We start from the raw sequence: 56,545 nt of genomic DNA, 5'->3' as shown, positions 1-56,545 counted from the left end.
CGCGCTGATCTTCATCACGCCGCTGGCCCTGATCATGACCGAGCTCGCTGCCCCCACGGATCCGCAGGAGCTGATGGTGGACCGGGCCTTGCAGACCGCGATCGGTGCGCTGGTCGGGCTGAGCCTGGTGTACCTGATGCACCAGCGCACCGTGCGCATGAAGAACCGGCGGCGCTTCCAGCGCAAGCACCGCGGCGAGGGATGACCGGTTCGCCCGGCCGCCGTCCGGCCGGGTGCGGGGTGGTTTACTCGCCGCCGGGCCCCGCGGTGCTGCCGGGCACCAGCGGGTCGGCGCCGGGCAGCGTGGCGCTGCGCCAGCTCTCCCAGGCATCCCGGATCTCCGCGAGCCGCCGGGCACCCAGGCCGTAACAACTGATCAGCACCTGGCAGCCGCCCTCGGGCCGGCCCTCCGGATGCGGCGGCGTCGTCGCAACAATCAGGAGGCCGCCGCCATGGTCGGCGTAGGAATCCACGGTCAGTCCGAGCTGGCGTTCCGACCGGAACCACACCTTGCCGGACAAAGTCTCGCCGGTGGCCAGCGTCGTGGAGTACGGCTCGTCCGGCTCCGGCAGGTTGTCGAGTCCCAGGCTGGCGAGCAGGCCGTCGGGCGGCAGCGAGTCCGCGCCGAGGTAGGTGGTCTGGCGGGAGTCGTTGGGGTGCCGCTCCAGCGCGAACCGCAGCTGCTGCAGGAAGGTCAGCCAGCCTTCGGTGACGTCCTCCCACCATTCGTCGGACTTCTCGCTGGACTCCCGGCCGCGCTCGAGGGTGAGCCGCACGCCGTCGCCCACCGGATCCAGGATGAAGGCATCGCCGTTGCTCAGGGTGAGCCGTTTGTGGTCTTCGGATTCGGTGGCACCGGTGAAGTAGATCTCGCGGATCTCCTCGTCGAGACCTTTCATGTCCCAGCCGTGCCATTGCGCGATGGACTTGGGCTCACGCAGCATGACCCAGACCTGGCGGGCGTCCGCATTGATGTGGACGCTCAGGGGACCGGTCGCCGGTCCAACGCCGCTATCCGTCATGCGGCCGACTTTACCCGCGGGCCGCAGGGGTGGCCAGAGTGTGGCCCTACGTACCTAGGAGTTACGCTGCTGGGCGTCCAGCGCGCGGATCGCCACCAGTTCGTTGCTGATCCGGCGGTCCAATTCGACCGGCTCCAGGGTCTCGGATCCGCCGTGCGCGCGCAGGTACAACAACGAGCTCAATCGAAGTTCGCGCCACTCCCGCTCCACGTCGCGGTCGGCGGCGGCCATGGCGCGGTGGATCTCCTTGTCGTAGAGGTTCGGCTCGTTCAGCTGGCGCTGGCGGACCTCCGCGTTGACCTTCGCGCGGAAGGGGTCCTCGTCCGAGTCGTCCGGGGTGCGCAACGCCTCGGCCAACCGCAGGGCTTCGTGCTGGTCATCCTCGTCGTCGGACTCCCGCAGCATGTGGGCGGCCATGGCCAGCGCCGACTCAATCCATTTCCACCGGCCGAAGTTCCCGTCGAAGGGCTGGTCGATGATCAGCCGGCAGACCGTGAGCGCGCGTTCCCGGTCGTCCAGCTCCACGAACAGGGTGTGGGCCAGGTCCCGCACATCCTGCAGGTGGCTGCCGGCCTTGGTGTTGAGGCCGCGGCTCAAGCGGGCGGCCAGCCCCTGAACCCGGGCGTTGCGTGCGTGTGCGCGCGCCACCTCCACCACCACCGCCTCGGGAGTACCTTCCTCGGCCGGAATCAGTTCCAATTCAGCCAGTGCCAGCGCGCCGGGCAACGGGGCGGGCCTGCGGGCGGAAGCGACGCGGATGCGCGAACCGTGGGCGATGCGCACCTTGCTGCCGTCTTCCAGCGTGGCCACCACCAGCGCCGGTGTGCCGAAATCGTCGGGTACGACGGCGGTGCTTGCCACCGGCGCCGAGTGCTCGCCGGAACGGGTCAGAAAACGGGAGCCGGCGGCTACTGCCTCGGCCTTGACATGGTGGATGTATGTCTCGGCCTGCTGTTCCGTCATGGGTAAATCCTTAGTCACGCTCGCGATCGTCTGAACAGTATATGAATCCGTTATCTTTCCGGGGGGAGGCGGGGCCCGGTGTCCAGTGTGCCGACGTGATGAAACGATGGATTGTGAGCGGAGTCTCACGCGCTTCGAATCGTGGGAATAGGGATGGCGCGCCACGGCGTTGGTTTCGGCATCGGATACCGCGGGCCCAAAAAAATCGGTGTCCGGCTCGGGATCGAGGACCGAAGATGACCGCGATCGCCGATAGCGTCCAAGATATCGAAAAGTTCCTTCCGGAACCGTGCCTCGTCAGTTCTTGCGACGAAGTACCTCACGCACAGCAGCCCTACATTCTTGTGAAAGCTGAATCCAGCCATGAGCATCATTCTTGCCCCGGAGGCCCGCCTTGGCGAAGTGCCGACGCACGCCCCCGTTCATCCCGAGCAGTTCCGCAGCAGGAGCCGCCTGACCGTGCTGCTGCGGGCCGCGGGCACGGTCCTGACGGATCTTGCCAACCGCCGCAGCCAGCGGCCGGTCCCGCTAAAGCGGCTGCGCTACCAGGACCAGCACCGGGAGCAGTCCCGGGACCTGGCCGCCCAGATGTACGCCTGGATGCTGCCGAAGTAGCGGCGGGCGGTACACCCGTCCTCGCCGAGGCCAACGGTCCACCCGTTCCCGCCGATGCCGGCGGTCAACCCGTTCCCGCCCAGGCAGGACCGGCGGTCAGCGGCACCAGCCCGCGTGCGCCAGCGCCTGGCGCAGCAGGTTGCCGCGGCCGCCGATGAATTCGGACTGGACCGCCTGGCTCAGCGCATCTTCCGGGGTCATCCAGCTCAGTTCCAGGGCATCCTGGCGCGGGTTGCATTCCCCGGTGACCGGGATGACGTAGGCCAGGGCCACGGCATGCTGCCGGTCATCGGTCAGCCCCGTTTCCGACGGCGACGGGAAGTACTCCGCCACCGTAAACGGCACCGGGCTGGCCGGCAGCTGCGGTAAGGCCAGTGGCCCCAGGTCCTTCTCCAAGTGACGCAAAAGCGCAGCACGGACCGTCTCGCGGTACATCACCCGTCCCGAGACGAACGTGCGCACCATCTCGCCTTCGGCCGAAGCCTGCAGCAGCAGGCCGATCTCCGTCACGTACCCCAGCGAGTCCAGCCGCACCGGCACTGCCTCTACATAGAGCATCGGCAGGCGTTGCCGCGCCTCGTGGAGATCCTCGTGGGACAGCCAGCCGGGATACGGGTCGGGAGTGCGTACGCTCATGTACTTGTTCTACCGCACCGCTGCGACGCCAGTCACGCCGGCCGCCTTCCACGGCGCGTCCATTCCACTAGAGGGCAACCACGGCCGGACCCGCCCGAACCGCGGAACCGCCGGTCCCATCAGGACCGATGCGTCGGCGGCAGCGGGCAATTTCAGGCCGAGTCGTTTCGCGGGGCGCTGAACCGCAGGCAGCCTCCGCCGGCAGGGTTCGCGCCGTCCGGATGCTCCACCAGCAGGATGTGCCGGCCGGCCTCGTCCGCCAAGGAGCAGCCGAAACCGGCCGTGGTGAGGCGTTCCCGCAAGGCGGATAAGTCGTCGTCGTACTCAAAAGCCAGCCCCAGTTGCTCCGCCCCGCCGTGCTGCACCGCGACCAGCCCGCCGTTTTTCGCCGCGAAGTCCGCCCGGTCGCCGGCATCGCCGCCGAAGCGGGGACGCGCGCCGATCCCGCGGAGTGTGGCCGCGGCACCCCGCACGTCCGGCGTCACCCAGACCGGCATGACGGACAGCGCCGGATCCGGCGGGTTTTGCCCGGCAATGGGCCCGGACGACGGCGCGGCTGCCTTTGCCAGGAAGCTGAGGCCCGAGGGTGCGGTGATCCGCCCGGCCCGGCCGTGGGCGCCCTCCTCGATCTCCGCCCGCGTGCCGTCGGCCACGGTGCGGCGGACAAACTCGTCCAGGTCACGGACTTCGAAGCCCAGTTCCACGCGGCCGTCGGCGGCGTCACCGGCATCGGCCGGGCACAGGTCCAGCCGCCCCGAGCCGGCGTCGAACTCCAGCCGGGCACCACCGTGGTCGGCCACGCAGGCCAGCCCTGCGGCGGTCAGCAGGTCCTGCCACGGACCGATGCGGGAGGTGGTCAACACGGGGCGGACGCGCAGCATCTGAGTTCTCCTTTGGGTCGGCACGCGACGATACCAAAAAACTACTGGACGACGCGGCGCTGCCGTGCTGCCATAAGGGCATGCCTGCTGAGCTTCCGGAGTTGCTGGTCCCAGACGCCGCCGCGTGGCGGGCCTGGCTGGAGGAAAACCACGCCTCGTCGGCCGGCGTGTGGCTGATCCTGCGCAAGAAGGGCGGCACGGTGACCGCCCTCGATTATGCTGCTGCGCTGGACGAGGCGTTGTGTTTTGGCTGGATTGACGGGCAGGCCAGGCGGCGCGACGCGGAAAGCTCTTTCCAACGCTTCACCCCACGGACGAAGCGCAGCATCTGGTCGCTGCGGAACGTCGGGTACATCGAGCGGCTGGAGCAGGCCGGCAAGATGCACGAGGCCGGCCGGGCGGCGGTGGCCGCGGCGCAGGCCGACGGCCGCTGGGAGAAGGCCTACGCCGGGCCGGCCACGGCCGAGGTGCCCGAGGACCTGGCCACGGCGATCGCCGCCGTCCCGGAAGCGCAGGCGATGTTCGAGGTGCTCACGTCGCAGAACCGCTTTGCGCTGATCCACCGGCTGGCCCAGCTGAAGACCGACGCCGGCCGGCAGCGCAAGATCGCCGGCTTCGTGGAGATGCTGGCCCGGCATGAAGCGCCGTATCCGCAGCAGAAGAAGCCGTCCTGACCCCGGCCTGACGGCCGGCCGAACGCGCGGCCCGGCCGCCCGTCATTCGGCCAGCGTGGCGGCGGCCTCCAGGGTCATCCAGGCCTGCAGCTGGGTGGACAGTTCGACGCCGGCGCCGGGCCCGCCCGGCGCGGCGGCCGGAACCGCGGGGTCGGGGGAGAAGACCAGTACCTCCCAGTTGCGGTGGTTTTCGATGGCCCGCCCGTCCCAAAAGCCTTGCGCGGTATCCAAGACCATCCGCGCGGCCAGTTCGCGCGCCGGGTCCGGCAGGCGGTCGGACCGGGCGGCCAGGGCCAGGTACCGGGCCAGGATCCCGGTGAACAGGCCGCCGTCGCCGGCGCCGTGCGTGCGCAGGACGAGTTGGCCGCCGGGGCCGCCCGGCCCTGAGGCCGCGGCGGCAGGGTCTGCGGTGGCCTGGCCTGCGTCCGCCTGTACCGCGGCGGCCGGGCCAGCGGTGGCAGGGCCGCCGTGCGGGGCTGCATCCGGTGGCGTCGAAGGCCCTTGGACCAGACCGGCCGCGATGCCGTGCACCAGTTCGGCGGCCCGTACCAGATCGGCGTCACGGGCCGTTTCCAGCAGTGCCCCGAGCACCGGCCCCTGGTTGTAGGTGTAGATGTCGTCCACCAAGACCGGCTGCCCGCCCGAGACCCGGGCGCCGTCGAGGTACAGCCGCTGCCCGGGCGCATACAAGGTGGCGTCCAGCCAGTCCAAGAGCCGGGCGGCCTGCTCCCGGTCGCCCGCGCGGGCCAGATACAGGGCCGCCGGTGCCGTGGCGGGTGTGTTTTTGAAGTCCCTGGCGGTGTTCCAGAACAGGCCGCCGCCCAGGTCCGGGGTGTGGGCCGATTCCAGCTCGGGCAGCAGGCGGCGTGCGGCGGCCCTGTTCCGGAAGCGGGGCTTGTGCGCCTCGGCGGCCAGCGTGTCCAGCCGCTGCGCGGCCAGGGCCAGCCAGGCCATGTCGTCGTAGTACGAGTTGGGGAAGCGGAAACCGTTGCGCCACCGGATCGTGCGCAGCAGCCGCGCCGCGAGACGGCCGGCGCTCGGCCCGTCACCGCCGTCGTAATGCTGGTCCCGGCGCAGCTCCCGCCACCCGGCATCCACCAGGCAGTCCAGGAAGTGGGCCTGCCACCAGTAGTGCCACGGCCCGGATCGGCCGGGGGAGGGTCGGCGGACCGCGCCCAGCACGGTGAACGGAAGGCCCAGCAAGCGCTGGCCGAAAAGGCGGACGACGGCGATGGCGGCCTCATCCGCGCGTCCTGCCGCCAGGGCGGAGTTGGGCGGGCGGAAGGCTCCGCCGCCGCCGGGCAGGGTGGGCATGTGGACCAGCCTAGCGGCGGAGCGGGGGAGGCGCAGGCCGGGAATCTGCCCGACCGGCCCGCCGGTGCGCTGGGTGTGCGCCGGGCCACACTAGGCTGAGGTGTGCAGTGCCGCCGGGAGGCCGACGGCCGTAGTGACAAACTTTCAGGACCCTGAGGAGGATTCAGTGGAGGTTGCCGGAACCGTAGCGTTGATCACGGGCGGAGCGTCGGGGCTGGGAGCCGCGACGGCCCGCCGGCTGCATGCTGCCGGAGCGTCGGTGGTGCTGATGGACCTGCCCGGCTCGAAGGGGGAAGAGTTCGCCGCCGGGCTCCGGGACCGGGCCGTGTTTGCCACCGCGGACGTGACCGACGAGGGCCAGGTGCAGGCGGCGGTGGAGCAGGCCGCGGCGCTGGGCCCGCTGAGGATCGTGGTGAACTGTGCCGGCGTCGCCACGCCGGGCAAGGTGCTGGGCCGCGACGGGGTGCTGCCGCTGGAAGCGTTCGCCAAGGTGGTACAGATCAACCTGGTGGGCACCTTCAACGTGATCCGCCTGGCCGCCGCCGCCATGGCCGCCACCGAACCGGTGGAAACCGAACTGGGCGGGCCGGAGCGCGGCGTCATCATCAACACCGCCTCCGTGGCGGCCTTCGACGGCCAGATCGGCCAGCCCGCCTACGCTGCGTCCAAGGGCGGGGTGGCGGCCATGACGCTTCCGCTGGCGCGGGAACTGGCGCGCTCGCTGATCCGGGTGGTCACCATCGCGCCGGGCATCTTCGAGACGCCGATGATGGCCGGGCTGCCGCAACAGGCGCAGGAATCGCTGGGCCAGCAGGTGCCGCACCCGTCCCGGCTGGGCCGGCCGGCCGAGTACGCGGAGCTGGCCGCGCACATCGTGGCCAACTCGATGCTCAACGGCGAAACCATCCGGCTGGACGGCGCGATCCGGATGGCGCCCAAGTAACCGAACGGTCCGGTAGTCGGGTGAAGACGGCGCCCAAGTAACCGTGCGGTCCCGTCAGGCGGGCGGCGCGGTAGGCGGGCGAAGCAACCGGCGGGTCCCGGGCGGCGGGCGAAGTAACCGACGGCGCCCAGGCAACCCGAGGCTCCCGGACGCCGTCGGCGAAAGGCGAGGCGCCGCCGTCGTACGCTTGAGGTGGACCGTGCCGACGCTTGGAGTCCCCGGGAACGGCACGCCCGCCGCAGCCGCCCGCAGGACGCGAAAGGACGCACCCATGCCGCACGCCGCCCGCGACCGGGACCTCGACGCGAGCCTGCGCGCCGACGTGCGCCGGGTGAGCACGCTGCTGGGGGCATCGCTGGCGCGCCAGCATGGGCGGGAGCTGCTCGACCTGGTAGAGCAGGTGCGGCTGCTGACCAAGGAGTCCAAGGAAGCGGCCCGCGGCGAGGGCGAGGCCACCGGGCCGTGGACCGCCCGCGAGGTGATCGACCAGGTCCGCGAACTGCTCGCCGGGTTGGACGTGGGCGAGGCCACCGACCTGGTGCGGGCCTTTGCGTTCTATTTCCATCTGGCCAACGCCGCCGAACAGGTGCACCGGGTGCGCCAATTGCGTGCCCGGCCGGAGGAAGACGGGCAGTTGCTGCGCACCGTGGCGCAGATAGCCGAGGAAGCGGGGCCCGAGGCGCTGCAGCGCGCCGTCGACCAGCTGGACGTCCGCCCCGTCTTCACCGCGCATCCCACCGAGGCATCGCGGCGGACCGTGCTGGACAAGCTGCGTGCCATCTCCGACCTGCTGTCCACTACGACGGCGGAGGGCAGCACCGCGCGGCGGCGGCAGGACCGGCGGTTGGCCGAGATCATCGACCAGATGTGGCAGACGGACGAGCTGCGGCACGTGCGGCCCAGCCCGGTGGATGAGGCGCGCAACGCCGTCTACTACCTGGGCAACATCCTCAACAACACCATGCCGGAGCTGATGGGGGACCTGGCCGAACTGTTGTCCGAACATGGCGTGACACTGCCCGCCGACGGGGCGCCGCTGCGTTTCGGGTCCTGGATCGGCGGCGACCGGGACGGCAATCCGCTGGTCACCGTGGACGTGACGCATGAGGTCTTCCAGCTGCAGAACCAGCACGCGGTGCGGATCAACATCGGTTTTGTGGACAGCCTGATTGCGGTGCTCTCGAACTCGACGACGATCGTGGCCGCCAGCGACGAGCTGCTGGACTCCGTGGCCAGGGACCTGGAGAACCTGCCGGGCCTGGACGCCCGGGTGCGCGAGCTGAACGCGAACGAGCCCTACCGCCTGAAGCTGACCTGCATCAAGGCCAAGCTGCTCAACACCAGTGCCCGGATCCAGCGCCGGCTCCCGCACGAGCCCGGGCGGGACTACAGCTCGACGGCGGAGGTGCTGGCCGACCTGGCGCCGATCGAGCAGTCCCTGCGCGCCCACACCGCGTCGCTGGTGGCGGACGGTTCGCTGGCCGCGGTGCGCCGGGCGGTCTCCACCATCGGACTGCACCTGGCCACCCTGGACTTCCGGGACAACGCTGGAAAGCACCACAAGGCGGTCGCAGCGCTGCTGGCTGCCCGCGATGCCGCGCGAACGCCGGCGGGGGCGACGCCGGCCTTGGGGGCTGCGCGTGGTGAGGCGGCGGCGCACTTGGGGCCGGCGGGGAGCGCTGAGGCCGGATTGGGGGCAGGCGGTGGCGCGGCGGCTGGTGTAGCGGCGGACGGCGCTGCACCGGCGGGTGTGGCGGCGGACGGCGCTGCACCGGCGGGTGTGGCGGCGGACGGCGCTGCACCGGCGGGTGTGGCGACAGCCGAGGGCGGCACGGACGCTGCGGCCGACGCTGCTGCGCCGGAAGACTACCTTGACCTGGCGCGCGGTCCGCGGCAGCAACTGCTTTCCTCGCTGCTGCTCTCGCCGGGACCGCTGGCACCGCCGTCGTCGTTGAAAAAGAAGCGCGCGCGCACGCTGGAGGTGTTCGGAGCGATCGCCGAGGCCCTGCGCCAGTACGGCCCGGATGCGGTGGAGACCTACATTGTGTCCCGGGCACGCGGCGCCGACGACGTGCTGGCCGCCGCCGTGTTGGCGCGCGAGGCGGGACTGCTGGCGTTGGATGGGCCCGAGCCGAAGGCGCTGATCGGGTTCGCACCGCTGCTGGAAAGCGTGGAGGCCCTGCGCAGCGGAGGGCAGATCCTGGACGACCTGCTCTCGGACCCGCAGTACCGCCGGATCGTGCGGCTGCGCGGCGACCTGCAGGAGGTCATGTTCGGATATTCGGACTCCAACATGGAAGCCGGCGTCGCCACCAGCCAGTGGGAAATCCACAAGGCCCAGCTGGTGCTGCGCGACGTGGCCGCCCGGCACGGGGTGCGGCTGCGCTTCTTCCATGGCCGCGGCGGGTCGGTCGGCCGCGGCGGCGGGCCCACCTACGACGCGATCCTCGCCCAACCCAACGGTGCGCTGGCCGGCGAGATCAAGTTCACCGAGCAGGGCGAAGTCATTTCCGACAAATACACCCTGCCGGAGCTGGCCCGGGAAAACCTGGAACTGGCGCTCGCGGCCGTGCTGCAGGCCTCCGCGCTGCACCAGGAGCCGCGGACCTCGGAGGCCGAACGCGGCCGGTACCATGCGGCGATGGAGGTCATCTCCGGCGCGGCCTATGAGCGCTACCGCCTGCTGGTGGAGCATCCGGACCTGCCGGAGTACTTCCGGACATCGACGCCGGTGGAGCAGCTGAGCACGGTGAAGTTCGGTTCGCGGCCGGCCGACCGGACCGACGCGGACACGACTGCGGGTCCGGGACTCGGCAAGTTGCGGGCCATCACCTGGGTGTTCGGCTGGACCCAGTCGCGGCAGATCGTTCCCGGCTGGTACGGCGTGGGCAGCGGCCTGCGCGCCGCCCGGGCCGCCGGACTGCAGCCGCAACTGCGGGAGATGATCAGCAACTGGCACTACTTCCAGTCCTTCATCTCGAACGTGGAGATGACGCTGGCCAAGACCGATCTGGAGATCGCGGCGCACTACGTCTCCACCTTGGTGCCTGCGCAGCTGCGGCACCTGTTCGACGACATCCGCGCCGAGTTCGAGCTGACCGTGGCCGAAATCCGGAAGCTGACCGGCGAAAACGAACTGCTCGACAACCAGCCGGTGCTGCAGCGCTCGCTGCACATCCGCGACCAGTACCTGGACCCGATCTCGTACATGCAGGTGGAATTGCTGCGGCGCATCCGGACGTCGGAGCCGGATGAAGCCTTGCAGCGGGCCATGCTGATCACCGTCAACGGCATCGCCGCGGGCCTGCGGAACACCGGCTAACGCGGGCCGGCGATGGGCCCCGGGCTGCGTGCGTGCGCGGCGTGCTGCGGGTGTGCGGCCGCCCGGGTAGTCGTCCGGGCGTCGGATGGCTGTCTGCGGGGCATCCGCGGGGTTGGAGGGCTGCGCGGAGCCCGGCGAGTGCATCCCCAGCGCCCAGCTGTCCATATTTAGCGATAACTGTCCATGTTTCACCCGACCCGCCCGCGTCTGACTAGGCATGATACTTAAGCATCCGGTTAAACATGGACAGTTTTGGTGCCGTTCCCTTACCAAACCGCACCACCCGGGGACTGTGCGACCTCCGGCAATGCCGCCGGGCGGTACTTCCGGCGACGGCCTCGGCCCGCCAGCAACCCGCCCAAGGCAACCCGCCCTAAGCACCCCCCACCTGCGCCGAGCTTCCGCCCAGCGGAACCCGGCGGTTGCCCGCCTGGCGATTGCTCGTCATGCTGTGGGCATGACCAAGCTGCTGCCCGCCGCCAACCTTTTCGGCCACGACGTCGCCGCCGCCATCGAGGCCCAGCCGGACGGCGTGGTGCACCTGGACGCGCACTTGGACCGGATCTGGCAACACGCGGCACCGTTGCTGGCCGTCCGCGACAACGACGCCCACACCCTCTACGCCTACGGCCTGGCCCAGGCCATGCTGGCGGCCCACCCGGAGGCCGACGCTGGCGTCGTCCTTCCGGCCATCATGCTTCATGACATCGGCTGGTCCCAGGTGCCGCCGGACCAGGTCCTCTCCGCGATCGCCCCGGGCGGCGGCCGGCCCGACCTCGTGCTGCTGCACGAGAAGGAAGGCGCCCGCCTGGCAGCCGGGATCCTCGAAGAGGCCGGCCATGAGCCGGAGCTCATTCCGCGCATCCTGGAGATCATCGACGGGCACGACTCGCGGAAGGAGGCCCTCTCGATCGAGGACGCGATCGTCAAGGACGCAGACAAAACGTGGCGGCTCAGTCCGCACGGCGTCGACACCGTGATGGAGTGGTTCGGGCTGGACCGCGGCCAGGCCCTCCGGCTCTGCAGCCAGCGCGTCCTGGGCCATCTCTTCACCGAGGAGGCCAAGGCCATGGCGCGCGCGCTGTCCGCGCTGGAATCGGTGACGTTGTGGCCGCAGCGCCGGGCGCTGCTTGCCGACGGCTAGACTCGGTCTCGGCCGTGTGCCGAATGGGCGCCGGCTGCGAAGTACCGCGGCACTGACGACGGCGGTGCCCGGCTTTGCCCGGAGGACGACGGCGGTGCCCCGGCTTTGTCCGGACGACGACGGCGGTGTCCGGCTTTGCCTGGACGACGGCGGTGCCCCGGCTTTGTCCGGACGACGACGGCGGTGCGCGGCTTTGCCCGGACGACGACGGTGCCCGGCTTTACGAGACCGCCGGGAATTTGGGAGGCAACTATGGCCGGCGGTAGCCGAGATCCGGGACGCACGGTCACGTCCCGTGTGCTGGCCATCCTTGAAGCCTTCGAACAATCCCGCAGCGCGCTGAGCCTGACCCAGATTTCCGAGGGTTCCGGCCTGCCCTTGAGTACCACGCACCGGCTGGTCTCGGAGTTGACGGAATGGGGCTTCCTCTCCCGCGGCGCCAACGGCCGCTACCAACTGGGTATCCGCCTCTGGGAGCTGGCGCAGAATGCCGGCCGGCAACTGCGCGATGCCGCGCGCCCGTTCGTGCAGGAGCTGTTCTCGCTCACCGGCGAGACGTCACAGCTGGCGGTCCGGGAAGGCCACGAGGTGCTTTACATCGAGCGCATCTACGGCACCAAGCGCGTGCCGCGTGCCTCGCGGGTCGGCGGCCGGCTGCCGATGCACGCCACGGCCGTTGGGAAAGTCATCCTGGCGTACGAGGAGGAGTGGGTGCGCACCGCCTACTTGAACCGGCAACTGGAGCGTCCCACCGCCCACACTCACATTGTTCCCGGGCGCCTGGCGGAGGAACTGGTCCAGATCCGCGAGCAGGGCTACGCCACCACGCTGGAGGAAGTCCGGCTCGGCTCCTGCTCCATCGCCGTGCCGGTCTTCCACACCGGTCGGATAGGCGCGGGGCTGGGATTGGTGCTGCTGACGACGCAGGCCGCGACGATGACGCGGCACCTGCCGGCGCTGCGCGGCGTCTCGACGCAGATCGAGCGCGCCACCGCGCACATCCCGCTGGAGTCGTTGCTGGGAAGCCACATCGCGCGCAAGGCCTGAGCGCCACGGCTCACATCCCCGTGCCTGTTGCTGGCCAGCCGCACCACGCGCTACGGCGTATGCCTGGCGAGTCGTTGCTGGGAAGCCACATTGCGCCCAAGGCCTGAGCGCCACGGCTCACATCCCCCGGGGTGATTGCTGGGCAGCCACACACAGGAGCAACGGCCTGAGCGCCCGGTGCATGCCAAGAGATGCTAAGCACTATTCGTTTCCACTCAGTGGAAGAATGATTTAGGCTCCGGAGAGTGACGTGGGCAACACTGGAGTCTAATCAGCCCGCCAACCGACAACGGCCACCGGCGGGAGCAGACCCCAAGGAGTTCCAGATGTCATCTTCGACCGAAACGGCAGCTTGTCCGTTCGGCCACGGTGCCGAGGCCCCCGCAGGACACCATGGCTATGAGCCGTTCCAGATGAAGGACCCGTTCCCGGCGTACACCGAGCTGCGGAACGAACAGCCCGTCATGTTTGACGAGCGCGTCGGCTACTACGTGGTTTCCCGCTACGACGACATCAAGGCTGTTTTCGAAGACTGGGAGACCTTCTCCAGCGAGAACGCCCAGGCGCCGGTGCGCAAGCGCGGCCCGCAGGCCACCAAGATCATGGAAGAGGGCGGCTTCACCGCCTACTCTGGGCTTTCGGCCCGCCGCCCGCCGGAACATACCCGGATCCGTGCAGTGGCCCAAAAGGCTTTCACCCCGCGACGCTACAAGGCGCTGGAGCCGTTCATCCGGCAGAATGTCGTCGACCAGCTGGAAGCCATGCTGGCCCACCCGGATCGCCGCGGCGAACTGGTGAAGGACCTGGCTTACACCGTCCCGACGGTCACGATCCTGACGCTGATCGGCGCCGATGTTTCCCAGGTGGACACCTTCAAGCGCTGGTCCGATTCCCGCGCGGCGATGACCTGGGGCGACCTCAGCGACGAGGAACAGATCCCGCACGCCCACAACCTGGTGGAGTACTGGCAGGAATGCCAGCGCCTGGTCCGCGTGGCCCACGAGGAAGGCGGCGACAACCTGACCGGCGACCTGGTCAAGGCCCAGCAGGACGGGGCGGAGATCAGCGACCACGAGATCGCATCGATCCTCTACTCCCTGCTGTTCGCCGGACACGAAACCACCACCACCCTGATCGCCAACTCCCTGCGCGTGCTGCTGGCGCGTCCGGACCAATGGCAGCAACTGGTGGAGGAACCCCGGAAAATCCCGGCGGCCATCGACGAGGTGCTGCGCTTCTCCGGCTCGATCGTCGGATGGCGCCGGAAGGCGCTCAAGGACACCGAAGTCGGCGGGGTGAAGATCCCGGAGGGCGGCGAACTGCTGCTGCTGATGGGCTCTGCCAACCGCGATGCCGCCCGCTTCGAAGATGGCGAGGAGTTCGACATCTCGCGCGGCAACGCCCGCGAACATCTGTCCTTCGGCTTCGGCATCCACTACTGCCTGGGCAACATGCTGGCCAAACTGCAGGCCAAGATCGCACTGGAAGAGGTGGCGCGGCTGGCACCGAACCTGAAGCTGGAGAACCCCGAGGGCATCGAGTTCCGCGAGAACATCTCCTTCCGTGTCCCCGAAACCGTCCCCGTCAGCTGGGAGGCCTGAGCCCATGCGCAGCAACGAATTCATCCAGTTTTTCGACGGCGGCATCGAGCCCAGGCTCGAGAACCTCGGCGGCAAGGGCGCCTCGCTGGTCACCATGACCTCTGCGGGCATGCCGGTGCCCCCGGGATTCGTCGTCACCACCGCCCAGTTTGACCGCTTCATGCAGGAAGCCGGGATCACCGACCACATCAACCAACTGCTGGCCGGCCTTGACCCGGAAGACATCGCCCAAGTGGACGCAGTGTCCGCCTCCATCCGGGACAACATCTGCTCCCGCCCGGTTCCCGCCGACATGCGGGCCCAGACCATCGAGGCCTACGACGCCTTGATGTCCCGCTTCGACGCGCCGGTTCCGGTGGCAGTGCGTTCATCCGCCACCGCCGAGGACCTGCCGGATGCCTCCTTCGCGGGCCAGCAGGACACCTACCTCTGGCTGGAAGGCTTCGCGGCCGTCGGCGAACACATCCGCAGCTGCTGGGGGTCGCTCTACACCTCGCGCGCCATCATCTACCGGCTGAAGAACAACATCCCGGACGAGGGCCTGTCGATGGCCGTCGTGGTGCAGAAGATGGTCAATGCCAGGGTCTCCGGCGTCGCCATGACCCTGGACCCGGCCAACGGCGACCGCTCCAAGATCACCATCGACGCGTCCTACGGCGTCGGCGAGATGGTGGTTTCGGGGCAGGTCACCCCGGACAACATCGTGCTGGACAAGGTCACCCTGGCCCCGGTCGCCGAACACCTGGGCGACAAGCACGCCGAGCTGGTGCCCGATGCCGCCGCGCGCACCCTGGTGGAGCGGGAGGTCGACGCCGAGCGGCGGGCCCGGCGCAGCCTGAACGACGACGAACTGCTCGCGGTGGCGCGGATGGCCAAGCGGGCCGAGAAACACTACAAGTGCCCGCAGGACATCGAGTGGGCGTTGGACAGGGACCTGCCCGACGGCGAGAACCTGCTGCTGCTGCAGTCCCGTCCGGAAACCGTGCACTCCTCGAAGAAGCCGTCGGCATCTTCGTCCGCGGTACCGGGAAGCGGCGGATACGCCGCGGCCCTCGGTGCTGCTCCCACGACGACGACGGCGGCGCCCGCCGGAGCCGGGAACACCGGAGCCGGCAACGCAGGCCGCGCCACCGGAGGCTTCAGCTTGGGCAGCATCACTGCCTCGCTGCTGAAACCCTCCGCCTGACCTTTCCTGCCCTGAACTGTTCCACCGTTCCACCGCAAGGTAGCAAGGTTCCAACAGCTCCACCGCAAGGATCCACCGTTCCACCGAACCGCCCACCGCAGGCTCAACGCAGAGCCGCCACCGAAAGGACCGCCATGTCTATGAAGTCCTTCCCGAAGCCCTCCGAACTGCCGGTGCCAGCCGGCGCCGAGGGCTGGGAGAAGATCTACCCGTACTATCTCGTGTTCCAGGACAAGCTCAAGGAACAGGAAGACGCCAAGTTCTGGTTCTGCGACAGCCAGCACTGGCCGACTGTCTACAAGCCGTTCGAGACGATCGGCGGTGAGTTCGCGGTCAAGTGCCTGGGCCAGTACAACGCCCGCCACCTGATGATTCCCAACGCCAACGGCATCGAGTTCCGCGTGCATCTGGGTTACCTGTACATGTCCCCGATCCCGGTTCCGGAGGACCAGATCGCCGCGCGCGTCCCGCATTTCGAGCAGCGGGTGGGCCACTACTTCCAGAACTGGGAGGAACTGCTCCAGCAGTGGCATGCGAAGGTCCGCGGCACCATCGACGAGATGGAGACCCTCTCCTTCAAGAAGCTGCCGGACATGGTGCCGATGGATGACATCACCACGGGCAAGGCGATGGACGGCTCCGAGGTGCTGCTGGAGAACTACGACCGGCTGATCCAGCTGGCCTACCAGAACTGGCAGTACCACTTCGAGTTCCTGAATCTGGGCTACATCGCCTACCTGGACTTCTTCAACTTCTGCAAGGAAGTCTTCCCGAACATCCCCGACCAGTCGATCGCCACCATGGTGCAGGGCGTGGACATGGAGCTCTTCCGCCCGGACGACGAGCTCAAACACCTCGCCGTGCTCGCCGTGGAACTGGGCCTGCAGTCCGCCTTCGGCAACACGGACGACGTCGATGCCACCTTGGCCGCGGTCCGCGCCTCCGAGGGCGGCGACCGCTGGATCGCCCGCTACGAGGAAGCCAAGGACCCGTGGTTCAACTTCACCGTGGGCAACGGCTTCTACGGGCACGACAAGTACTGGAACGAATACCAGGAAATCCCGTTGGGCTACATCGCCGACTACATCCGCCGGCTGGACGAAGGCCAGCAGATCATGCGGCCCGTCGAGGAGCTGGTGGCGGAGAAGGAACGGATCGTGGAGGAATACCGCGAACTGCTGGAAGGCGACGCGCAGGCGGTTTTAGATGCCAAGCGCCAGCTGGCCGCCACCGCCTACCCGTACGTGGAAAACCACAACTTCTACATCGAGCACTGGACCATGGGCGTCTTCTGGCGCAAGATCCGCGAGCTTTCACGGATGATGCACGCCGAGGGATTCTGGACCGAACCGGACGACCTGCTGTACCTGAACCGGAACGAAGTCCGCGACGCCCTCTTCGACCTGGTCACCGGCTGGGGCGTGGGTGCCGAGCCGATCGGCCCCACCTACTGGCCGGAGGAAATCGAGCGCCGCCGCAAGATCGTGGACGCGCTGAAGACCGCGCGTCCGGCACCGGCGCTGAACACCCCGCCGGCCTCGATCACCGAACCGTTCACCCGGATGCTCTGGGGCATCACCACCGAACAGGTCCAGCAGTGGCTGGGCGAAGGCGAAGAGGTGGAAGGCGGCGGGCTGCGCGGCATGGCCGCGTCCCCGGGCGTCGTCGAAGGGTACGCACGGGTGGTCCACGATTCGGACCAGCTTTCCGAGGTCCAGCAGGACGAGATCCTGGTGGCCACGGTGACCGCGCCAAGCTGGGGGCCGATCTTCGGCAAGATCAAGGCCACCGTCACGGACATCGGCGGCATGATGAGCCACGCCGCGATTGTCTGCCGCGAGTACGGGCTGCCGGCGGTGACCGGCACCGGTTCGGCCTCCACCACCATCAAGACCGGCCAGCGGCTGCGGGTGGACGGCACCAAGGGCACCGTACAGATCCTTGACGCCGAAGAATCCGCCGAACCGGCCGTCGCCGGGCCGGGAGCACACAGCCACACCTGAGCACTCCGGTATCTCCGCAGTCTCAGGCGAATTAGTGCCGGGCCGGGCGAACCCCGTTTCCCAGGCGGGTCCCGGCCCGGCACACCCCAACATGAAAGCGTGACGATGACACAGCCTCCCCCCGACGCCACGGCCGGCCCCGGCTTCCTGAACCCCGACCAGGGGGCCGGCACCAGGACCGTGCTGATCACCGGCGCCGCCGGCGGTCTGGGCCGCGCCTTCGCCCTGGGCTTCGCGTCCCGCGGGTACCGGGTGGCAGCGGCCGACACCAACCTGGCCGGTGCCGAAAAGACAGCCGCGCTGGTCCGCGAAACCGGCGCCGAGGCCGAGGCCTTCGAAGCCGACGTCACCGACGTGGCCTCCACCGAGGCCCTCGCCCGAAGGTGCGCCGACTTCGGGCAGGGGAGCATCGACGTCGTCCTCAACAACGCCGCCATCTACGCCACGGTGACCCGCACCCCGTTCGAGGAGATCGACCCGGCCGAATGGGACCTGGTGATGAACGTGAACCTCAAGGGCCCCTGGCTGGTGACCCGCGCCGCCAGCCCCTACCTGCCCGACGGCGCCCGCGTCATCAACCTCTCCTCCGCCACCATCTACTCCGGCTCGGAGCAGTGGCTGCACTACGTCGCCTCGAAGGGCGGCGTGGTGTCGATGACCCGGGTGCTGGCCAAGGAACTGGGCCGGCGCAACATCACCGTCAACGCGATCGCCCCGGGCTTCACGCTCACCGAGGCCAGCTACGGGCTGATGGAGAACGCCGAGAACTACGGGGTGGACCGCGGCGCGCTCAAGCGCGCCAGCCAGCCCGAGGACATCGTGGGCGCGGCGCTGTTCCTGGCCGGCCCGGACAGTTCCTACATCACCGGACAAACCATGGTGGTCGACGGCGGCCGCCAGTTCATCTGAACCACTGCAACCCCGAAGGAGAACCATGCCTACGGTACATTTCACCGACGCTGAAGGCGCCGTCCGCGACGTCGAAGGCAACCCCGGCGACTCGGTCATGGAAACCGCGGTGCGCAACGGCGTGCCGGGCATCGTCGCCGAATGCGGCGGCTCGCTGTCCTGCGCCACCTGCCACGTGTTCGTCCGCGAGGACACCCTGGACCAGCTTCCGGAGATGGAAGACATGGAAGACGAAATGCTCTACGGAACGGCCGTGGACCGCCAGGAGAATTCGCGCCTGTCCTGCCAGCTCAAGCTCTGCGAGGGCCAGGACGTTTACGTCACCACTCCGGAAACGCAGATCTGATCATGGAAACCACCACCACAACGACGACGACGGCGGTCCCTGCCGAGGCAGCGGACGGCGCCGTGCAAACCGGGCTGCTGATCATCGGTGCCAGCCAGTCGGGCGTCCAGTTGGCCGTTTCACTGCGGGCGCTCGGCTTCACCGAGCACATCACGCTGCTGGGCGAGGAAAACCACCGGCCCTACCAGCGCCCGGCCCTGTCCAAGGAATTCCTGCAGGGCACGGTGGAAAGCGAATCGCTGATCTTCCGGTCCAACCAGTACTGGGAGGACCACAATGTGGCCCTGGTCAAGGGCGAGCGGATCGAGCGGATCGAGAAGGAAGCGGACGGCTCCGGGGTCGCCCACGCGGTCTCCGGGGCACAGTTCCCGTTCCGCCGGCTGGCGCTGACCGTTGGCGCCCGCGCCCGCAAGCTCCAGGTCCCCGGTGCCGAGCTGGACGGGGTGGTCTACCTGCGCAACGCCGACGACGCGCTGGCTCTGAAGGCCCAGCTCGAGGACGTGCGGGACGCGGTGGTGATCGGCGGCGGCTTCATCGGGCTGGAGGCTGCCTCCAGCCTGCACAAGATGGGCAAGAACGTCACCGTGCTCGAGTACGGGCCGCGGCTGATCGGCCGGGCCGTGGGCGAAGAAACCAGCGACTACTTCCTGACCGCGCACCGCGAACGGGGCCTCGACATCCGGTTGAATTCCCGCATCCGGGAACTGGTGCCGGCGGACGGCGGGGGCAGGGTGGGCGGCGTCGGACTCGAAGACGGCACCATGGTCGCCGCCCAGCTGGTGCTGGTGGGCATTGGCGTCGTGCCGAACACCGAGCTGGCCGAGCAGCTGGGCCTGGAGGTGGACAACGGCATTGTGGTCGACCGGCACGCGCTGGCCTCCGACGGGACCACGGTGGCGGTGGGCGACGTGGCCAACATGCCCAACCCGCTGCCCGGCTCACCGGAGGGCGAGCGGATCCGGCTGGAAAGCGTGAACAACGCGATCGAACACGCCAAGGTCGCCGCCTATTCGTTGATGGGCCGGCGGGAGGAGTACGCCGGGATCCCGTGGTTCTGGTCCAACCAGGCGGACCTGAAACTGCAGATTGCCGGCCTGACGCTGGGCTACGACCGGACCGTCGTCCGCCGCGACGACGAGCGCGGCAAGTTCTCCGTCCTCTACTACCGCGACGGCCGGATCATCGCCGCCGACTGCGTGAACGCCCCGCTGGACTTCATGGCGGTCAAAAACGCGCTGGCCAAGAGCCAAAACATTCCCGCGGACGCCGCGGCTGACCCCGCCGTCGTCCTCAAGACCATCGCGACGGACGACTGACCGCCCGCCGTGCGCGGCCGCACGACAAGGAGACCCACCCCATGAGCACCCCCGAGACACAGACCCCGGAGGCCAAAGGCAATGCCCCAGCGTGGGCCCCCGGCGGCCAGCCCAACCCCGCCGACGATCCGCGCGCCGCTGCCTTCGCGGCCGCCTACCCGGTGAGGCCGCTGCCGGCCACGGGCGACATCGACACCGCGCCCATTTCCACCACCCCGGCGGCCGCCGCCGACCTGGACCCGATCTGGCAGGCCGTGGTGCAGGAGACCCGCACCCGCGCCAACGACATCCACCTGCCGATTTCGCTGGCCTTCGCCGAGCGGCTGTGCCGGGCCTACCCGCAAGCCGACGCGGAACTGGTCCGGGTAGCGGTCCTGCTGCACGACACCGGCTGGGCGCACGTGGACGAGGAACGGATCCTTTCCGAGGGGTTCACCGGCGACTGGCGCAAGGCGGCCATCCGGTTCGAGCACGAAGCCGAGGGCTGCAAGGTGGCGCGCAGGGTGCTGCCCGGCCTCGGGTATTCGGAGGAGTTCATCGACCGCGTCTGCGACATCATCGACGGCCACGACACCCGCCACGTGCCGTACTCACTGGAGGACGCACTGGTCCGCGACTCTGACCGGCTGTGGCGGTTCGACCACGCCGGCATCGCGGTGGCAGCGTCCTGGTTCGGTATGACGCCGGCCGTCTACTCCGACCGGCTCGGCGCCGAGATCATTCCGGAACTGATCACCGAGGCCGCCCGTGCCATGGGAACGGCCGACCTGGAGCGTTCCAAGGCCCTGCTGAAGACAGGAGTCATCCGATGACCACCACCCCAGGCACCACAACCCCCGCACCCGGGGGAGCACCGGCGTCGTCCGCACGGCCTGCCGTCGCCGCGCGCGCCGCGTTGCACCTGCCCTACACGCACGTCGACGATGTCTTCGTCGACGGCGCGTGGGTTCCCGCCCGCGGCACCGGCCGCAACCCGGTGACCGACCCGGCTACCGGCGAGGTCTGGGGATCGGTGCCGGACGGCACCCCCGAAGACGTGGACGCCGCCGTGGCCGCGGCGCGGCGGGCCTTCGACTCCGGTCCGTGGCCGACGCTGGCGCCGTCCGAACGCGCGGCGTATCTGCTGCGGATTGCCGACGAGGTGGAGAAGCGGGCCGACGAGCTCTCGCTGACCAACACCCGCGAAAACGGCTCGCCGGTGTCCGAGTCCTCCCGTGCCGCCGGCAACGCTGCGGGAATCTTTCGATACTTCGCCACGCTGGCCGACTATCTGGAACATGAAGATGTGCGCCCGTTCCCGCACGGCGGCGGCGAATCAGTGGTGCGCCGGGATCCGGTGGGGGTGTGCGGGCTGATCGCGCCGTGGAACTTCCCGATCAACCTCATGGTCATCAAGCTGGCGCCGGCGCTGCTGGCCGGCTGCACCGTGGTGATGAAACCGGCCTCGCCCACGCCGCTGTCCTTCCGCCTCATCGTCGACGCCGTGGCCGCCGCCGGAGTGCCGGCCGGCGTGGTCAACCTGGTCACCGGATCCGGCAGGCTCGGCGACACCCTGGTCAGGCATCCCGGCGTGGACAAGGTCGCCTTCACCGGTTCCACCCCGGTGGGACGCCGGATCGCCGCGGCCTGCGGCGAACTGCTGCGTCCCGTCACGCTGGAACTCGGCGGCAAGTCCAGCGCGGTGGTGCTCGAGGACGTCGACCTGGACGAGATGTCGAAGGTGCTGATCCGCTCCAGCATGCGCAACACGGGCCAGACCTGCTATATTTCCAGCCGCATCCTCGCCCCTGCCTCGCGCTATGACCAGGTCGTGGACATGGTGACGGCGACCATCGCCGCCGGCGTCCAGGGCGACCCGCTGGACCCGGCCACCGATTTCGGCCCGTCCGCCACCGAGTCGCAGTACCGGACAGTGCTCGACCATCTGGAGGCGGCCAGGGCCGAGGGAGCCCGGGCCACCACCGGCGGGCGGGCCGCCCGGCTCGGCGGCGGACTCGAGGGCGGTTACTTTGTGGAGCCCACCGTGTTTGCCGACGTGGCCCCGGACATGCGCATCGCCCGCGAGGAGGTCTTCGGACCGGCCCTGGCCGTGTTGAAGTACACGGACGTGGACGAAGCCGTGGCGCTCGCGAACAACACCGGGTTCGGCCTGGGCGGACTCGTGTTCGGCCAGGACCAGGACGCCGCGCTCGCGGTGGCCGACCGGATGGACACCGGCTCGGTGGGCATAAACTTCTTCGCCTCCAACCACTCCGCCCCGTTCGGCGGCAGGCACGACTCGGGTCTCGGCACCGAGTACGGAATTGAGGGACTCAACGCCTACGTCAGCTACAAGTCCATCCACCGCCGCTAGGACTGTCCGGCCAGCAGCCGGGAGTAGAGGTCCAGGTGGTCCGCCGTCATGCGCGCCGCGCTGAAGCGATCCTCCGCGGCGGCGCGGCAGGCGCGGCGGTCCAACGAGGCCGCCCGGGGCAGCAGCTTCGCCAGCTCCCGGTGGTCCTCGGCCAGGTGCCCGGTGGCGCCCGGCTCGACGATTTCCGGGGCGGCTCCCCGCGGCGTGGCGACCACGGGGGTCCCGGCGGCCAGGGCCTCGATCATGACGAGGCCGAAAGGTTCGGCCCACTGGATAGGATTCAAGAGGGCCACCGCCTCGCCCAGCAACCGGTATTTGTCGCCGCCGGCGACTTCGCCGAGGAACTCCTCATCCGGCCCGAGCATGGGTTCGATGACGTCATGGAAATACCGCAGCTCCTCGGGCTCGCGCATCTTGGCGGCGATTTTCAGCGGCATCCCCGCCAAGCGGGAGATCCGGATGGCCTCGGCGACGCCCTTGTCCGGGCACATCCGGCCCAGGAAACAGGCGTAGCCACCCCGGCCCCCGCCCACCGGCACCGCGGCGGTATCGATGCCGTGGTGAATGACGGCGGCCACGTCGAGGCCGGTGCCGGCGACCTGCTGGTGGGAGATCGCGACGAGGGAGACATGCCGTGCGGCGGCGCGGTAGATACCGGTGAGCGGCGCGGTCAGCCCGGTGTGGATCGTCATGACCCCGGGAACCCCGGCCGGCCGGTCCCTGTAGAACGGCCCCGCCAGGGTGTGGTCGTGGATGAGATCCACCTCGTGAAGCCCCTCATAGGCCCGGATGACGTGGTTGAGCTCCGACCAGCTCGTTCCGATGGCCTCCGGATCAGACGGCTCCATGCCGGGCACCAGGGGAACGGGGCATTTGCTGTCGGCAGCGGCGGCCAGCAGCACGTCGTGCCCCGCGTCCGCGAAGCCGCGGGCGAGGATGTCAACGACCTGTTCGATACCGCCGTAGCCGCATGGCGGAATCGGAAACCACGGTGGTGCGATCAGCCCGATACGCATCGTTGGCCTATTCTCCCGGAGGAGGTCCAGCGTACGACACGGCGACGCGGGTTGGCGAGGCGCATCCGCGACGCCCGCGGCCCTGCCCAGCGGCGGCGTGTCGGCAGCCGCGAGTGGCGCGGCCGCCAGAGCCGGCCAGAAGGCGGCTCATCTGTCGCCTGCGGAGCTTTCCGACCCTTCGGATTCCCGGCCGCCGAGCACCAGCAGTTCCGCCAGCGGAGACCGTGCGCCGTGACGCACCTTGACCCCGGGAGCCAGGCCCTCCACCGTGAAGGTTTTCTCTGTGGCGGCCAGTGACACCCGGGATTTCCCGAGCAGCAGGTTGTCCGCCCGGAACGAGCCGAAGTCTGCCGGAATCTCAGGAGCGAGCCACAGCTCGTCTGCCGGGAGGTACGGGTCCAGGCGCAGGAGCATGCGCATTAGATGGACCGGCGAGGCGGCGGCCCAGGCCTGCGGCGAACAGGACGTGGGGTAGGGCACCGGCACGTCGTATTCACCCCGGTCGAAACCGCAGAACAGTTCGGGCAGCCGTCCGCCGAAGCAGACCGCGGCATCAAAGAGCCCGCCGGCCACCCTGCGGGCCTCCTCGACAAACCCGTAGCGCATCAGCCCGCTGGCGACCAGGGTGGTGTCATGGGGCCACACGGAGCCGTTGTGGTAGCTGACCGGGTTGTAGGCGCCCATGTCCGAAGCCAACGTCCGGATCCCCCAACCCGTGAACATCTCGGGGGACATCAGCCGGGCGGCCACCTGCGGTGCCTTGTCGTCGTCGACGATGCCCGACCACAGACAGTGCCCCATGTTGGAAGCACAGGCGTCCACCGGCCGCTTTTTCCCGTCCAGGGCCACGGCGTAGTACCCCAGGTCGGGGAGCCAAAAGCGCTCGTTAAACTCCTCTTTCAGCCTTTCCGCCCGGCGCCCCCACTCGGCGGCCAGGTCCTGATCACCGGCCGCGGCGGCCAGCAGACCGCGGCCAATGTAGGCGCTGTACACATACCCCTGCACCTCGCACAGGGCAATCGGCGGCTCGGCCATCCTGCCGTCGGCGAAGTTGATGCCGTCCCAGGAATCTTTCCATCCCTGGTTGAGCAGGCCATGGGGAACGGCACGGTTGTATTCCACAAAACCGTCACCGTCCCGGTCGCCGAAGTCACGGATCCAGTCCAGCGCCCGGTCCGCGTGCGGCAGCAGCGATTGGAGGACGTCCTGCTCCATCCCCCAGCGGTTCAGCTCGGACATCAGGATGACGAAGAGGGGAGTCGCGTCCGCGGTCCCGTAGTACGCCGCGTGGTCGCCGAGAACCACTCCGGCAGCCACGCCCAGGCGCACCTCGTGGAGAATCCGTCCGGGCTCCTCCTCAGTGTCGGGATTGATTTTGGTGCCCTGCCGTGCGGCGAGCGTCTGCAGCGTCCCGCGTGCCAGCGAGGGGTCGACGGGCAGCGCCATGTAGGCGGACAACAGCGAGTCCCGGCCGAAGAGCGCCATGAACCATGGGGCTCCGGCCGCAACCACGGCGCGCCCCGGATGGGCGGGGTCGAAGATCCGCAGCGCGCCGAGATCCTCGTGGCTTCGCCGCAGCACCGCCTCGATGTCGGCATTGGCTATGTCCAGCTGCGGCGTCGATTCACCCCAGGCCCGGTGGCGGCGTGCCGCTTCAAGGTCGGCGACGGACCCGGTGGCGGCGAACGGCTCCGCGGGCCGGTCCTGTTCCACCAGCGGGGTGACGATGACGCTCGTGGACCACTTCCCGCGCGCCGGGATGATTGCCTCGAAGTGGAGCACGTCCTCGTTCACCGCTGCGCCGCGCCCGTGCACGAGGATGCCGCGCCGGCGGCCGCGGCGAACGGCTTCGAGCTGCAGCTCATCACCGTGGACCTGCCGGACCAGCTGTGTTACAGGCGCCACCCGCCCGCCTTTCACGTCAAACAGGTCGGCAAAATCTGCCTCCACCCGCAGCTCCAGCACGCACTTCGCCGGCAGGGCCGAGTGATTGGTCACCACAAGGTCCTCGCGCAGGCCGGCCCCGACCAGCCGTTCGCGTTCCACGACCAGCTGGGAGTCGGCGAGCCCGTCCGCGCGCCGGGCCCGCCCGACGAAGAGCGCACGGTACGGCTCCAAAACCCGGGAAAGCAGGGGCTCGAGGGGAAGCGCGTTGACGGTCAGGCACCAGCCGGACAAAATCCGGGTGTCCTGGTAGAAGGCGCCCTGCGTCAGGCCGGGATACATGTCGCCGCCGGCCGAGGAGATACAGAAGGACGAACCTTCCACCACCGTCACGGCGCCGCCGGCGCCCATCGGCCCGGCCGCGGTATCGGCATTCCAGCCACTGTCGGACGGCGCCTGCTCCGGCGGGGCGCTTTCTTGTTCGGGGGATGCAGGGGTGATCGATTGCTTTTTCACAGTTGACTCTCTTGAACTGCGCACAGCGGAACCCTGGTGCTGAAACCGGCTGCTGAAGAGGCTGCTCTTGCAGCCCGCCTCCAGCGGTTTCTCTTTATTTGATGTTCTGCCGGATTGGTACGTCAAGATGGCGGCTCCAGGATTCCCGTCCGCCGTGCCTTTTGGCACGTGGACCCGGACCATGTGCGACACATCTCCCGCGCCGATCCTTGCTCCGAGCGTGCAATGGACGGCGGAACCTGTTGTGCTGGTGGGGGGAGGAGGTCGAAAGATGAAGAACTGGTTGCTCCTCGCGGGCGCGATTGTTTGTGAGGTGGTGGCCTCCCTGTCGTTGAAGGCAGCCTTGGAAGCGCCGGCGATGTACGCGGTGGTGGTCGTCGGCTACGTCACGTCGTTCGCGCTCCTCGCCGCCGTCCTGCGGGCGGGAGTGCCCGTCGGGGTCGCCTACGGGATCTGGGGCGCGCTCGGCGTCGCCCTCACTGCGGTCCTGGCGGCCGTCCTGTACCAGGAACCGCTGACGACCATGATGGTTGCCGGCATGGCGCTCGCCGTTGCCGGAGTGGTGCTCGTGCAATGGGGAGGGCACCGGGCCGCGGTGCGCCGGGCAGAGCAGGCGCGTACGTGACGGCCTGGGTCTTCCTCGCCATCGCGATCGTTGTGGAGGTAGCGGCGACCCTCTCGCTGCGGGCCAGCATCGACGGGCACAAAGCGTGGCTGGTGGCCGTGGTATCCGGCTACCTCGTCGCCTTTACCTGCCTGTCCTTCGCCCTGCGCCACGGGCTGGGAATCGGAATTGCCTACGGCATCTGGACCGCCTGCGGCGTTGCCCTGACGGCGCTGGCCGGCAAGTTCCTCTTCGACGAACCGCTCACCAAGCTGATGGCGGCCGGAATCGTGTGCATCGGCGCCGGCGTGCTTCTGATCGAACTGGGTTCGCCCTGACGCCTGCCCGCACCACCACGGAGGACGTGCCGCTGACCGCCGGTTCGGCAGGCCCGGGCGCAGCTAAAGTTGAGGGATGCCATCCTTCCGCGCCCAGTTGAACATCACCGGACTGCGGCCCGGTCACCGGCCGGAAGCGGTGATGGAGGCCGCAACGGCAGCCGTCGGTTCCGCCCACGTGGTGGAAGCAAACCAGTTGGACGTGGTGGCCGGCGTCCCGCGGATCACGGTCCGCTTCACGGTGGACGCCAACGCTTACGCCGCGGAGAACCGCCAGGCCTTGCAGGCGGGAGCCAACATGCGCCACGCGGTTGAAGAAGTCGCCAGCACCGCCGGGCTGGCCGTACTGCGCCGCTCACGCGGCAAGTGGGGCCCGGTCCGCTAAGGGGAACCTCCGCCGGCCGGGTCAGTCCAGCGGTTCGCCCCGGCGGATCGCGAGGCGCTCGGCATGCCCCACCTGGAAGCGGCGGGACATGCCGCACACGAGCACGAAGAACAGGCCGAAGCCGGCCGACATGGCCACCGGCGCGGACGGCGGATCACCCAGGAAACGGTCGTAGAGCAGCCAGCCCAGGCCCCAGCAGACTGCCAGCACCACCGCCATCCGACCGCGGCCGGTCATGGCCGCCACTGCTGCCGCAAAGGACACCGCCGCCACCGCCAGCACGGCCCAGGCCTCGGCGCCCCAGCCAAACAAATCGGCGCCGCGACCGGTCAGCCAGCCCGCGGCATTGACCGCCGCTGCCAGCAGCGTCCAGCCGGTGAACAGACCGATCGGAGCATCCGCCAGGAGGGCTTCCGCCGGCTCACGGGCGGGATAGCGGGTCAGTCCGTAGACCGCCCGGCCGAGTGATGCCAGCACCAGCAGGGTAAGGATCAGCGTCAGCCCCGTGTGTCCGGCCTGCACGGCCACGACGCCGGCCGCGTTCAGCAGCATCGCCGCCGCGACCGGCCACCCGGTGGAGCGTTGCCGCGCCGACTCGCGCACTGCCGGCCACCACTGGAAGATCGTGTAGCCGAAGAGACCCAGGTAAATCAGCGACCAGATCTCCGCTGCCCGGGCATCGAGCGACAGCAGGGTCACGTCGGGGGAGAGCGACCCGCCGGCCGCATCATGGATCGGAGTGCCGCCGAGCAGGCCCACGCTGCTGAAGCCTGCCAGCAGGCAAACGACCAAAGCGGCGGTCACCGCGCACTGGCGTGCCAGGTCGGTGGCCAGCACGTAACGGAGCTGCCGGGCCGGGGGCAGTGCGGCATTCATCAAGGGTTCCAGGGCAGGAGCAGGTTTCACTCTGCTCCCAGATCGGCCGCGGGGGATGCGGCGGGGCGCGGGACCACGGCGTCGGCAGCGCCCCCGGCCGGCCGGTAGGCCCGCCGGCGGAGGCCAATAACGGCCGCGGTCACCGACGCCACCAGGACGCCTACCCCTGTCCCGATCAGGATGTTGACCCAGAACGGGAAGGCGGACACGCTGCCCGCGAGGAAGCCCAGCCCGATCATCCACGCGGCCCACAGCACTGAGCCGGCCGCCGACGCGAACAGGAACGGCTTGAACGGTACGTCTGCCAGTCCGGAGGCCGCCACCGCCGCCGTGCGGCCGCCCGGGATGAAACGGGCCGCCACCACCGCGGCATAGGTGGAGGATTCGCCCGCTTTGCTCAGCGCCAGCGTCACGCCCCGGTCGATCATCCGGCCCCAGCTGTAACGGTTAAGCCAGGCGTTGACGCCCCGCTGGAAGAGCAGGAAGAGCAGGAGGTCGCCCAGCCAACTGCCCAGCACTGCGGCCAGCACCACCAGCGGCAGGATCAGCTCGCCGTTGGCCAGCAGGGTGCCACCGCCGATCACCATCACTTCCGACGGAGATGCCGGCATCGCGGCGTCGAGAATGACCAGCAGCAGCGTCATGGGGTAGTACACCCACTGCAGCGGCCCCTCGGGAATCTCCATCCGCCCAATCTATCGGGAATTCAGGCCCGGTGGCAGACTGGAAAAGATGGAAATCCGCATCCTTGAAGGGGACATCACCCAACGCCAGGTGGACGCCATAGTGAACGCCGCCAACTCCAGCCTGCTGGGCGGCGGGGGAGTGGACGGCGCCATCCACGCCGCCGCGGGACCGCAGCTACTGGAAGCCTGCCGCCGGCTGCGCGCCACCGATCTGCCGGACGGGCTGCCGCCGGGCCACGCGGCGGCCACCGAGGGCTACTTCCTGCCCGCCAAGTGGGTGATCCACACCGTGGGGCCCAACCGCCGCGCCGGCCAGACCGACCCGGAGACGCTGGCCAGTTGCTTCCGGGAATCCCTCCGCGTGGCCGATGAGCTGCGGGCCGAAACGCTGGCGTTCCCGGCGATCGGTGCCGGCGTCTATGGCTGGGATGCGGAGACGGTCGCCCGGCGTGGCATCGGCGAGGTTCTAAAGTACGACGGCGGCGGGATCCGGGTGGTCGAATTTGTCCTGTTCTCTGCTGGGCTGGCCGAGACCTTCCGCACCGTCCACGCGGAACTGGGCGCTTAGCCTTTATCGCGAAGGCCGTAGTAGCGGCGCAGCCACAGCGAGAGACCGTCCAGGCCCGGGAAGAGCACGCGTTCATTGACGTTCGCCTGGTCGAGGTGGTCCCGGATGCGCCACTTGAGCGTGCCCGGGATGATGACCTTGCGGTAGATGCCGGGGTGGCGCTCCAGCCATTCGTCCAGGCCCGCCGATGAATCCGACATGGTGGAAAAGATGGCCGCCTGGTTCACGATCCGCTCGTCCAGCGACGGCGGTTCGAAGAACAAGGGCACGCTTCGCCCGTCCGCGTCCGTGAAACGGTCGAACTCATCCAGGGTGAAGGCCGCCCGGGAGAGGACGTCGGTGGTGAACAGGCCGCCGCCCAATGACTCGACCGCCGCGCGCAGTTCCTCGGGCAGCGTGCGGTGGGCCGCCGCATAGTCGACGCACCAGATGGCGCCGTCCTCGTCATATCTGCTGGTGTCCCGGGTGGCGAAGTGCAACGCCACATAGGGCGAATGCGACCAGTCCAGCAGGCGGGTCGGCAGGCCATGATGCTGGGCCACGCTGAGCCAATTCCAGTCCGAGTCCCCGGGTGAGGTGTCCCGGTGGGCGTACTTGCGGAAGTTGCGCAGGATATGCCGTTCCACGGCGGTTTCGGACTCCCCGCGCAGCCGGATCAGCCCGGTGGAAAGCTTCCGGGCGGCGGAGGTGTGGCCGCGGTAGGCAACTGTCGGCCTGAACTTCCCCTGGGAGGACTGCCAGCGGCTCTCAGTCAGGGCGGCGATCAGGCCAAACAGGTCGTCGCCGTCCGCGTGGACCACGGACTCCTGTCCGCCTCCCGCAGGCGCAGGGCCGTTTGCGGCCATCAGGACGGTCCGCGTTCGATGGCCTGCTGCACGGCGGAAGCAATGCCGCCCGCGAACGGCTCCCCGTGGCCGGGCAGGGCGATGCGTGCATCCGTCTGTGCCAGGGCTTGGAGCGACTGCAGCGCTTGCCGGGTGTCGGCGGTGGCCGCGGCAGATACTATGTGCGGGCCGCGGGCGCCGGTATAAGGATCGAGGGTGACCAGTGCGTCGCCGGTGCTCAAGGCTCCGCGCTCCGGGAAGTGCAGGGCACAGTGCCCGGCGGTATGTCCGGGAGTCGGCACGACGGTGGGTGAGCCGGGCAAGGTTGCGGCAGCACCGTCGTCGAGCGTCCGCAGGTCCGTGACCCCCTTGACCATGAGCGCACCGGCGGCGGTCATGCGGCTCAGGATCGGAATGCACCGGGGATATTTGACCGGGTAGAGCAGGCGGCTTTTCTCGTGCTTGTACCGGTACGGGTGGGCGGCGATGTAGTAGTCGCCGGGATGGCAGTACACCGGGACGTCGAGGTCATGCTGCAGCCGGGCGGCGAACCCCACGTGGTCGAAATGGGCGTGCGTCAGCACCAGGGCACTGATGTCGCGGGGCGAACGGCCCAACTCCCGGATGGCTGCCACGGTCATCTTCCACATCGCCGGCAGTCCGGCGTCGACCAGCATGATCCCGTCGCCGTCCTCCACGATGTAAAGGTTCACATCGGCATGGGCGACGCGGTGGATGTTTTCGGCGACGTTGCGCTGGAACATGTTTTCCTCTCGGAGAGCGAGGATCCCCGCGGCGTTACGGCCGCGGGGATGCGCGGCCTGCTATTCCTTGCGGAGCTTGTCCTGGACTGCCCCGGCGGTCTTTTCAACCAGGTTCGGAACCTCGGTGGTCCCGTAGAAGCGGGTGTCCGGGTGGGTCGGCTTGGGCATCGGGGCGCTGGTGGTGGCCGAGTCGTGGTAGGTGAACTCGCCCTTGCCGTCGGGGGAAGGTCCGCTGGCCCAGGAGCCTTCCGCCGCCGCGGCGCCGTCGGAGAAGTTCTGGTACTGGTAGGCCACGTCCCGGTTCTCTTTCGACAGCGGGAAGTTGCTCGGCACCGGCAGGGTCTCGGAGCCCTCCTCCTGGAGTTCGCGGGCCGCGGCGATCCACTGGTTCTGGTGCATGGTGTCCCGGGCGAGGAGGAAGGAAAGCAGATCGCGAACGCCGTGGTCGTCGGTCATGTGGTAGAGGCGGGCCACCTGCAGCCGGCCCTGCATCTCCGCGTTGGCGTTGGAGGTGAAATCCGCGAGCAAGTTGCCGCTGGCGGTGATGTAGCTTCCGGACCAGGGGTTTCCGTTGCTGTCCACCGGCCGGGCGCCCGCGCCCGCGACGATGGCGTGCTGGACGTCCGTCCCACCCACCACGGCGGCGATCGTCGGATCTGACTGGACCGCTTCGTCGGTGATGCCAAGCGGGGATTTTTCCAGCAGCTGCGCGATCATCTTGGCCAGCATTTCCACGTGGCCGAACTCCTCCGCGGCGATGCCGAAGAGCAGGTCCTTGTACTTGCCCGGGATGTGGATGTTCCAGGCCTGGAAGCTGTACTGCAGGGCGACGGTGATTTCACCGTACTGCCCGCCCAGGACCTCCTGCAGTTTCCTGGCGTAGACGGCGTCCGGCTGGTTTGGTTCGGCCTTGTACTGGAGCTCTTGTTTATGGAAGAACATGTGCGGTGACCTCCGCGAGAAGGGCCCGCCGCCGATACTGCCAACTCATCGGTCTGGGTTGGCCCACGTGCGGGCCGGATGCCTCCCACGCTAGGCACGCGGGATTTAATAAGCAAGCTTAGTGACCGGCCTTGGGGTGCCCCGACCCCGATTGGGAATAGTCCTCCGGCGGCCGCGGGTTGCGGCGCCAAGGCATGGTTTTCCAGTGTCCCGTGCGGCACAATTGCCCCAGATCCACTGCCCCGGGTTCACTGCAACGGCGAGAGGTATCCCTATGCGTGCGGCAGGTCTGGCCATCGCCCACGGCGTGTTCAATGCGGCCTTCGGGGTGTGGCCGCTGCTGCACTACCGCAGCTTCGAAGCGGTGACCGGGCCGAAAGCGGAGCCCTGGCTGGTCAAGACCGTGGGCGGCCTGATGGTGGCGGCGGGGCATGCACAGATCAGGGGTGCACGGACTGCCGACGGCGTAGCCGCTGCCCGGCGAATCGGCATGGGCTCGGCTGCCACCTTTGCAGCCGTCGATGTGTTCACCGCGGTGCCCGGGCGCATCAGCAGGATCTATCTTTTAGACGCCGTGGTCGAAGCCGGTTGGCTCGCCGCTTGGGCGCTTTCCGGGCGCTCCGGTAACCGGCCACCGCCAGCCCGGCCAGTCCGCCGGCCATCCCTCGGGCACTTCCCGAACGCCATTTCCCGCTGACCCTGTTCGACGGCGGATCCGGGGCGAAGACCGTCCCTGCCGACGGTGCTACGCCCTTCCCCCGAAGCGCCAAGGTGTCCATGAGCGGCCCCGACACGCGGTCGTGCAGGCCCGGGAACCAGTGCTGGAACGGAATGAACGCGTGCTGGAACCGGCCGACCACCACCTGGCGACGGGGCTTGAAAGCCATCCGGGTGATGACCCGGGCCACCCGGTGAGGGCTGACGACCGGTGGGAGGGGGTGGACCCTGCGCCCGGTGTAGTTGGCCGCATGCTGGAAGATCGGCGTGTCCACGGTGGCGGGCAGCACGGTGCACACGTGGATGTCCTTCTCGTCCAGCAGCTCCTGCCGCAGCACGTTGGCCAGCCCCAGCAGCCCCGACTTGCTGGCCACGTATGCGGACACGTAGGGCGTGCTGATCTTGGAGTAGACCGAGCCGACGAGGATCAGGACTCCATGCCGCTGCCGGCGGAATTGCGGCAGCACGGCCCGGATGCTGCCGGCCTGGCCCAGCAGATTCGTCTCGACCATCTTCCTAAAGACGTCGGCCGGCGTTTGTTCGAACGTGCCGTAGCCATACACGGAGGCCGCTCCGATCCACACGTCGATCCGCCCGAACCGGTCCAGCGCAGCCTGGACCAGCCTCTCGGGGCCGCCCTCCTCCGTGATGTCGGTGGGCACCGCGATCGCCTGTGCACCCACCCGCGCGCAGTCAGCTGCCACTTCGTCCAGGCTGGAGGCGCTGCGCGCGGCGAGCACCAGGGACGCTCCGCGCTTGGCCAGGCTCCGGGCCGTGGCCCTGCCGATTCCGCTGGAGGCTCCGGTGATCACGGTGACCGGGCCGCTGGCCCGGCCGCGGGGCGATTGTTCTGCCAAGGCTCCTCCTCAACTGGTCCTCCATCGGAGGTGGCATCAGCGTAGACTGCGGCACCCGGCCTGGCTAGGAGCCGTAGCGTGCAACCGGGGCTACCCGACCTTCCAGGCAACCGGCCGGGCCGGAACCGCGCGGTCGGCAATGAGCTGCCGAACGTGGCCGCTTCGGCCCCCCCGAGCCAAGACGGACGAAATTCGGCTGCAGCCCGACTGTGGGGCTTAACTAGTAAGCAAGCTTATTGTAGAGTGAATTGATCAGGGTCCATATCGAACGGCGCCGAGGCACGCACCTGCCGTGGCGTCAGATGGGAAGATCGCCATGGCACGAGAAGGCAACATCCAGGCCCGAAGCACCGCAAGGGCTCCGATCCAGACGGCGGCGCTTGTTTTTGGTGCCGTTCTTGTTTTGGTGGGAATACTGGGATTCATCCCTGGCGTCACCTCGAACTATGGCCAAATGGCATTCGCCGGCCATCAGTCCGAAGCAATGCTGCTGGGTGTGTTCCAGGTCTCGATTCTGCACAACTTCGTCCATCTGTTGTATGGCATCGCAGGTATCGTCTTGGCCCGAAGTGTCCCGACTGCCCGGAACTACTTCATCTGGGGCGGCGCGATCTATCTGGTCATCTGGCTGTACGGCCTGTTCATCGACCAGAACAGCGCAGCCAACTTCGTGCCGGTGAACACGGCCGCCAACTGGCTCCATCTGGTTCTCGGCGTGGTCATGATTGCCCTGGGCCTGCTGCTCGACCGCCGGCGGGACACCAGCGCACGCGGGACCGCTGCCGGCCGCGCCTGATGGCGCCGTAGGCCGTGGCCGACTAGGCCCGTGTGGACGCTCAGGCGCCGCTGGCGTAACTCGCGCCGGCGGCACTTGGCGCTGCCCACTCGGACAGTTCCAGTTGGCTGCGGTACTCCACCGGGCGGCCGCTGATCGGGTCGGTGAAGGAGATGCCGCGGGCCAGCAACTGCAGGGGACGTTCGAAGTCGTCAGGAGCCTGGTCCAGCAGCACCGGGTAGAACGGGTCGTGCAGGATCCCGATACCCAACGACGCCAGGTGCACGCGCAGTTGGTGGGTCTTCCCCGTGTGCGGTTCCAGTTTGTAGCGGCCCAGCCGTCCGCGCCGTTCCAGCAGCTGGATCCGGGTCTCGGCGTTGGGTTCTCCATCGACGACCTCGGCCAGCAGGTAGGTGCGGGACTTGACCATGCGGTTGCGCACCGTATGGGGGAACTGCAGCCGGGGATCCACCGGTGCTACGGCCTCGTACTCCTTGTGCACCTGGCGCTTTTCGAACAGCACCTGGTATCTGCCGCGGGTCGCCGGGTTGGTGGAGAACAGCAGGACACCGGCAGTGAGCCGGTCCAGCCGGTGCATGGGAATCAGATCCGGAAGGTTGAGCCGGCGGCGGAGCCGGACCAGCGCTGACTCCTGGATGTAGGTGCCGCCGGGGGTGGTGGGAAGGAAATGGGGCTTGTCCACCACCAGGATGTTCTCGTCCTGGTGGAGAATGCTGATCTCGACCGGCAGCCGCTTCTCCCGGGGCAAGGTCCGGTAGTACCAGATGAAAGTGTGGGCATCGAGCGGGGTGGTCCGGTCAAGCACCGCTCCGCCTTCGCCGACGATCTCGCCGCGGTCGAACCGGTCCCTGATGCCGTCCGGGTCCACATGGCCCCACCGATGCAGCATGTAGTCCAACGCTGTGTCCCAGGGCCCCTCCCCGGGCAGGCGCAGGCGGGTGGCGTTGACGCCGTCGCGGACCGGTAGCGGGGATTCCATCACCCATCAAGGGTACCGGTTGGCCGCCACCCGGAACCGCAACGCTCAGGGGCAGCCGGTGACCTGGTAGAGCTTTGCTTCACCTTCGGAGTCCACCAGCTCGAATCCGTTGGCCTCGGTCAGCTCCTCCAGGCCCGGCACCGAGGTTGTCTCGCCGGGATGCACCGAGTGGTTTCCGAAGTCGAGCACGAACTGCACGTTCTGCGCCTCGACGGCCGCGCAGACCGCCGGATCCGTCCGCATCTCGTCCAGCTTGTCCATTATGAGCTTGCCGTCCACCCGCGGCGAAGTGGTTCCCGAAGGGACCAGCGCGGGACGTCCGGTGTAGGCGTAGGAAAGCGAGGCTCCGGTCAGCGGGTCGCCGGCGATCACCGCGTCTTCCGGAACGCTGTCAGGAATCCGCTTGATCAGCGTCAGCTCGTCGGCGGTGAGCAAGTGGGAGCTGTCCGTAAAACGGTACTTGGCGGCGGCTTCGGAAATGCCCCGCTGCACGGCAAACAGCGGTACCACTGCCAGGCTGACGACCACCAGCACAGCGGTGGCGGCCGGCCGGAACCACGCCGGCTGCTTCTTCTCGCGACGGGCCAGCGAGGCCCGGAAGAAGGACCGCGCAGTCCCTGCCAGCGCGACGCCGCCGATGGCCGCGATCAGCAGTCCGGCCACCGGAAGCATGGCGCTGATGCGGAAGAAGTCGTTGTACCAGATGCCGGTCACCCACCAGCGCAGGCCGGGCATCTGGTGCCAGTTGCCGATCACGTAGAGTGCGGCGGCAACCGCGTACATTGCCAGCGCGAAGCGGTTTTTGCGCAGGTTGAAGACGACCGCTGCGCCCACAATCGTCAGGACCGTCGCCAGGATGGCGATGGGGCGCTCGAGCGGCGAATGCAGCACCACGTCGCCCAGGGCCGCGGCGGCGTTGCCCAGGTTGTCCCAGTTGGTGCTGCTGCTGCGGGCGGGCCGGAGCGAAATCCAGAGCCCGACCAGCACCACCAGGTAGGCGACGGTGCCCGCCAAGGCGCGCCGCCGCCGTCGTTGTTCTCCGGAGCGCAGCGCCGGGTGGGCGGCCGCGAAAACCGGCGGCACCGAGAGCGCCAGCAGCCCCATGATGGTGGCGGGATGGGACAACGCCATGCCCGGCAACAGCCCGATCAGCAGCAGCACGTTGCCTTCCGTTGACACCCGCGTGTGCACGCCCACCCGGAGCAGTTGAAGCACCACTCCCAGGGCGGCCGGAAGCATGGCGATGGAGAGCATGAAGGGATAGACGACGCCGAACTCCAGCAGCAGGTAAGGGAAGCTGCTGTAGGCGAGCGAGAGCACCGCGGCGACCAGCAGCGGCATGGTGCGTTCACCGGTGATGCGGCTGACCAGGAACAGGCAGCCGCTGCTCCAGATGCCGGTGATCAGCACCAGGTTGGTGATGTTGATGGCGGCCGCCGGCTGCAGCCCGGCAGTGATCATCACCAGCGAGACCACATCGTGCCAGCCCGCGGGATAGAAGGTGCCCCGGTCGGTGGTGCCCAAGTAGCCCAGCGTCAGCGAGGAGGCGTTGCCCGAGTCGGAAATGTAGCGCAGCGCGTTGAGATGGAAGATGTTGTCGTGCGACTGCGCGATGTTATCCGGGGCGCCGAAGATCCAGATCATGGCTGCCGCCAGCGGCACCGCCGACACGGCCCAGGCCGGCACGACCGACCGCCAGGGCGCCGGAAGGTCCGGTGCTTCCGGATCGCGGTGCAGGCGGTGGCCAACGCTGCGGCGGAGCAGCCAGAGCATGACGGCCACCAGCACGGTCACGGCCAGCAGTTGGGGCCAGGCCCAATCCAGCCCGAGCAGGCGGCCAAGCTCGGCGGCGACCACGATGGCGGTGACGCCGAACGGGCCGGCCAGTGCGACCAGGGATAACCGGCGCAGGCCGAGCACTGCGCCCCAGAGCAGGCCGGGTCCGAAGACGAGGACGATGGCCAGCAGCGCGGCCGGAATCGTCTGCAGCCAGCTCATGGGCCCCCTTCGTCGGTTATCGTCACCATATTACGGTTTGTGCTGCCCGACCGCCGTCGGGGCAGGCCTGCGAGGACCTGACGGCAGGTCTCGAGGACCCCTGACCCGGCCGCCAAGGGGTCATGTCGGGCGGGGTCCTCGAGGACGGGGCACGCGGCGGCAAGGGGTCGCGTCAGGGATCCAGCGGCTGGCAGTGCGGGCAGAAGTAGACGTCTCGGAGGTCCGCGCCCGTGTTGCCCTGGAGGTCGTGGGCTATAGGCGTACCGCAGCGCGCGCAGGGGCGGCGCGCCCGGCCGTAGACCCAGAGCGAACCGCCCCGGGCGGGGGCGCCGGTGGTGCTGCGCATGCCGCGGTCCATGTTGGCCTCCAGCAGCTGCTTGGCCTTCTGCACCATGCCGGGCAGATCCGGCACCTGGGCCACCGGGGTCGACGGATGCACCCGGGCGAGGAAGCAGACCTCGCAGCGGTAGATGTTGCCGATCCCGGCGAGGTTGCGCTGGTCGAGCAGCGCCAGTCCGATCGGGCGGTCGGGCTCCTGCCGCAGCCGCCGCAGCGCTTCCGCCGCGTCCCAGTCCGGCCCGAGCAGGTCCGGACCAAGATGCCCCACCAGCGTGTCCTCGTCGGCCCGCGGCACCACGTCCAGCGCCGCCAGCAAGAAGCCGACGGCCGTCGTCGTCCCGGTGGTCAGGATGAGGCGGGCCTGGAAGGCGGGCTTGCGCCAGCGCTCGCCGGGTTGGTAGATCTGCCAGCTGCCGTCCATGCCCAGATGGGAGTGCACGGTCAGCGCGCCCACCCGCATCAGCAGGTGCTTGCCGCGTGACCGGACGTCGTTGATCGTCTGCCCGGACAGGTCCAGGGTGGCGTAGCGTGGCACCCGGAAATCGCTGCGGGTCAGCTGCCGCCCGACCAGCGCGCCGTGCAAACGCCGGGCCGCCCGCCAAACGTTGTCGCCCTCAGGCACGGAACCTCAGCCCGCGCGGGGTGGAATAGAAACCGGCGTCCATCAGTGCGCGGGCCAGCGGCGTGTCCAGGATGGTGGAGCCGTTGACCTTTTCGACGGCCATTTTGTCCGCGGCACCGCGACGGATCACCTGCACCAGGGCCCGGGCGCACAACGCCAGCGCCTCCTCGTCCTCGGTGAAGGCCAGCAGCGTCTTGCCGCCGCGTTCCGCGTAAAGGGCAAGCTCTCCGTCCACCAGGACCACCAGCGCGCCCGCCTTGCGGCCGGGCCGGTGGCCGGAGTCCTGCGGCGGCCACGGCAGGGCGGCCCCATACGGATTGGCCGGGTCGGTCGCCGCCAGCGCCACGGCCGACGGCGGCTGCTCACCGAGCTGCGCATCGCGGCTGAAGGAACGCAGCCGGTCAACGGTGGGGGAGACCGCGAACTGGGCCGCCCCGAGGTGTTCGATGAAGTAACCGCGGCGGCAGCGGCCGGTTTCCTCCAGTTTGCCCAGCACCTTGTACATCAGTCCAAAGCCGCCCGGGACGGACTCGGCGGCCACCGAGCCGCGGGTGACCACGCCGTAGCGGTCCAAGAGCAGTTCGGCGGTGGCATGGGCGCGCACGGTGGCATCGGACTCCGGGGCAGGCAGCAGCGACCAGCGGCCCGCAACGGTCGGTGGCGCGCTGCGCGGCTGGCCGGGACCCTTGCCGGTACCCGCCCCGGCGCCGCCGGGTTGCAGGCCGGTCCCGTGCAGTCCGTGCAGGCGTCCGATCCGTCCCAGCCGCGCCGACCGTGCCCGCGGCGGTGCATTGCGCTGCCGGTGCGAGGTGGTCCCGCCGGCCAGCAGCGAACGCACCGGGGCGAACGTGTCATTGGTGATCCGTCCGGCCCACAGCAGGTCCCACAGCGCGCTGCTGACGGCGTTGTCCCCCGGTTGGGTCCCGTTGGCCGCGAGCAGGTCGGTGAGCTGCCGGAAGAAGTAGGCCCCGCCGTAGCCCCCGGTTCCGGAGAGCGCGTTGAGCAGTTCATATTGCAGCACGCTGGGTTCGAAATCCGGCTGGGGATTCAGCGTCAGGTGCGCGGCGTCGGCCAGATGCAGGCTGATCCAGCCGTCGTTGCCGGGCATCGACCCGGCGCCGGCGATCAGGATTTCGCCCGTTGCGGTCAACTCGTCCAGCATGGCGGGGGCGTAGTCGCTCACGCGCGAGGCCAGGATGAGCGGCTCCCAAGCCGACGCCGGGATGGGCACCCCGGACAGCTGGTCCACCACCGTGACCACGCCGTCCAGTCCGCGCAGCTTCGCTCCCACGTTCTGCCAGGTCGGCAGGAACCGGCCATAGGTGGCGGGATCAACCGGTTCGACTTCCTTGCGCAGGGCGGCCAATGACCGGCGGCGGATCTTGCGCAGCACCTCGACGTCGCACCACTCGGTCTGGCGCTGATCGGCCGGGACCGGAGCAGCCGCGTCGGCCGCATCCTGGGCGCCGCCCTCCGGAGCGGCCGGTGCGCCGCCGGGGCGGAACTCGCCTTCAACCACCCGGCCGTCTTTGAGCAACCGCTGCAGCGCGGTATGCACCACGGCAGTGCCCAGGCCCAGCCGCCGGGCGCATTCGGCGGCGGTGAAGGGGCCATGGGTGCGGGCGTAGCGGCTGACCAGGTCGCCGAGCGGGTCGGCCACCGGCTCGATGAACGCCAGCGGCACGCCCACGGGCAGCGGCACGCCGAGTGCGTCGCGGAGCCGGGCTGCGTCTTCCACCGCCGCCCAGCGCTCGGCGCCGGCGACGCCCACCTTCAGGGCGCGGTTGGCCCTCGCCAGTTCGGCGACCAAGGCTTCGACGTCGGCGATCGCGACGGGCGCACCCGCCGCGGGGACCGATCCGTCCGCCGATCCGTCCGCCGATTCGTCCGCTGAACCGGCAACCGAACCGTTCAGCGGTTCGGCGGGCCGGACGCGGGCGGCGATCTCCGCCGTCGTCAGCGGTCCCAGCAGGCGCAGCAAGTCGGCGATGCCCTCCGCGCCCCGCACCTTGCGGTCCTCGGTCAGCCGCTGCAGCTCCTGCTCGGTCCGGGCGATGATCCCTTCGTCCAGCAGCTCACGCAGCTCGGCCCGGCCCAGCAGGTCGTTGAGCAGGCCCGGGTCCAGCGACAGCGCCGCCGCCCGGCGCTCGGCCAGCGGGGAGTCGCCTTCGTACAGGAAGCTGGCCACGTAGCCGAAGAGCAGCGAGCGGGCGAACGGCGACGGCTGCTGGGTGGTGGTCTCCACCAGGCGCAGTTCCCGGCGGTCGATCCCGGCGGCAATCTCCTTGAGCGCGGGCAGGTCGTAGACGTCTTGGAGGCATTCGCGCACCGTCTCGAGGATGATCGGGAACGTCGGGTACTTGCGCGCCACATCCAGCAGCTGGGCGGAGCGCTGGCGCTGCTGCCAGAGCGGGCTGCGCTTGCCCGGGTTCTTGCGCGGCAGGAGCAGGGCGCGGGCGGCGCATTCCCGGAAGCGGGAGGCGAAGAGCGCGGAACCGCCCACCTCCGCGGTGACGATCTGGTCCAGTTCCTCGGGATCGAAGAGGAACAATTCGGCGCCGGGGGGTTCGTCCTCCATCATCGGCACCCGCAGCACAATTCCGTCGTCGGCGGCCATGGCGGAACCGTCCAGCCCGTACCGCTGATGCAGCCGGGCGCCGACGGCCAGCGCCCAGGGCGCGTGGACGGGCATGCCGAACGGGCTGTGCAGCACCACGCGCCAGTCGCCGAGCTCGTCGTGGAAGCGCTCCACCACCAGGGTGCGGTCGCTGGGCACATCGTTGGTGGCCTGCTGCTGCTCTGCCAGGTAGGCCAGCAGGTTCCCCGCAGCCCAGTCGTCCAGCCCGGCGGCGGCGAGCCGTTCGCGGGCCGGCTCCTCGGCAGTGCCGGACAGTTCCCGGACGAAGCGGCCCAGCGCCCGCCCAAGTTCCACCGGCCTGCCCAGCGAATCGCCCTTCCAGAACGGCAGCTTGCCGGGCTGCCCGAAGGCGGGGGAGACCAGCACGCGGTCGTAGGTGATGTCTTCGATCCGCCAGCTGGTGGCGCCCAGCGCGAAGACGTCGCCCACGCGGGACTCGTAGACCATCTCTTCGTCCAGCTCGCCCACCCGGCGGCCGCCGCGGTTCTTCGCGTCCTCGGAGCCCACCAGGTAGACGCCGAACAGCCCGCGGTCCGGGATGGTCCCGCCGGAGGTCACGGCGAGCCGCTGCGCGCCGGGCCTGCCGGTGATGGTCCCGGCGATCCGGTCCCAGACGATCCGCGGGCGCAGCTCGGCGAATTCGTCGCTCGGGTAGCGCCCGGCCAGCAGGTCCAGGGTGGCCTCGTAGGCGGAGCGCGGCAGCGTGGCGAAGGGCGCGGATCTGCGCACGACGTCGAACCATTCCTCCACATCGACGGCGCCGAGGGCGGTGGCGGCCACGGTCTGCTGGGCGAGGATGTCCAGGGGATTGCCCGGGATGTACAGGGGCTCGATCCGGCCGGCGAGCATCCGCTCGACCGTCACCGTGGTGTTGACCAGGTCCTGCCGGTGCTTGGGAAACAGCACGCCTTGCGAGACCTCGCCGACCTGGTGCCCGGCACGGCCCACCCGCTGCAGGCCGCTGGCCACGGACTGCGGGGATTCCACCTGCACCACCAGGTCCACGGCGCCCATGTCGATGCCCAGCTCCAGGCTCGACGTCGCGACCACGCAGCGCAAGCGCCCGGACTTGAGGTCGTCTTCGATCTGGGCGCGGGCCTCCTTGCTGACCGAGCCGTGGTGGGCGCGGGCGAGGACGGCGTCCGTGCCGGACACCGAACCGGCCTGGGCCATGATCTGGGCCGGCGGCTTGGTTTGGGTGCGGGAGCCGGAACCGGAAGCGGGACCGTTTTCCGCAGGGCCGTCATCGGCGGCGGCGCCCCAGACGTCTTCGCCGGACAGCGGGAGGGACTCGCGTTCGGTCCAGATTTCGTTGAACCGGGCGGTAAGCCGCTCGGCCAGGCGGCGGGAGTTGGCGAAGACGATGGTGGACCGGTTCTCGGCGATCAGGTCCACGATCTTCTCTTCGACGTGCGGCCAGATGGAGGCCGGCTGCGCGCCGGGCCCCAGTTCCTCCTGGCTCGGCGAGGCCAGCGCGGTCATGTCCTCCACCGGCACGGTGACCGTCAGGTCCCACGACTTGCGGGCGGGCGGGGCGACGACCTCCACCGGGGAGTTGCCGCCCAGGAACCGGGCCACGGTATCCAGCGGCTCGACGGTCGCGGAGAGGCCGATCCGCTGAGCGGGCCGCTGCAGCAGGGCGTCCAGCCGTTCCAGGGTGACAGCCAAGTGTGCGCCGCGTTTGGTCCCGGCCACGGCATGCACTTCGTCGATGATCACGGTGTCTACCGACGCCAGGGTCTCCCGCGCCCTGGAGGTCAGCATCAGGAACAGCGATTCCGGCGTCGTGATCAGGATGTCCGGCGGGTGGGTGAGCAGCCGGCGCCGTTCATTGGCCGGGGTGTCTCCGGAACGGACGCCGACGGTGATGGACGGGGCCGGCAGGTCGAGCCGTTTGGCGGTCTGCGTGATGCCGATCAGCGGCGCGCGCAGGTTCCGCTCCACGTCCACACCCAGAGCCTTCAGCGGCGAGATGTACAGTACCCGGGTGCCGCTGGACTCCTCGCGGGCGGCGCGGCCCCGCTTGGGTGCCGCTTCCGGAACCGCGACGGGAAGTTCGGCCTGCGTCTGGGCCCTGGAGATGAACGTGTCCAGCGCCCAGAGGAAGGCCGCCAAGGTCTTGCCGGAACCGGTGGGCGCCACCACCAGGGCGTGGGAGCCGGCGGAAATGGCGTTCCACGCCCCGGCCTGCGCGTTGGTGGGCGCGGCGAAGGCACCGGCGAACCACTCACGGGTGGCCGGACTGAAGCGTTCGAGCACAGACGTCGTCATACCGATGTCTTGAGCCTAGCGGCCGCCACCGACGGTGTGCAGTTCCCGGTGTGCAGTTCGCGGAGCGGAGAGGCGGCTACGGGGCCTGGAAGGTGCCCACGGTCATCAGCACCACGGAGTCGTCCGAGCAGCCGACCGTCTCCTGCTTCGCGACGACCGATTCCTTCTGGTTCGGCGGGTAGACCCTGACTCCGACGACGTCCGTCAGTCCGCACTCCTCGCCGTAGTTCTGCGCGTTGGTTTGCTGGAGCTGCGCCCCGGCGGTTCCGCCCGGTTGCAGCGTGACGGCCACCGCCTCTGCCTCCGGGTCCCGGTCGGCCGGTGCGCCCACCTGCTCGCCGCCGGCGTCGAGATAGGAGACGCCCGGGTACCCCTGGAGCGTGCAGGACTCGCCGCCGGTGTTCGTCAGTACCAGCGTGCGGTAGACACTGCCGGCGGCCCCGGCGCCGACCTTGGTTTCGATGGCCGCCTCCAGCTGGCCGGCCCGGCAGGAATCGTCGGCGGCGCTGCCGCCGGCCTCCGGGGACGCGGTGGCGCTTCCGGTTTCGGCGGTGCTTCCGGTTTCCGGGGCGGGTGCAGGGGACGACGACGGCGCGCTGCCCGCGGGGGCGGAAGACGCAGGTTGGGTGCCGGGTTCCTGAGCCGGTTGCCCGCATCCGGCCAGCAGCAGGGCGGATCCAACGAACAGTGCCGCGGCGGCCGGGCGCCTCCCGAAACGATTCATCATGGTCTTATTAAACACCCGGCCAGTCGGTTGTGGCTTGGGACTCCTGCCGGCCGGCTGACGATCGATGCCGGGCTTTCAAGGTCAGGCCTTCCTGCGGGTGCGGGCAAGAGCGGTCACACCGGCCGCCAGACCCAGCACTCCGGCGCCGAGCCCGGCCCAACCGGCCACCGCTGCCGCGCCGCTGCCTGATGCCGCGGTGGTCCCGGCGTCGGGAGCCGCACCGCCGTCGTCGTGCCCTCCGTGGCTGTTGACGGGTGCTTCGCCGATCACGAACGACGGCGCCGGGGAGTCGAGCTCATGGGGATCCTGGCCCTCCGCGGGCAGCTCGGCCCAGTTGGTCTCCCCCTTCTCGCAGGTCTGAAGCGTGGGGAAGGCCAGGCTCTCGCCGGGGGCATCGGGCAGCAGCACCTGGAGCTGCAGCGTGTCGCGCAGCCCGTCTGCCACCGGTTCCTTGGCCGTGTAAACAATCTGGCTGACCCGTTCGGTGACGGTGGCTCCGCTGTCCAAGGTCTTGGGGGCATCGAAGGTTTCGGTCACCTTTTCGACCTCCCAGTTGGGGTGCGCGGTGGGCGTGGCGTCCACCAACTGCTCGGGCAGCGAGATCGCAACCTTCGTGGTCGGAGAACCCTCACACCCATGCGCGAAGGAGAACGTCAGCACAGAGCTGCTGCCGGCGGCGTTGTCCTCGGGCGTGACGCCGACATGCGCGGAGGCTGCGCCGGCGCCAACAAGCAGCAGGCCCGCCGTGGCGCCGGCGGCCAGTACGGAGCGAAGGGCAGTGCGGGGAATGGTAGTCACTGGAGTGCCTTTCAGGAGGCGCCGGGCCGCGGCCGGATTCGCAGGGGAGGGTCGCGGCGACTGCCGTCCACCGGCCGAAGGGCACTGCGCTCGCCGGTCATTCATGGTGGTAGGGCCTCCCGCCGGCGATCTCCTGGGCGCGGTAGAGCTGCTCCATGAGGATCAGCCGGACCAGCTGGTGCGGGAAGACCAATTTGGAAAGGGACCAAACGAAGTCGGCCCGCTGGTGGATCGAGTCGTCCACCCCGTACGCCCCGCCGATGATCAGGGTGACGTTGCGGGAGCTGTCCAGCGGCTGCTGGAGCGTGCGCGCCAGCGTGGGCGAATCGATGTTCTTGCCGCGTTCATCCAGCAGCACCACGAAGTCGTTGGCGTGCTTGCCGCTGAGCTTGGCCAGCAGGGTTTCGGATTCTTCCTTGCGCGCCGCGTCATGCTCGCGGGATGAATGCGGGATCGGCTGCCAGGTGACGTCGAAGGGCTTCTTCATCCGCTTTTCGTAGCGGTCGATTCCCTCCGCCACCCATGACTCGTGTTTGCGGCCGATGGTCAGGATGCGCAGGGTCATCCGGCTGACCCGGGGAACTTGCGGACGGTCAGGATCTGGGCGGCGCGGCCCACCGGACCCTGTTCGTCGAACAGTTCGGTATCCGTCAGGCCGACGCCGTCGGCGCCGAAGGTCACGCGGGTGTCCAGGCCCGTCCAGTCGCCCTGCGGCTGGCGGAACAGGTGGATGGTCAGGTCAAGGTTGGGGAACATGTACTCGCGCGGGTCCTGCCGCACCGCGATGCCGTTGGCGGTGTCCACGATGCTGACGAAGCGGGCCAGCGGGTGGCTGTCCTCGCCCTGCACCAACGGGTGCAGGGTCCGCGCCCAGACTGTCCGGTTGCCGGGACCGAGGTCCGCCGCGGTGCGGAACTCCGTGGCCCGGATAAAGCCGCCGTCCCAGACGCTGGTCATGGGCGCCGGGGGACAGCCATCGGGGCCGGGAAGAGGCCGGCTGAAGTTGCCGGCGACATCGGCCGTATCGCCGGTGACCAGCCGCCAAGCCTGGGCGCGGATGGCCGTGCGGCCCTGCGCGGTGAAGGTGGCCTCCAAGAGTTCGATTGTCTTGCCCGGTCGAAGGACCCGGGTCTGGATCTCGAACTCGCCGCCGTGGATGATGCCCAGGATCTCGAAACTGATCCGGCTCATCACCATCTCGGGGCGGGGATGGTTGCGCAGCAGTTCATGCACGATCAGGCCGGAAGCCGGTGCCATGTGCTGTTCGTGGTCGTTCCACGCGCCTTGGGAATGCAGCGTGGAATGGAAGCGCCCGCCGTCCAGGCGGACGTAGTAGGCGTCCGGAACTGCACTTCCATCGGCGCCGAGGTGCTCCGTGGCGGCAGCGCGAGCAGTGGTGGCAGTGGCGGCGGTGGCGGTGGAATCAACCATGCCACCACTCTAGCCAAAGCCAGCGGGAGCCTTCCCTTCCGGCACAGCGGGCTCAACGCGGCCACGCCGGGACCGGTGCCCTTGGATCAGCGTTGGCCCACAGGGCGGGGATCGGCCGGGGGTGTCGGGGCAACCGGCTTGGCCGGTGGCGCCCAATCCAGGATGGCGGGCGCGCCTATCGAGTCGCAATCCGCGGGCTCGGGCCGCGAGGGCTCCTGGGGCGACGTGGGCTTTTCGGGCTGCTGCTCCTCCTCGTCTTCGTTGCCCCTGTTCTCTTCGACTTCTTCCACCGCCTTGCGGTACTCTTCCATCGCCTTCTCGTACTCCTGCTGCGCCTTCTTGTACTCCTGCTGCGCGTTCCGGTTGTCCGCTTCGCACTGCGCCAGCGCGTTCCGGTAATCGGCCCGTGCATTGTCCTGCTGGGTAAAGAATGCCGAGCGCTCCGCCAGCGCCTGCTGGTAGACGGCGTATTCGGCCCAGTAGTCGTTCCACCGCGCCGCGATCTTGTCCCACTCCTTGTTCACCTTGGCGACCGCGGCGGCGTAGTCCTTGTACTCCTTCACATCGGTCCGGTATCGGTCGTAGGCGGCCCAATAGTCCAGCACGCTCTGTTGCCATTTCCTGGCGCCGGCGGCGAGTTTCGACTCTGTGGCGTGGACACGTTCCCGGTTGGCGGCGGCTGCTTCCCTGGCGTCAAAAGGCACCGGGGACATGCCGGTGAACTCCCAGCCGCAGCCCGGCCCGGTGGCGTCCTCGGTCAGCAGGTGAACCTTCGCCGACCTGGCAGGCTCTTCCGCAGGGCTCTTCGGCGGCCGGGGGAGCTCCCGCGCCTCCGGCATCAGAGGCCAGACCGGATAGACCGGCACGGCCGCCGGCTTGGCCGGCTTGACCTTCAGATCGGGCGCCGGGAAGGAGACGGCTTCGTAGTCGGCGTCGGCCGGTGCCTTCGGCAGCGGGACGGCGCGGATGGACACAGTGCTGGTGACCGTGAGCGGCTTGTAACCGGCCGTCGACCAGGGGGACCGGGCAGCGTCGCCGGCTGTGGATTCCTGGTCGGCACAGACGTCCGCGAGCGCGCCCGCCAGCTTCTTGTCCAGTCGCTTGGCCAGTTTCTCCAGCGGGGCGGATGCCTCTCCCACCACGAAGGCCATCACGTCCCCGCGCCGGAAGGTGAGCACCTGCATGGCGCCGTGGCCGTTCTTGGTGGTGTAGGCCCGGTGGGCCTGGACGCCGGGGCCGGCCAGTTCCTCGCCGCGGACACCGATCGCCGGCCCGGCGCAGTCGGCCGCGTTGTCCACCAGCTTGTCCATCGCTTCGGCGCCAAGGCCGGCGGTGTAGGCGGCCGCGAGCACCTGCACGCTCTCGTTGCCCACCCTGAATGAACGCGACAACGCGACCGAGGGAGCCGTACCGATGTCACACGCATAGGGCACCGGCAGCGCAACTCCGCGCTCCATCGGACCCTCCGGTTTCCATTTTTTGGGCGGTTCGCCCAGCAGCCCGGTCAATGAGGTGGAGGCAGGGCTGTCGGTGAGCACCGCGGTGATCGCCGCCGGCGAGGCAGGTTCGGCAACCGCCGGAGCCTGCTCCTCGGTAAAGAACATCGGCATGCCGGATGCCTGCAGCGCGGCCAGCCCGGACGCGGTGAGCGAAGCCAGGCAGAGCGCACCGGTGGCCAGGGCAAGAGCCGGATGTTTCTCGAAGGTAGACATCGTGGCTCCTTACGACCCGTCGGGAACGGTGATGGCGGTGTTGCTGCCGGCACTGAGCGTGACGGTCACTTCCTGCCGGAACGTCAGCCTGCTGCCCGGCGGTGCCGACTGTGCGGTGACCACGTCCTTACCCACCCGGGGGTCCGGCTTGGCCGTTTCCTTCCCGATCACGGGCACCAGATTGTTGCGCAGCAGCACCGTGATCGCCTCGTTGACGCCCAGTCCGCGCAGGTCGGGCATGGACCGGGACGCGGCAATGCTGGTGGTCAGCGGGTCGGCCTCGGGCATCGGTTCGGCGGGCAGGCCCTTGTGCAGGCCTTCCATCGTGTCCTTCCACACCGGGCCGGCCAGTTCGGAACCGGTGAGGTCGTAGAAGGTTTTGCCGTAGGCGTGCACCTTCTTCAGCGGGTACTGGGCCCCGCCGCGGGGGTCGCCGAGCCACACCGCCGTCGCATACTGCGGGGTGACACCAACGATCCAGTTCGCGGCGAAGTCATTGGTGGTACCTGTCTTCGCTCCGGCAGGGCGGCCCTTCGGCATGCCCAAGGCGCCCAGCGTGCCGGCAGGGTGGAACGGTTCCTGAAGCGCGTCGGCCACCGTGGCCGCGACCGAGGGATCGATGGCCTGGTGGCAGTTCGAGGCGGGGACCGGGAGCTTCTCCCCGGTATCGCTGCGGATGGCGGCGGTGATGGTGACCGGGCGGCACAGCACCCCGCCGCTGACGAAGGTGGAGTAGGCGTTGGCCATCTCCAGCGGGGAAATTTCGTAGGAGCCGAGCGCCAGCGATGCCTCCCGCCCATGGAGCTTGTTGGCGGGTATCGAGGTGATGCCCAGGGTTTCCGCGAACTCGGCGACTTCCTTCACACCGGTGCGCTCGATTAACCGCACAAAGTAGATATTCACCGAAGCCCGCACGGCCTGATAGGCGTTGATGTAGCCATAGTTCTGGTAGCCGTAGTTGTGGAAGCCGCCCGGCGGGTTATCCAGCGCCGAGTAATAGGGGCCGTTGGCCAGCAGCTTCTGGCGCGGCGAAATTCCCTGGGACAGCGCCGTGGCGAGCACGATCGGCTTCATCGACGACCCCACCTGGAAGGCGCTGTCGGCGAAGACCACCTCGGTCTTGCCCTTGCCCTCGCCCCAGGAACGGTTCTGCGCCACTGCCGTAACGTGCCCGGTGCCGGGTTCGACGACGGCGGTGCCCAGCGCCGCGCGGTTCTTGTTGCCCATCGCTTTGCGCACCGCTTTTTCCGCCGCGTCGATGGCCCTGCGGTCCAAGGCCGTGGTCAGGGTCATGCCGCCGCGGGAGAGCCGGTCCCCGCGTTCTTCCTGGGTCTTGCCGAAGGCAGGGTCGGTGAGGATTTCATCCCGGACCAGATCGCAGTAGAACGGGTACTCGGAGCCACCGCAGCCCGAGGGCACCGATCCCAGGTCAAGGCCGAGCCCGCTTTCGCGGGCCGCTGCGGCTTCTTCCGCCGTGATCGCACCGTGCCGCTCGAGCACATTCAGCACCGTGTTGCGGCGGTCGAGCGCGCGATCCGGGTACTTCACCGGATCGTAGTGGACCGGTCCCTTGAGCAGTCCCACGAGCAGGGCCGACTGGGGCAGGGTGAGCTTGGCCGCCGTCGTATTGAAATAGATGCGCGCCGCCGCCTGGATTCCGTACGCGCGGTTGCCAAAGTAAACGGCGTTGACGTACATGTTGAGGATCTGGTCCTTGTTCAGGCGTTTCTCCAGTTGGACGGCGTACTTGGCCTCGCGGATCTTGGCGTTATACGTTTCGCCCACCGCCACCGACTGCTCGGTTTCATCCCGGGCATTGTTGACCAGGATGTTCTGTACCAGCTGCTGGGTAATGGTGGAGCCGCCCTGGCGCTCGCCGCCCACCGAGTTGCTCACCATCGCGCGGGTGACGCCCATGGGGTCCACGCCGTGATGTTCGTAAAACCGGGAGTCCTCGGTGGAGAGCAGCGTGTCCAAAAACGTCGGCGAGACCCGGTCCAGGCCCACGTCGATCCGGTTCTCGCTGTAGAAGCGGGCAAACTCCTTGCCGTCCTTGTCCAGCAGGACCGTATGCTGCGGCAAGGCGGTGTCCAGCGGAAGCTCGGCGGGCAGGCCGTCCCACAGGTCCAGCACGGAATCCGTGGCTGCCGAGAAGGCGATGGCTCCCGGGGCCATCAGGGATCCGGCGCTGAGCGCAACGACCGCGACCGCGCCGATCCACCCGGCGAAACGTACAACGACGCCGCGCCTGCGCTCCGGTTGGCCCGTCTGCTGCAGCAGCTCGTCCAGCCCGACGGTGTCCTTCCGACGGCGCCACCACGGTTTCGCCCCGCTCCGCATGTGGGCGGCGACCCGGCCCGGAGGAGCCGGTGTTTGCCCGGCAGTTGGTTTTCGGGCGTCGCGGATCCCGCCGCCCCCTGGATCACGACCCTCTTGCTCCACCCGTAGCCCCCGTCCCCCTCAGCAGGGCCCGGACGTCCCCCGACGCCGCCACTGGAAACCTGCAGACGAATTACCTCAAGGAGGCGGCTTTCGTGCGCCGCCGCGACCAGTGAGGTGGTCTTAGCGTACGGCTAATCGGCCACGACTCAACCCCTTTTTCCGACGCTTTTCGATCGCTGTCGAAATGTGACACGGGCATCATTTTGTGATGGATGTGAAAGGCCGGAATGCGCCCAAAAGCATTGACAGGACCGCTTTCCGGCACTAGCAAAAGCTGTCCCGTCGAGGCTTCTGAGCGAGAGTTACGTGTGTGCCGTCGGGCGCAGGGACCGCGCCCCGCGGTAGGCCTTGACGGTGGCCAACTGGTGCAAGGTATCCAGCCGCCCCGGTTTTCAGATCGAAGCCAATACTCTGGTCGCTGTGCCGCTTGTTCGCAGGGCGGCTGCTAGACCACCCGCTGGTGAACCGAGACCGACCCTTCGGCGTGTACTAACACCGGTTGCGGAACTCCCTGCAGGTAAACCAGGAAATGATCGCCGTCCTGCTTCCGGTGGAATGCGGTCAGGACGCCGACATGCTCGTCCCCGTCGGCCGTGGTCACTGAAACAACCCGGCCAATGGCGGCGGGCTTTAACGTCTTGGCAGGAATGGCCATTGTCTTACCTTCTGAAGCCAGGGAAGTGTATGGGCCAAGGCTACGCCCGCTGCCCCGCTTCAGTAGGGCGTTCAGCGCGACAACGGCCCAGCGAGGTCCGGGTTAGTTTGGGCTCGCGGCGATGGGGTTGTGGACGTGTGCCGGATAGGCGACAGTGATAGGAATCCGTACTACGCGCCGGATGAGGGCGCCTGGGAAGAAGTGCTGGCCGTCGACGCGGACTATGCGGACTATCTTCAGGACCCCCTGACGATCCCCTGGCAATCCGTAACCAAAGAATCTCCGGATCAGGAGCAGTAATGACTGAAAACGTTCAGCCTGGCGACGAAGGCGCCGTCAGCGAAAACATCGAAGAGTATCAGCAGGATGACAGTCTTACCCCGGCCGACCGCATGGACCTCATTGCCAACGCCGTCGCCGCGGACGCGGACGCCGAGCGGGCGGATGAATCCCGCGACCAGGTGCAGGACGAAGGACCCGGAGACTCTCCGTAAAGAACCTGCGGCACGCTCAGGGACGCTCGAGCAGCCCAAATAACAGCAGCGCGGGGCAACGGCGGCCAATCCCGCGCCGACAACCCGCGAACCTGCCCCTCCGGTAGACCTGTTGAGTAGAGCCTGATTTCAAGGATGTGGCGTCGACCGTGAGGCTGCTGCATCGCTCGGCGGCCCGCCACCGAAGTCCCTGGTTGAGATAATGGCATTATCAGGAGCAGGTCCGCCTCTCAGGGATTGAGGCAGCCGCCTTGACTTGAGGAAAGCAAGCACCATGATCGACTCCGTGCGGGCACCGAGTCACGGGCACCCGGTCGCACTAAACCGGGACCAGCTTGAGGGTGCCGCTGAGACACTGCGGATGCTTGGAGAACCCACGCGGTTGCACCTGCTATTGGTCCTGACCGCCGGACCAGCGTGTGTTGCGGAGCTGGTTGCGGCGACGGGATCTGCCCGCACCATCGTGAGTCAACACTTGGCAAAGCTGCGCCTCAGCGGCCTTGTCAATGCCCGCAAGGAAGGGCGCAAAGTCATTTATTCGATTAGCGACAACCACCTGAACCGGTTGATTCAGGAAGCCGTCAACCACGCTGGCCACACCACGCCCGGGCAGCCCGAGCACGACTGATGACAGGCGCCGACCCGGACAAGCCGCTCGGCGTTCCATCTCCTTTGCCCTCTTCCCGCCGCTGCAAAAGCCGAGCGTAGACCGCGCCGACGCGCCGCTATGCGGGCACCTTTGAGGAGCCGAAGCACTCCCGTTGACACTGGGTAATTAGGGGGTGGAAAATTCTGGACATACCGATAGGTGCGCAGTTGCGGGGATGTTGTTTGCAGCGGCGCAAACCTTCGTCCGGGTCTTCCCTGGTGGCGCTGAGGCAACCATCGCGTTGGCGCATCTCGCGATCTGACGCGGGCGACGCCGAAGGAGGCGTTCTATGGACGCGAAGGATGGATCTCGGGGCGCGGTTACCTTCCTCAACACGCATGAGGCGGAGACCATCGATGCGCTGGCCGGACTGATAATACCGGGGTCGGAGGAAGATCCGGGGGCTCAGGAAGCCGGAGCGGTTATCTATATTGACCGCGCTCTGGCGGGCCCTTACCGGAACCTGCAGAAGTTGTACCGTGCCGGCCTGGCTGCCCTTGATGGCAGTTGCGTCCAGCGACAGGGGCGTACGTTTGTCGAGCTGGACGACGGAGAGCAGAATGCCGTCCTGGAACAGCTTGCAGGGAGCGGGCTGGATAGCGCGGTGGGTGCAGAACGCGCGGAATCCGACGGGGCGGAGACGACCGACCTCGGATTGCTGCCGTATTTTTTCGCGGTGGTGAGGCAGCATGTGGTTGAGGGGACATTCGGAGACCCCGTCTACGGGGGCAACAGGAACGCCGTCGGGTGGCGTTTACTGGGATTTCCGGGCGCCCATTGGGGGTACGGCGAAGGCGAGATGGAATACGGGTTTGATGCCTCGGCCCTGCCTGTCGTGACCCTTCAGGACCTGCGGCATGAGCGAGAGCAGCGTAAAGGGGAGCCGGACCATGGCTGAGCGTGCGGACATTGTGATCGTCGGCCTTGGGGCAGCCGGCGGGGTTATGGCCAAAGAGATGGCGCAAGCAGGCATGAGGGTTGTGGCCCTTGAAAAGGGCCCGCGCTACGTGGATGAAGATGTCGAGGTCAAGCACGACGAGCTGCGGTACTTCGTCCGGCAGGAAATTTCCCCCAATATGGTCAGCGACCCGGTGACGTGGCGGCCCTCCAAGGAGGGTGCCGCAAGCGTTTTACCATGGTCGGCCGGACCACTCGCGATCGGCCCTTTGTTCGTGCCTCCCTCCATCGGGGTCGGCGGGGGGACGATCCACTGGGCCGCGTGGGCGTGGCGGTTCCGCGACGCGGAGCTGCGCCTGCGGACTACGCTGACCGAGCGTTTAGGCGCGGAAGCTGTGGCGGACACCGCCATCGTTGATTGGCCGATGGGCTATGACGAACTTGAACCGTATTACGAGCGCGCCGAGTACGAGATCGGAGTCGCGGGCAAGGCAGGTAATCTCAACGGGGAAATTCAGGAGGGCGGCAACCCGTTCGAACCGCCGCGGAAGCGGGAATATCCCATGCCGCCGCTGCGCATGACGGCGGGCGACAAACCATTTTCGGAGGCAGCGAAGCGGCTGGGCCTGCACCCCTTCCCTGCTCCTGCAGCAGTCAACTCCGTGGAGTACCAGGGAAGAAGCGCTTGCGTGTACTGCGGATTCTGCCGGGACTACCCCTGCCACGTTGGCGCAAAGTCCAGCAGTGCGGTCGCCCTCCTTCCGCAGGCTCTCGAAACGGGCAACCTCGAGATCCGCCCGTATTCGCGGGTTTTTGAGGTAAAGCGGGATGCGACCGGGCGGGCCTCCGGTGTGCGATACATCGATCTCGTGCGGGAACAGGAACGCGAAATCGACGCCGACTACGTCGTGCTCTCGGCATACGCCTTGGAGAACACCCGGCTGCTATTGGCTTCGGGCATCGACGGAAACGGCGTCGTCGGCAAGTACTTCATGACGCATAACTACGGCTGGTTTACCGGCACGCTTCCGGACTGGACTAACCCGTTCGCCGGTCCGGCGGTTGCGACCAGCGTGGTTGATGACTACACCTCCGAGCTCGTCTCCGGTCACGGCGCGGTCTGGGGCAGCCCGATTATCGGCTTTGGCGGGGATGTGCAGCCGGTGGAAGCCACCCGGAATATGCCGGACTCGGCACCGAAATTTGGGCAGGGGTTCAAGGACTGGATGCGGGATAATTACCGGCGTACTTTCAGCATGTACCACCAGACCGCGACGTTCCCCCGTGAAGAGTTCTTTTGCGACCTGGATCCGAAGGTTAAGGACGCGTTCGGTCAGCCGGCGCTGCGGATCACCCACGACTGGACGTCGCGCGACGAACAGGACGTGGAGTTCATCATCGGCAAGAAGCGCGAAATCGCACGTGAGATGGGAATGCTTGAGTGGTGGGAGGCACCGACCGCGCCGCCTTACCATGTGTCCACCCACGAGGTAGGTACCCATCGGATGGGCGATGATCCGGGCACCTCGGTTGTGGACCGTTACGGCCAATGCCACTCCGTGCCCAACCTCTTCGTTCTCGGGGGAGGACAGTTCCCAACGTACGGCGCCTATAACCCCACGTTGACGATCTATGCGCTGGCCTATATGGCTGCTGATCATCTTCGGGCGGAGACCGGGGTGAAGGCGGGCGCCGAAGTTCCTCATCGCTGAAAGGTTGGAAAGATGCCGGTCGTACAGGTCCATATGCGGGCGGGCCGGTCCGCGGAGGACAAGCGCAGGCTCATCGAGTCCATAACCGACGCCGTGGTGGATGTTTTGGGCTCAAAGAGGGAAAGAGTAGTGGTCCTCTTGGATGAGATCGATCCGGGGAGCTGGGGTCAGGGGGGCCGGCTTCTCGCTGACGAGTTATCGGAGAAGACGTGATGGGTGGCTCCCATGTCCTGTCTGGTGAACGATTTTCCGGCACGGTTGCGTAGCTCGGAACCTGGCACAGGGCGGGCGATGACATGATTGCTTCCCCGGTGGCTTCGCTGCTGGCGACGCTTAATCAGGCCACGTTCTACGACCTTGAACAGCCCCGTTATGCCGGTGCGCCAATTTTTGCCGCGCACCGTCCCGGATTCGTTTACACACTCCACCGACGCCATGAAACCGGGCTGGGCGAGGCCAGGACCAGTGCCTCCGGATTGATCATCACCGCAGAGCACGCCGGCACACATATCGATGCACTCTGCCACCAGGCGGTCGACATGCGAATGTTCGGAGGCCAGCGGGCTGACGCCACCACGCAGACCTCGACCGGTTTCACGGAACTTGGGGTGGAGACAATAGCCCCCATGATCGCCCGCGGCGTGCTGGTGGACATCCCGCGGCATCGCGGAGTGGACCGGCTTCCGGCCGGCACAGTCGTTGCGGCGGATGAGCTGGAGGCGGCCGCCTCAGAGCAGCATGTTTGGGTGAGCGCGGGCGACGTCGTCCTCGTCCGCACAGGCAGCGGGTCCCTATGGAACGAACCGGAGGAATATCTCAAAAGCGCCGGCCTTTCCGCTGAAGCCTCAGAGTGGCTCGCGGATCATCGGGTGCAGGCTGTAGGAGCTGACAACGTTGCATGGGACACCGTGCAACCGGACCCTCAGCACGGAAGCCTGCCGGGACACGTGGTCCTCATTGTCCACAACGGGATTTACATCATCGAGAACCTGCAGCTCGAGGAGCTCGCTGCCTCCGGCAAACAGGAATTCATCTTCCTGTGCCTTCCGCTCAAGATGGTCGGCGTGACAGGATCACCGGTCCGCCCGTTGGCTCTGGTGCCGGCATGAACAGCGAATTCGGCCTCCCAGGACCAAGGCCATTGCAAAGCGCCAATACCACTACGGTGACAGCCTGATTGGAGAGGAGAAGGCGAAATGGCAGACAAGGACCAGTCGGCCACCCGGCCGGCGCAGGAAGGTCCCAGGAATCGGGGCCGCGTTCCGGCAACAGCAGTTGGAGCGCTCATTTTCCTGTGGCTCGTATATGCGATGAACGCGAATACGCGCCAAATCTTCTACTACGTCCTGCCCCCGATGGTCGAAGAGTTCGACCTAACGCCGGAGGAGGCCGGCGTCGTCAGTACGATCGTGACGGTAGCTGTGGCATTGGTCGCGATTCCCGCCGGCGCCTGGTTCGATCGGGGCGGGCATGGCTGGGCACGCAAATACCGCAACGCGATCGTCGCGGCTGGATACTTCGTGTTCTCCATTCTCACGGGCATAGTCGCCCTCACGAAGACGATCTGGCACGTTGTCGTCATCCAGTCGATCAAGAACGCCTTCGGCGGTGCTGGCGAAGCGGTCGAGGTCACGTCTATGGTCGAGTGGTACCCCGTGGAAAAACGGGGCCTGGCGCTCGGGATACAGCATGCGGCGTACCCTTGGGGAACCGGCCTGGGGGCCATCGCCACCGGCGCGATTCTGGCCACCTTCGGTCCGGAGAACTGGCGGTATGTATTCCTCATCATTCCGCTGGCGATGATCCCCATTTGGATCGGCTGGTGGTGGTATAGCTCTCCGAAGCGCTATCAAAAGTTCGAAAACGACACCCAGGCCGCCGGGCTGACGAAGCCTCTGGCCGGTGGGGCCGGCGCCGAGCAGCGTCACGCCGAACCCGGTGCGCTGCGCCGAAGCCTGGCCAATCCGAACATCTTGGTTCCCGCGCTGGCATCGATGTTCGGGATCATGATCTATACCGGGATCAGCTTCTGGCTGCCGCAGTACATCGCCTTCGTAGGGGGCTTCAGTTTCGCGGAAGCCGCCGCGTACAGTGCGGTGTTCACGATCACCGGCGGTATAGGGCAGATTTTCT

51 protein-coding genes (2 of these 51 cut by a window edge) are annotated in these 56,545 nt (G+C 68.3%); 27 read left to right on the top strand and 24 right to left on the bottom strand.

Annotation, left to right across the window (positions count from 1 at the left end):
- Positions 1–205, top strand: the end of a protein-coding gene (locus tag AC5RVS_RS00790; protein ID WP_494106732.1) for an FUSC family protein. Its footprint begins 854 nt before the window's first position; only the last 205 of its 1,059 coding nucleotides appear in the window; its start codon lies beyond the left edge, outside the window; the stop codon is at positions 203–205.
- A gap of 40 nt (positions 206–245) precedes the next feature.
- On the opposite strand, the gene AC5RVS_RS00785 is transcribed toward AC5RVS_RS00790, so the two are convergent.
- Positions 246–1,022 carry an SRPBCC family protein gene (locus AC5RVS_RS00785; protein WP_494106731.1) on the bottom strand — a complete coding sequence of 259 codons (777 nt, stop codon included), beginning with the start codon at positions 1,020–1,022 and terminating at the stop codon, positions 246–248.
- Positions 1,023–1,076: 54 nt separating this feature from the next.
- Positions 1,077–1,985 (bottom strand): DUF6707 family protein, encoded by a 909-nt coding sequence (locus AC5RVS_RS00780; RefSeq protein WP_493988762.1) that lies wholly within the window; start codon positions 1,983–1,985, stop codon positions 1,077–1,079.
- 363 nt (positions 1,986–2,348) lie between these two features.
- On the opposite strand from AC5RVS_RS00780, the gene AC5RVS_RS00775 reads away from it, so the two are divergent.
- Entirely contained in the window at positions 2,349–2,600 is a 252-nt protein-coding gene (locus AC5RVS_RS00775) for a hypothetical protein (protein ID WP_493988763.1), read from the top strand.
- Positions 2,601–2,696: 96 nt separating this feature from the next.
- Here the strand turns inward: AC5RVS_RS00775 and AC5RVS_RS00770 are convergent, their stop codons facing one another.
- Both AC5RVS_RS00770 and AC5RVS_RS00765 read right to left on the bottom strand, forming a co-directional pair.
- The gene (locus AC5RVS_RS00770) at positions 2,697–3,236 is read right to left on the bottom strand and encodes an NUDIX hydrolase family protein (protein WP_493988764.1); all 540 of its coding nucleotides are present in this window, start codon (positions 3,234–3,236) and stop codon (positions 2,697–2,699) included.
- A 152-nt stretch (positions 3,237–3,388) separates the two neighbouring features.
- Positions 3,389–4,117: a VOC family protein gene (locus AC5RVS_RS00765; RefSeq protein ID WP_494106730.1), complete on the bottom strand. Its 729-nt coding sequence runs from the start codon at positions 4,115–4,117 to the stop codon at positions 3,389–3,391.
- A gap of 80 nt (positions 4,118–4,197) precedes the next feature.
- Here AC5RVS_RS00765 and AC5RVS_RS00760 point away from each other — a divergent pair, with 80 nt between their 5' ends.
- A complete protein-coding gene (locus AC5RVS_RS00760) occupies positions 4,198–4,791 on the top strand; it encodes a YdeI/OmpD-associated family protein (RefSeq protein WP_493988766.1) in 594 nt (197 codons plus the stop codon).
- Between the two features lie 42 nt (positions 4,792–4,833).
- Here the strand turns inward: AC5RVS_RS00760 and AC5RVS_RS00755 are convergent, their stop codons facing one another.
- Positions 4,834–6,105 carry a glycoside hydrolase family 76 protein gene (locus AC5RVS_RS00755; protein WP_494106729.1) on the bottom strand — a complete coding sequence of 424 codons (1,272 nt, stop codon included), beginning with the start codon at positions 6,103–6,105 and terminating at the stop codon, positions 4,834–4,836.
- 166 nt (positions 6,106–6,271) lie between these two features.
- Between AC5RVS_RS00755 and AC5RVS_RS00750 the strand changes: the two genes are divergently transcribed.
- From AC5RVS_RS00750 to AC5RVS_RS00695, 12 genes are all read left to right on the top strand, one after another.
- Positions 6,272–7,048, top strand: a complete 777-nt coding sequence (locus tag AC5RVS_RS00750; protein ID WP_493988768.1) for an SDR family NAD(P)-dependent oxidoreductase — start codon at positions 6,272–6,274, stop codon at positions 7,046–7,048.
- A gap of 271 nt (positions 7,049–7,319) precedes the next feature.
- Positions 7,320–10,370, top strand: coding sequence for a phosphoenolpyruvate carboxylase (locus AC5RVS_RS00745; protein WP_494106728.1), 3,051 nt, complete (start codon positions 7,320–7,322; stop codon positions 10,368–10,370).
- 457 nt (positions 10,371–10,827) lie between these two features.
- The gene (locus tag AC5RVS_RS00740) at positions 10,828–11,514 is read left to right on the top strand and encodes an HD domain-containing protein (RefSeq protein ID WP_494106727.1); all 687 of its coding nucleotides are present in this window, start codon (positions 10,828–10,830) and stop codon (positions 11,512–11,514) included.
- A gap of 252 nt (positions 11,515–11,766) precedes the next feature.
- Entirely contained in the window at positions 11,767–12,561 is a 795-nt protein-coding gene (locus AC5RVS_RS00735; protein WP_493988771.1) for an IclR family transcriptional regulator, read from the top strand.
- Between the two features lie 326 nt (positions 12,562–12,887).
- On the top strand, positions 12,888–14,162 hold the full coding sequence (locus AC5RVS_RS00730) for a cytochrome P450 (RefSeq protein WP_494106726.1): 1,275 nt from the start codon (positions 12,888–12,890) through the stop codon (positions 14,160–14,162).
- A 4-nt stretch (positions 14,163–14,166) separates the two neighbouring features.
- On the top strand, positions 14,167–15,348 hold the full coding sequence (locus tag AC5RVS_RS00725; protein ID WP_494106725.1) for a PEP/pyruvate-binding domain-containing protein: 1,182 nt from the start codon (positions 14,167–14,169) through the stop codon (positions 15,346–15,348).
- Positions 15,349–15,482: 134 nt separating this feature from the next.
- Positions 15,483–17,351, top strand: coding sequence for a PEP-utilizing enzyme (locus tag AC5RVS_RS00720; protein ID WP_494106724.1), 1,869 nt, complete (start codon positions 15,483–15,485; stop codon positions 17,349–17,351).
- A 105-nt stretch (positions 17,352–17,456) separates the two neighbouring features.
- Positions 17,457–18,260 (top strand): SDR family NAD(P)-dependent oxidoreductase, encoded by an 804-nt coding sequence (locus tag AC5RVS_RS00715; RefSeq protein ID WP_493988917.1) that lies wholly within the window; start codon positions 17,457–17,459, stop codon positions 18,258–18,260.
- A 25-nt stretch (positions 18,261–18,285) separates the two neighbouring features.
- Entirely contained in the window at positions 18,286–18,606 is a 321-nt protein-coding gene (locus AC5RVS_RS00710) for a 2Fe-2S iron-sulfur cluster-binding protein (RefSeq protein WP_493988775.1), read from the top strand.
- Positions 18,607–18,608: 2 nt separating this feature from the next.
- Complete coding sequence (locus tag AC5RVS_RS00705; protein ID WP_494106723.1) at positions 18,609–19,922, top strand: NAD(P)/FAD-dependent oxidoreductase; 1,314 nt, start codon at positions 18,609–18,611, stop codon at positions 19,920–19,922.
- A gap of 41 nt (positions 19,923–19,963) precedes the next feature.
- Positions 19,964–20,734: an HD domain-containing protein gene (locus AC5RVS_RS00700; protein WP_494106722.1), complete on the top strand. Its 771-nt coding sequence runs from the start codon at positions 19,964–19,966 to the stop codon at positions 20,732–20,734.
- A complete protein-coding gene (locus AC5RVS_RS00695) occupies positions 20,731–22,275 on the top strand; it encodes an aldehyde dehydrogenase family protein (protein ID WP_494106721.1) in 1,545 nt (514 codons plus the stop codon). The genes AC5RVS_RS00700 and AC5RVS_RS00695 overlap by 4 nt, the downstream gene beginning before the upstream one ends.
- Here the strand turns inward: AC5RVS_RS00695 and AC5RVS_RS00690 are convergent.
- Positions 22,272–23,291 (bottom strand): glycosyltransferase family 4 protein, encoded by a 1,020-nt coding sequence (locus AC5RVS_RS00690; RefSeq protein WP_494106720.1) that lies wholly within the window; start codon positions 23,289–23,291, stop codon positions 22,272–22,274. The genes AC5RVS_RS00695 and AC5RVS_RS00690 overlap by 4 nt on opposite strands.
- Positions 23,292–23,438: 147 nt before the next feature.
- On the bottom strand, positions 23,439–25,586 hold the full coding sequence (locus AC5RVS_RS00685) for an amylo-alpha-1,6-glucosidase (RefSeq protein WP_494107289.1): 2,148 nt from the start codon (positions 25,584–25,586) through the stop codon (positions 23,439–23,441).
- Positions 25,587–25,962: 376 nt separating this feature from the next.
- Here AC5RVS_RS00685 and AC5RVS_RS00680 point away from each other — a divergent pair, with 376 nt between their 5' ends.
- The 3 genes from AC5RVS_RS00680 to AC5RVS_RS00670 all read left to right on the top strand — a co-directional run bounded on the left by AC5RVS_RS00680 (position 25,963) and on the right by AC5RVS_RS00670 (position 27,018).
- On the top strand, positions 25,963–26,316 hold the full coding sequence (locus AC5RVS_RS00680) for a DMT family transporter (protein ID WP_493988780.1): 354 nt from the start codon (positions 25,963–25,965) through the stop codon (positions 26,314–26,316).
- A complete protein-coding gene (locus AC5RVS_RS00675; protein ID WP_493988781.1) occupies positions 26,313–26,633 on the top strand; it encodes a DMT family transporter in 321 nt (106 codons plus the stop codon). The genes AC5RVS_RS00680 and AC5RVS_RS00675 overlap by 4 nt, the downstream gene beginning before the upstream one ends.
- A 76-nt stretch (positions 26,634–26,709) precedes the next feature.
- A complete protein-coding gene (locus tag AC5RVS_RS00670; RefSeq protein WP_493988782.1) occupies positions 26,710–27,018 on the top strand; it encodes a hypothetical protein in 309 nt (102 codons plus the stop codon).
- A 21-nt stretch (positions 27,019–27,039) separates the two neighbouring features.
- On the opposite strand, the gene AC5RVS_RS00665 is transcribed toward AC5RVS_RS00670, so the two are convergent.
- Both AC5RVS_RS00665 and AC5RVS_RS00660 read right to left on the bottom strand, forming a co-directional pair.
- Positions 27,040–27,894: a TspO-related membrane protein gene (locus AC5RVS_RS00665; protein ID WP_494106719.1), complete on the bottom strand. Its 855-nt coding sequence runs from the start codon at positions 27,892–27,894 to the stop codon at positions 27,040–27,042.
- A gap of 26 nt (positions 27,895–27,920) precedes the next feature.
- Positions 27,921–28,580, bottom strand: a complete 660-nt coding sequence (locus AC5RVS_RS00660) for a DedA family protein (RefSeq protein WP_494106718.1) — start codon at positions 28,578–28,580, stop codon at positions 27,921–27,923.
- A 46-nt stretch (positions 28,581–28,626) separates the two neighbouring features.
- Between AC5RVS_RS00660 and AC5RVS_RS00655 the strand changes: the two genes are divergently transcribed.
- Positions 28,627–29,148, top strand: a complete 522-nt coding sequence (locus AC5RVS_RS00655; RefSeq protein ID WP_494106717.1) for an O-acetyl-ADP-ribose deacetylase — start codon at positions 28,627–28,629, stop codon at positions 29,146–29,148.
- On the opposite strand, the gene AC5RVS_RS00650 is transcribed toward AC5RVS_RS00655, so the two are convergent.
- The 4 genes from AC5RVS_RS00650 to AC5RVS_RS00635 all read right to left on the bottom strand — a co-directional run bounded on the left by AC5RVS_RS00650 (position 29,145) and on the right by AC5RVS_RS00635 (position 33,252).
- Positions 29,145–29,948: an FRG domain-containing protein gene (locus AC5RVS_RS00650; protein WP_494106716.1), complete on the bottom strand. Its 804-nt coding sequence runs from the start codon at positions 29,946–29,948 to the stop codon at positions 29,145–29,147. The two genes, AC5RVS_RS00655 and AC5RVS_RS00650, sit on opposite strands and share 4 nt — an antisense overlap.
- Before the next feature lie 44 nt (positions 29,949–29,992).
- Positions 29,993–30,736 (bottom strand): MBL fold metallo-hydrolase, encoded by a 744-nt coding sequence (locus AC5RVS_RS00645; protein WP_494106715.1) that lies wholly within the window; start codon positions 30,734–30,736, stop codon positions 29,993–29,995.
- 60 nt (positions 30,737–30,796) lie between these two features.
- Positions 30,797–31,678: a manganese catalase gene (locus tag AC5RVS_RS00640; protein ID WP_493988788.1), complete on the bottom strand. Its 882-nt coding sequence runs from the start codon at positions 31,676–31,678 to the stop codon at positions 30,797–30,799.
- A gap of 548 nt (positions 31,679–32,226) precedes the next feature.
- Positions 32,227–33,252, bottom strand: a complete 1,026-nt coding sequence (locus AC5RVS_RS00635; RefSeq protein WP_494106714.1) for an SDR family NAD(P)-dependent oxidoreductase — start codon at positions 33,250–33,252, stop codon at positions 32,227–32,229.
- 316 nt (positions 33,253–33,568) lie between these two features.
- Between AC5RVS_RS00635 and AC5RVS_RS00630 the strand changes: the two genes are divergently transcribed.
- On the top strand, positions 33,569–34,048 hold the full coding sequence (locus AC5RVS_RS00630; protein WP_493988790.1) for a DUF4383 domain-containing protein: 480 nt from the start codon (positions 33,569–33,571) through the stop codon (positions 34,046–34,048).
- 40 nt (positions 34,049–34,088) lie between these two features.
- Here AC5RVS_RS00630 and AC5RVS_RS00625 read toward each other — a convergent pair whose 3' ends face one another.
- The 11 genes from AC5RVS_RS00625 to AC5RVS_RS00575 all read right to left on the bottom strand — a co-directional run bounded on the left by AC5RVS_RS00625 (position 34,089) and on the right by AC5RVS_RS00575 (position 50,660).
- Positions 34,089–35,027: an RluA family pseudouridine synthase gene (locus tag AC5RVS_RS00625; RefSeq protein ID WP_493988919.1), complete on the bottom strand. Its 939-nt coding sequence runs from the start codon at positions 35,025–35,027 to the stop codon at positions 34,089–34,091.
- Positions 35,028–35,072: 45 nt separating this feature from the next.
- On the bottom strand, positions 35,073–37,025 hold the full coding sequence (locus tag AC5RVS_RS00620) for a DUF6541 family protein (protein WP_494106713.1): 1,953 nt from the start codon (positions 37,023–37,025) through the stop codon (positions 35,073–35,075).
- 172 nt (positions 37,026–37,197) lie between these two features.
- Positions 37,198–37,986, bottom strand: coding sequence for an Fpg/Nei family DNA glycosylase (locus tag AC5RVS_RS00615; RefSeq protein WP_494106712.1), 789 nt, complete (start codon positions 37,984–37,986; stop codon positions 37,198–37,200).
- Positions 37,979–42,895: an Lhr family helicase gene (locus AC5RVS_RS00610; protein WP_494106711.1), complete on the bottom strand. Its 4,917-nt coding sequence runs from the start codon at positions 42,893–42,895 to the stop codon at positions 37,979–37,981. The genes AC5RVS_RS00615 and AC5RVS_RS00610 overlap by 8 nt, the downstream gene beginning before the upstream one ends.
- Before the next feature lie 76 nt (positions 42,896–42,971).
- On the bottom strand, positions 42,972–43,622 hold the full coding sequence (locus AC5RVS_RS00605; protein ID WP_494106710.1) for a DUF4232 domain-containing protein: 651 nt from the start codon (positions 43,620–43,622) through the stop codon (positions 42,972–42,974).
- Positions 43,623–43,703: 81 nt separating this feature from the next.
- Entirely contained in the window at positions 43,704–44,420 is a 717-nt protein-coding gene (locus tag AC5RVS_RS00600; RefSeq protein ID WP_494106709.1) for a YcnI family copper-binding membrane protein, read from the bottom strand.
- Positions 44,421–44,517: 97 nt separating this feature from the next.
- A complete protein-coding gene (rlmH, locus tag AC5RVS_RS00595; RefSeq protein ID WP_494106708.1) occupies positions 44,518–44,985 on the bottom strand; it encodes a 23S rRNA (pseudouridine(1915)-N(3))-methyltransferase RlmH in 468 nt (155 codons plus the stop codon).
- A complete protein-coding gene (locus AC5RVS_RS00590) occupies positions 44,982–45,851 on the bottom strand; it encodes a thioesterase family protein (RefSeq protein ID WP_493988797.1) in 870 nt (289 codons plus the stop codon). The genes rlmH and AC5RVS_RS00590 overlap by 4 nt, the downstream gene beginning before the upstream one ends.
- An 86-nt stretch (positions 45,852–45,937) precedes the next feature.
- Positions 45,938–47,563, bottom strand: coding sequence for a flagellar export protein FliJ (locus AC5RVS_RS00585; protein ID WP_494106707.1), 1,626 nt, complete (start codon positions 47,561–47,563; stop codon positions 45,938–45,940).
- A gap of 9 nt (positions 47,564–47,572) precedes the next feature.
- Positions 47,573–49,903, bottom strand: coding sequence for a transglycosylase domain-containing protein (locus tag AC5RVS_RS00580; protein WP_494106706.1), 2,331 nt, complete (start codon positions 49,901–49,903; stop codon positions 47,573–47,575).
- A gap of 547 nt (positions 49,904–50,450) precedes the next feature.
- Positions 50,451–50,660, bottom strand: a complete 210-nt coding sequence (locus tag AC5RVS_RS00575) for a hypothetical protein (protein ID WP_493988800.1) — start codon at positions 50,658–50,660, stop codon at positions 50,451–50,453.
- Positions 50,661–50,959: 299 nt separating this feature from the next.
- Here AC5RVS_RS00575 and AC5RVS_RS00570 point away from each other — a divergent pair, with 299 nt between their 5' ends.
- The 7 genes from AC5RVS_RS00570 to AC5RVS_RS00540 form a co-directional block, all read left to right on the top strand.
- Positions 50,960–51,154 (top strand): hypothetical protein, encoded by a 195-nt coding sequence (locus AC5RVS_RS00570; protein WP_494106705.1) that lies wholly within the window; start codon positions 50,960–50,962, stop codon positions 51,152–51,154.
- 274 nt (positions 51,155–51,428) lie between these two features.
- Positions 51,429–51,782, top strand: coding sequence for an ArsR/SmtB family transcription factor (locus tag AC5RVS_RS00565; RefSeq protein WP_493988802.1), 354 nt, complete (start codon positions 51,429–51,431; stop codon positions 51,780–51,782).
- Positions 51,783–52,092: 310 nt separating this feature from the next.
- Entirely contained in the window at positions 52,093–52,701 is a 609-nt protein-coding gene (locus tag AC5RVS_RS00560; RefSeq protein ID WP_494106704.1) for a gluconate 2-dehydrogenase subunit 3 family protein, read from the top strand.
- Positions 52,661–54,412 carry a GMC family oxidoreductase gene (locus tag AC5RVS_RS00555; RefSeq protein WP_494106703.1) on the top strand — a complete coding sequence of 584 codons (1,752 nt, stop codon included), beginning with the start codon at positions 52,661–52,663 and terminating at the stop codon, positions 54,410–54,412. Before AC5RVS_RS00560 ends, AC5RVS_RS00555 begins: the two co-directional genes overlap by 41 nt.
- Positions 54,413–54,424: 12 nt before the next feature.
- Positions 54,425–54,625, top strand: a complete 201-nt coding sequence (gene thmT, locus AC5RVS_RS00550) for a 2-hydroxymuconate tautomerase (protein WP_493976949.1) — start codon at positions 54,425–54,427, stop codon at positions 54,623–54,625.
- A gap of 83 nt (positions 54,626–54,708) precedes the next feature.
- A complete protein-coding gene (locus tag AC5RVS_RS00545) occupies positions 54,709–55,521 on the top strand; it encodes a cyclase family protein (protein ID WP_494106702.1) in 813 nt (270 codons plus the stop codon).
- A gap of 87 nt (positions 55,522–55,608) precedes the next feature.
- Positions 55,609–56,545, top strand: partial view of an MFS transporter gene (locus AC5RVS_RS00540; protein WP_493976947.1) — the 5' portion only. It continues 473 nt past the right edge of the window; 937 of the gene's 1,410 nt are visible here — the first part of the coding sequence; its start codon is at positions 55,609–55,611; its stop codon lies beyond the right edge, outside the window.

It is taken from the genome of Arthrobacter sp. Y3221048, assembly GCF_059092685.1.
This window is presented reverse-complemented; position numbering and strand designations above follow the sequence as displayed.

What these genes read in the sequence shown, in the direction of transcription:
- AC5RVS_RS00705 (WP_494106723.1), top strand. Translation starts at nt 18,609, where the DNA reads ATGGAAACCACCACCACAACGACGACGACGGCGGTCCCTGCCGAGGCA.
- AC5RVS_RS00760 (WP_493988766.1), top strand. Translation starts at nt 4,198, where the DNA reads ATGCCTGCTGAGCTTCCGGAGTTGCTGGTCCCAGACGCCGCCGCGTGG.
- AC5RVS_RS00740 (WP_494106727.1), top strand. Translation starts at nt 10,828, where the DNA reads ATGACCAAGCTGCTGCCCGCCGCCAACCTTTTCGGCCACGACGTCGCC.
- AC5RVS_RS00765 (WP_494106730.1), bottom strand. Translation starts at nt 4,117, where the DNA reads ATGCTGCGCGTCCGCCCCGTGTTGACCACCTCCCGCATCGGTCCGTGG.
- thmT (WP_493976949.1), top strand. Translation starts at nt 54,425, where the DNA reads ATGCCGGTCGTACAGGTCCATATGCGGGCGGGCCGGTCCGCGGAGGAC.
- AC5RVS_RS00660 (WP_494106718.1), bottom strand. Translation starts at nt 28,580, where the DNA reads ATGGAGATTCCCGAGGGGCCGCTGCAGTGGGTGTACTACCCCATGACG.
- AC5RVS_RS00700 (WP_494106722.1), top strand. Translation starts at nt 19,964, where the DNA reads ATGAGCACCCCCGAGACACAGACCCCGGAGGCCAAAGGCAATGCCCCA.
- AC5RVS_RS00640 (WP_493988788.1), bottom strand. Translation starts at nt 31,678, where the DNA reads ATGTTCTTCCATAAACAAGAGCTCCAGTACAAGGCCGAACCAAACCAG.
- AC5RVS_RS00580 (WP_494106706.1), bottom strand. Translation starts at nt 49,903, where the DNA reads ATGCGGAGCGGGGCGAAACCGTGGTGGCGCCGTCGGAAGGACACCGTC.
- AC5RVS_RS00620 (WP_494106713.1), bottom strand. Translation starts at nt 37,025, where the DNA reads ATGAGCTGGCTGCAGACGATTCCGGCCGCGCTGCTGGCCATCGTCCTC.
- rlmH (WP_494106708.1), bottom strand. Translation starts at nt 44,985, where the DNA reads ATGACCCTGCGCATCCTGACCATCGGCCGCAAACACGAGTCATGGGTG.
- AC5RVS_RS00560 (WP_494106704.1), top strand. Translation starts at nt 52,093, where the DNA reads ATGGACGCGAAGGATGGATCTCGGGGCGCGGTTACCTTCCTCAACACG.
- AC5RVS_RS00610 (WP_494106711.1), bottom strand. Translation starts at nt 42,895, where the DNA reads ATGACGACGTCTGTGCTCGAACGCTTCAGTCCGGCCACCCGTGAGTGG.
- AC5RVS_RS00605 (WP_494106710.1), bottom strand. Translation starts at nt 43,622, where the DNA reads ATGATGAATCGTTTCGGGAGGCGCCCGGCCGCCGCGGCACTGTTCGTT.
- AC5RVS_RS00690 (WP_494106720.1), bottom strand. Translation starts at nt 23,291, where the DNA reads ATGCGTATCGGGCTGATCGCACCACCGTGGTTTCCGATTCCGCCATGC.
- AC5RVS_RS00735 (WP_493988771.1), top strand. Translation starts at nt 11,767, where the DNA reads ATGGCCGGCGGTAGCCGAGATCCGGGACGCACGGTCACGTCCCGTGTG.
- AC5RVS_RS00730 (WP_494106726.1), top strand. Translation starts at nt 12,888, where the DNA reads ATGTCATCTTCGACCGAAACGGCAGCTTGTCCGTTCGGCCACGGTGCC.
- AC5RVS_RS00780 (WP_493988762.1), bottom strand. Translation starts at nt 1,985, where the DNA reads ATGACGGAACAGCAGGCCGAGACATACATCCACCATGTCAAGGCCGAG.
- AC5RVS_RS00590 (WP_493988797.1), bottom strand. Translation starts at nt 45,851, where the DNA reads ATGGTTGATTCCACCGCCACCGCCGCCACTGCCACCACTGCTCGCGCT.
- AC5RVS_RS00710 (WP_493988775.1), top strand. Translation starts at nt 18,286, where the DNA reads ATGCCTACGGTACATTTCACCGACGCTGAAGGCGCCGTCCGCGACGTC.
- AC5RVS_RS00680 (WP_493988780.1), top strand. Translation starts at nt 25,963, where the DNA reads ATGAAGAACTGGTTGCTCCTCGCGGGCGCGATTGTTTGTGAGGTGGTG.
- AC5RVS_RS00630 (WP_493988790.1), top strand. Translation starts at nt 33,569, where the DNA reads ATGGCACGAGAAGGCAACATCCAGGCCCGAAGCACCGCAAGGGCTCCG.
- AC5RVS_RS00755 (WP_494106729.1), bottom strand. Translation starts at nt 6,105, where the DNA reads ATGCCCACCCTGCCCGGCGGCGGCGGAGCCTTCCGCCCGCCCAACTCC.
- AC5RVS_RS00575 (WP_493988800.1), bottom strand. Translation starts at nt 50,660, where the DNA reads ATGGCCATTCCTGCCAAGACGTTAAAGCCCGCCGCCATTGGCCGGGTT.
- AC5RVS_RS00715 (WP_493988917.1), top strand. Translation starts at nt 17,457, where the DNA reads ATGACACAGCCTCCCCCCGACGCCACGGCCGGCCCCGGCTTCCTGAAC.
- AC5RVS_RS00545 (WP_494106702.1), top strand. Translation starts at nt 54,709, where the DNA reads ATGATTGCTTCCCCGGTGGCTTCGCTGCTGGCGACGCTTAATCAGGCC.
- AC5RVS_RS00585 (WP_494106707.1), bottom strand. Translation starts at nt 47,563, where the DNA reads ATGTCTACCTTCGAGAAACATCCGGCTCTTGCCCTGGCCACCGGTGCG.
- AC5RVS_RS00665 (WP_494106719.1), bottom strand. Translation starts at nt 27,894, where the DNA reads ATGAATGCCGCACTGCCCCCGGCCCGGCAGCTCCGTTACGTGCTGGCC.
- AC5RVS_RS00645 (WP_494106715.1), bottom strand. Translation starts at nt 30,736, where the DNA reads ATGTTCCAGCGCAACGTCGCCGAAAACATCCACCGCGTCGCCCATGCC.
- AC5RVS_RS00670 (WP_493988782.1), top strand. Translation starts at nt 26,710, where the DNA reads ATGCCATCCTTCCGCGCCCAGTTGAACATCACCGGACTGCGGCCCGGT.
- AC5RVS_RS00625 (WP_493988919.1), bottom strand. Translation starts at nt 35,027, where the DNA reads ATGGAATCCCCGCTACCGGTCCGCGACGGCGTCAACGCCACCCGCCTG.
- AC5RVS_RS00745 (WP_494106728.1), top strand. Translation starts at nt 7,320, where the DNA reads ATGCCGCACGCCGCCCGCGACCGGGACCTCGACGCGAGCCTGCGCGCC.
- AC5RVS_RS00695 (WP_494106721.1), top strand. Translation starts at nt 20,731, where the DNA reads ATGACCACCACCCCAGGCACCACAACCCCCGCACCCGGGGGAGCACCG.
- AC5RVS_RS00725 (WP_494106725.1), top strand. Translation starts at nt 14,167, where the DNA reads ATGCGCAGCAACGAATTCATCCAGTTTTTCGACGGCGGCATCGAGCCC.
- AC5RVS_RS00555 (WP_494106703.1), top strand. Translation starts at nt 52,661, where the DNA reads ATGAGCGAGAGCAGCGTAAAGGGGAGCCGGACCATGGCTGAGCGTGCG.
- AC5RVS_RS00720 (WP_494106724.1), top strand. Translation starts at nt 15,483, where the DNA reads ATGTCTATGAAGTCCTTCCCGAAGCCCTCCGAACTGCCGGTGCCAGCC.
- AC5RVS_RS00775 (WP_493988763.1), top strand. Translation starts at nt 2,349, where the DNA reads ATGAGCATCATTCTTGCCCCGGAGGCCCGCCTTGGCGAAGTGCCGACG.
- AC5RVS_RS00655 (WP_494106717.1), top strand. Translation starts at nt 28,627, where the DNA reads ATGGAAATCCGCATCCTTGAAGGGGACATCACCCAACGCCAGGTGGAC.
- AC5RVS_RS00685 (WP_494107289.1), bottom strand. Translation starts at nt 25,586, where the DNA reads ATGGGCGCCGGCGGCGCCGTGACGGTGGTGGAAGGTTCGTCCTTCTGT.
- AC5RVS_RS00570 (WP_494106705.1), top strand. Translation starts at nt 50,960, where the DNA reads ATGACTGAAAACGTTCAGCCTGGCGACGAAGGCGCCGTCAGCGAAAAC.
- AC5RVS_RS00785 (WP_494106731.1), bottom strand. Translation starts at nt 1,022, where the DNA reads ATGACGGATAGCGGCGTTGGACCGGCGACCGGTCCCCTGAGCGTCCAC.
- AC5RVS_RS00565 (WP_493988802.1), top strand. Translation starts at nt 51,429, where the DNA reads ATGATCGACTCCGTGCGGGCACCGAGTCACGGGCACCCGGTCGCACTA.
- AC5RVS_RS00770 (WP_493988764.1), bottom strand. Translation starts at nt 3,236, where the DNA reads ATGAGCGTACGCACTCCCGACCCGTATCCCGGCTGGCTGTCCCACGAG.